60 protein-coding genes (2 of these 60 only partly in view) are annotated in these 56,116 nt (G+C 42.4%); 24 read left to right on the top strand and 36 right to left on the bottom strand.

Annotated features, from left to right (window positions below; translation table 11 throughout):
* The 3 genes in view from modB to JKJ11_RS18935 are tightly spaced (at most 2 nt apart) and all read right to left on the bottom strand, a layout consistent with a single transcriptional unit that may run on beyond the window.
* Positions 1 to 455, bottom strand: partial view of a molybdate ABC transporter permease subunit gene (gene modB, locus JKJ11_RS18945; RefSeq protein WP_252039769.1) — the 5' portion only. The gene continues 238 nt to the left of window position 1, outside the view; only the first 455 of its 693 coding nucleotides appear in the window; the start codon lies at positions 453 to 455; its stop codon lies off the left edge, out of view.
* 2 nt (positions 456 to 457) lie between these two features.
* Positions 458 to 1,216, bottom strand: coding sequence for a molybdate ABC transporter substrate-binding protein (gene modA, locus JKJ11_RS18940; RefSeq protein ID WP_252039768.1), 759 nt, complete (start codon positions 1,214 to 1,216; stop codon positions 458 to 460).
* Positions 1,216 to 2,685, bottom strand: coding sequence for a cobyric acid synthase (locus JKJ11_RS18935; RefSeq protein ID WP_124942074.1), 1,470 nt, complete (start codon positions 2,683 to 2,685; stop codon positions 1,216 to 1,218). Before JKJ11_RS18935 ends, modA begins: the two co-directional genes overlap by 1 nt.
* A 179-nt stretch (positions 2,686 to 2,864) precedes the next feature.
* Here JKJ11_RS18935 and JKJ11_RS18930 point away from each other — a divergent pair, with 179 nt between their 5' ends.
* Positions 2,865 to 3,242 (top strand): YgiW/YdeI family stress tolerance OB fold protein, encoded by a 378-nt coding sequence (locus tag JKJ11_RS18930; RefSeq protein WP_031496370.1) that lies wholly within the window; start codon positions 2,865 to 2,867, stop codon positions 3,240 to 3,242.
* Between the two features lie 112 nt (positions 3,243 to 3,354).
* A complete protein-coding gene (locus JKJ11_RS18925) occupies positions 3,355 to 3,891 on the top strand; it encodes a hypothetical protein (RefSeq protein ID WP_006072758.1) in 537 nt (178 codons plus the stop codon).
* 62 nt (positions 3,892 to 3,953) lie between these two features.
* On the opposite strand, the gene JKJ11_RS18920 is transcribed toward JKJ11_RS18925, so the two are convergent.
* The 4 genes from JKJ11_RS18920 to nrdD form a co-directional block, all read right to left on the bottom strand.
* Positions 3,954 to 4,670: an ATP-dependent zinc protease family protein gene (locus JKJ11_RS18920; RefSeq protein WP_252039767.1), complete on the bottom strand. Its 717-nt coding sequence runs from the start codon at positions 4,668 to 4,670 to the stop codon at positions 3,954 to 3,956.
* Positions 4,671 to 4,721: 51 nt separating this feature from the next.
* Complete coding sequence (locus JKJ11_RS18915) at positions 4,722 to 5,906, bottom strand: amino acid aminotransferase (RefSeq protein WP_252039766.1); 1,185 nt, start codon at positions 5,904 to 5,906, stop codon at positions 4,722 to 4,724.
* Positions 5,907 to 6,042: 136 nt separating this feature from the next.
* Positions 6,043 to 6,513 carry an anaerobic ribonucleoside-triphosphate reductase-activating protein gene (nrdG, locus tag JKJ11_RS18910; RefSeq protein ID WP_031494433.1) on the bottom strand — a complete coding sequence of 157 codons (471 nt, stop codon included), beginning with the start codon at positions 6,511 to 6,513 and terminating at the stop codon, positions 6,043 to 6,045.
* Positions 6,514 to 6,545: 32 nt separating this feature from the next.
* Positions 6,546 to 8,666: an anaerobic ribonucleoside-triphosphate reductase gene (nrdD, locus tag JKJ11_RS18905; protein ID WP_252039765.1), complete on the bottom strand. Its 2,121-nt coding sequence runs from the start codon at positions 8,664 to 8,666 to the stop codon at positions 6,546 to 6,548.
* A gap of 296 nt (positions 8,667 to 8,962) precedes the next feature.
* Between nrdD and JKJ11_RS18900 the strand changes: the two genes are divergently transcribed.
* Positions 8,963 to 9,856 (top strand): endonuclease/exonuclease/phosphatase family protein, encoded by an 894-nt coding sequence (locus JKJ11_RS18900; RefSeq protein ID WP_252039764.1) that lies wholly within the window; start codon positions 8,963 to 8,965, stop codon positions 9,854 to 9,856.
* Positions 9,857 to 9,996: 140 nt separating this feature from the next.
* Here JKJ11_RS18900 and JKJ11_RS18895 read toward each other — a convergent pair whose 3' ends face one another.
* The 3 genes from JKJ11_RS18895 to JKJ11_RS18885 form a co-directional block, all read right to left on the bottom strand.
* The gene (locus JKJ11_RS18895; protein ID WP_252039763.1) at positions 9,997 to 10,431 is read right to left on the bottom strand and encodes a YeeE/YedE family protein; all 435 of its coding nucleotides are present in this window, start codon (positions 10,429 to 10,431) and stop codon (positions 9,997 to 9,999) included.
* Positions 10,432 to 10,442: 11 nt separating this feature from the next.
* A complete protein-coding gene (locus tag JKJ11_RS18890; RefSeq protein WP_088878468.1) occupies positions 10,443 to 10,859 on the bottom strand; it encodes a YeeE/YedE family protein in 417 nt (138 codons plus the stop codon).
* A 91-nt stretch (positions 10,860 to 10,950) separates the two neighbouring features.
* On the bottom strand, positions 10,951 to 11,286 hold the full coding sequence (locus JKJ11_RS18885; protein WP_006072772.1) for an ArsR/SmtB family transcription factor: 336 nt from the start codon (positions 11,284 to 11,286) through the stop codon (positions 10,951 to 10,953).
* A 161-nt stretch (positions 11,287 to 11,447) separates the two neighbouring features.
* On the opposite strand from JKJ11_RS18885, the gene JKJ11_RS18880 reads away from it, so the two are divergent.
* Positions 11,448 to 13,151, top strand: coding sequence for an FAD-dependent oxidoreductase (locus JKJ11_RS18880; protein WP_252039762.1), 1,704 nt, complete (start codon positions 11,448 to 11,450; stop codon positions 13,149 to 13,151).
* A 73-nt stretch (positions 13,152 to 13,224) separates the two neighbouring features.
* Here JKJ11_RS18880 and JKJ11_RS18875 read toward each other — a convergent pair whose 3' ends face one another.
* From JKJ11_RS18875 to JKJ11_RS18850, 6 genes are all read right to left on the bottom strand, one after another.
* The gene (locus JKJ11_RS18875) at positions 13,225 to 13,620 is read right to left on the bottom strand and encodes a cytochrome b562 (RefSeq protein ID WP_006072776.1); all 396 of its coding nucleotides are present in this window, start codon (positions 13,618 to 13,620) and stop codon (positions 13,225 to 13,227) included.
* Positions 13,621 to 13,738: 118 nt separating this feature from the next.
* The gene (locus tag JKJ11_RS18870) at positions 13,739 to 14,482 is read right to left on the bottom strand and encodes a phosphatase (RefSeq protein ID WP_124942068.1); all 744 of its coding nucleotides are present in this window, start codon (positions 14,480 to 14,482) and stop codon (positions 13,739 to 13,741) included.
* Positions 14,483 to 14,579: 97 nt separating this feature from the next.
* Positions 14,580 to 15,056: an RNA-binding S4 domain-containing protein gene (locus tag JKJ11_RS18865; protein ID WP_252039761.1), complete on the bottom strand. Its 477-nt coding sequence runs from the start codon at positions 15,054 to 15,056 to the stop codon at positions 14,580 to 14,582.
* A 104-nt stretch (positions 15,057 to 15,160) separates the two neighbouring features.
* A complete protein-coding gene (locus JKJ11_RS18860) occupies positions 15,161 to 15,646 on the bottom strand; it encodes a hypothetical protein (RefSeq protein ID WP_006072781.1) in 486 nt (161 codons plus the stop codon).
* A gap of 9 nt (positions 15,647 to 15,655) precedes the next feature.
* Positions 15,656 to 17,806 carry an LruC domain-containing protein gene (locus tag JKJ11_RS18855; RefSeq protein WP_252039760.1) on the bottom strand — a complete coding sequence of 717 codons (2,151 nt, stop codon included), beginning with the start codon at positions 17,804 to 17,806 and terminating at the stop codon, positions 15,656 to 15,658.
* Positions 17,807 to 17,931: 125 nt separating this feature from the next.
* Positions 17,932 to 18,867, bottom strand: a complete 936-nt coding sequence (locus JKJ11_RS18850) for a DMT family transporter (RefSeq protein WP_252039759.1) — start codon at positions 18,865 to 18,867, stop codon at positions 17,932 to 17,934.
* A 112-nt stretch (positions 18,868 to 18,979) separates the two neighbouring features.
* Here JKJ11_RS18850 and JKJ11_RS18845 point away from each other — a divergent pair, with 112 nt between their 5' ends.
* The 5 genes from JKJ11_RS18845 (at position 18,980) to JKJ11_RS18825 (ending at position 25,037) form a co-directional block, all read left to right on the top strand.
* Entirely contained in the window at positions 18,980 to 19,879 is a 900-nt protein-coding gene (locus JKJ11_RS18845; protein ID WP_252039758.1) for a LysR substrate-binding domain-containing protein, read from the top strand.
* A gap of 136 nt (positions 19,880 to 20,015) precedes the next feature.
* A complete protein-coding gene (gene ylqF / locus JKJ11_RS18840; protein WP_252039757.1) occupies positions 20,016 to 20,954 on the top strand; it encodes a ribosome biogenesis GTPase YlqF in 939 nt (312 codons plus the stop codon).
* Between the two features lie 119 nt (positions 20,955 to 21,073).
* The gene (gene yccS, locus JKJ11_RS18835) at positions 21,074 to 23,245 is read left to right on the top strand and encodes a YccS family putative transporter (RefSeq protein ID WP_124942064.1); all 2,172 of its coding nucleotides are present in this window, start codon (positions 21,074 to 21,076) and stop codon (positions 23,243 to 23,245) included.
* 209 nt (positions 23,246 to 23,454) lie between these two features.
* Positions 23,455 to 23,616 (top strand): hypothetical protein, encoded by a 162-nt coding sequence (locus tag JKJ11_RS18830; protein ID WP_006072794.1) that lies wholly within the window; start codon positions 23,455 to 23,457, stop codon positions 23,614 to 23,616.
* Between the two features lie 161 nt (positions 23,617 to 23,777).
* Positions 23,778 to 25,037, top strand: coding sequence for a hydroxymethylglutaryl-CoA reductase (locus JKJ11_RS18825; protein WP_252039756.1), 1,260 nt, complete (start codon positions 23,778 to 23,780; stop codon positions 25,035 to 25,037).
* A 51-nt stretch (positions 25,038 to 25,088) separates the two neighbouring features.
* Here the strand turns inward: JKJ11_RS18825 and luxQ are convergent, their stop codons facing one another.
* The 5 genes from luxQ to JKJ11_RS18800 all read right to left on the bottom strand — a co-directional run bounded on the left by luxQ (position 25,089) and on the right by JKJ11_RS18800 (position 30,133).
* A complete protein-coding gene (gene luxQ, locus JKJ11_RS18820; RefSeq protein ID WP_124942062.1) occupies positions 25,089 to 27,683 on the bottom strand; it encodes a quorum-sensing autoinducer 2 sensor kinase/phosphatase LuxQ in 2,595 nt (864 codons plus the stop codon).
* Positions 27,683 to 28,786 carry an autoinducer 2-binding periplasmic protein LuxP gene (locus tag JKJ11_RS18815; protein WP_006072798.1) on the bottom strand — a complete coding sequence of 368 codons (1,104 nt, stop codon included), beginning with the start codon at positions 28,784 to 28,786 and terminating at the stop codon, positions 27,683 to 27,685. The genes luxQ and JKJ11_RS18815 overlap by 1 nt, the downstream gene beginning before the upstream one ends.
* Positions 28,787 to 28,861: 75 nt before the next feature.
* Positions 28,862 to 29,146 (bottom strand): GIY-YIG nuclease family protein, encoded by a 285-nt coding sequence (locus JKJ11_RS18810; RefSeq protein ID WP_240205345.1) that lies wholly within the window; start codon positions 29,144 to 29,146, stop codon positions 28,862 to 28,864.
* Between the two features lie 61 nt (positions 29,147 to 29,207).
* Complete coding sequence (locus tag JKJ11_RS18805; protein ID WP_198558902.1) at positions 29,208 to 29,867, bottom strand: YceH family protein; 660 nt, start codon at positions 29,865 to 29,867, stop codon at positions 29,208 to 29,210.
* Between the two features lie 50 nt (positions 29,868 to 29,917).
* Entirely contained in the window at positions 29,918 to 30,133 is a 216-nt protein-coding gene (locus JKJ11_RS18800; RefSeq protein ID WP_252040013.1) for a hypothetical protein, read from the bottom strand.
* A gap of 190 nt (positions 30,134 to 30,323) precedes the next feature.
* On the opposite strand from JKJ11_RS18800, the gene JKJ11_RS18795 reads away from it, so the two are divergent.
* Together JKJ11_RS18795 and JKJ11_RS18790 are read left to right on the top strand one after the other, a co-directional pair.
* Positions 30,324 to 30,641 (top strand): DUF496 family protein, encoded by a 318-nt coding sequence (locus JKJ11_RS18795; RefSeq protein ID WP_006072802.1) that lies wholly within the window; start codon positions 30,324 to 30,326, stop codon positions 30,639 to 30,641.
* 275 nt (positions 30,642 to 30,916) lie between these two features.
* Complete coding sequence (locus JKJ11_RS18790) at positions 30,917 to 31,162, top strand: YgjV family protein (RefSeq protein ID WP_006072803.1); 246 nt, start codon at positions 30,917 to 30,919, stop codon at positions 31,160 to 31,162.
* A gap of 270 nt (positions 31,163 to 31,432) precedes the next feature.
* Here JKJ11_RS18790 and JKJ11_RS18785 read toward each other — a convergent pair whose 3' ends face one another.
* Positions 31,433 to 32,011, bottom strand: a complete 579-nt coding sequence (locus tag JKJ11_RS18785; protein WP_252039755.1) for an SOS response-associated peptidase — start codon at positions 32,009 to 32,011, stop codon at positions 31,433 to 31,435.
* 408 nt (positions 32,012 to 32,419) lie between these two features.
* A complete protein-coding gene (locus JKJ11_RS18780; protein ID WP_252039754.1) occupies positions 32,420 to 34,129 on the bottom strand; it encodes a bifunctional metallophosphatase/5'-nucleotidase in 1,710 nt (569 codons plus the stop codon).
* 241 nt (positions 34,130 to 34,370) lie between these two features.
* On the opposite strand from JKJ11_RS18780, the gene JKJ11_RS18775 reads away from it, so the two are divergent.
* Positions 34,371 to 36,005 (top strand): ATP-dependent endonuclease, encoded by a 1,635-nt coding sequence (locus tag JKJ11_RS18775; protein ID WP_252039753.1) that lies wholly within the window; start codon positions 34,371 to 34,373, stop codon positions 36,003 to 36,005.
* 49 nt (positions 36,006 to 36,054) lie between these two features.
* Here JKJ11_RS18775 and JKJ11_RS18770 read toward each other — a convergent pair whose 3' ends face one another.
* Complete coding sequence (locus JKJ11_RS18770) at positions 36,055 to 36,534, bottom strand: DUF1097 domain-containing protein (RefSeq protein ID WP_006072808.1); 480 nt, start codon at positions 36,532 to 36,534, stop codon at positions 36,055 to 36,057.
* A gap of 126 nt (positions 36,535 to 36,660) precedes the next feature.
* Entirely contained in the window at positions 36,661 to 37,566 is a 906-nt protein-coding gene (locus JKJ11_RS18765; RefSeq protein ID WP_006072809.1) for a LysR substrate-binding domain-containing protein, read from the bottom strand.
* 374 nt (positions 37,567 to 37,940) lie between these two features.
* Between JKJ11_RS18765 and focA the strand changes: the two genes are divergently transcribed.
* Positions 37,941 to 39,389 carry a formate transporter FocA gene (gene focA / locus JKJ11_RS18760; RefSeq protein ID WP_252039752.1) on the top strand — a complete coding sequence of 483 codons (1,449 nt, stop codon included), beginning with the start codon at positions 37,941 to 37,943 and terminating at the stop codon, positions 39,387 to 39,389.
* A 99-nt stretch (positions 39,390 to 39,488) separates the two neighbouring features.
* Here focA and JKJ11_RS18755 read toward each other — a convergent pair whose 3' ends face one another.
* From JKJ11_RS18755 to JKJ11_RS18740, 4 genes are all read right to left on the bottom strand, one after another.
* Complete coding sequence (locus tag JKJ11_RS18755) at positions 39,489 to 40,316, bottom strand: YadA C-terminal domain-containing protein (protein ID WP_252039751.1); 828 nt, start codon at positions 40,314 to 40,316, stop codon at positions 39,489 to 39,491.
* Between the two features lie 367 nt (positions 40,317 to 40,683).
* Positions 40,684 to 41,253: a YceI family protein gene (locus JKJ11_RS18750; protein ID WP_252039750.1), complete on the bottom strand. Its 570-nt coding sequence runs from the start codon at positions 41,251 to 41,253 to the stop codon at positions 40,684 to 40,686.
* The gene (locus JKJ11_RS18745; RefSeq protein ID WP_198558898.1) at positions 41,250 to 41,792 is read right to left on the bottom strand and encodes a cytochrome b; all 543 of its coding nucleotides are present in this window, start codon (positions 41,790 to 41,792) and stop codon (positions 41,250 to 41,252) included. The genes JKJ11_RS18750 and JKJ11_RS18745 overlap by 4 nt, the downstream gene beginning before the upstream one ends.
* Positions 41,793 to 41,952: 160 nt before the next feature.
* Complete coding sequence (locus JKJ11_RS18740; RefSeq protein ID WP_006072814.1) at positions 41,953 to 42,189, bottom strand: DUF2164 domain-containing protein; 237 nt, start codon at positions 42,187 to 42,189, stop codon at positions 41,953 to 41,955.
* A gap of 193 nt (positions 42,190 to 42,382) precedes the next feature.
* On the opposite strand from JKJ11_RS18740, the gene JKJ11_RS18735 reads away from it, so the two are divergent.
* The 4 genes from JKJ11_RS18735 to JKJ11_RS18720 all read left to right on the top strand — a co-directional run bounded on the left by JKJ11_RS18735 (position 42,383) and on the right by JKJ11_RS18720 (position 45,674).
* On the top strand, positions 42,383 to 43,027 hold the full coding sequence (locus JKJ11_RS18735; RefSeq protein ID WP_252039749.1) for a helix-turn-helix domain-containing protein: 645 nt from the start codon (positions 42,383 to 42,385) through the stop codon (positions 43,025 to 43,027).
* A 34-nt stretch (positions 43,028 to 43,061) separates the two neighbouring features.
* Entirely contained in the window at positions 43,062 to 43,694 is a 633-nt protein-coding gene (locus tag JKJ11_RS18730; protein WP_252039748.1) for a hypothetical protein, read from the top strand.
* Between the two features lie 86 nt (positions 43,695 to 43,780).
* Positions 43,781 to 44,569: a lipase family protein gene (locus JKJ11_RS18725; RefSeq protein WP_236110376.1), complete on the top strand. Its 789-nt coding sequence runs from the start codon at positions 43,781 to 43,783 to the stop codon at positions 44,567 to 44,569.
* A 313-nt stretch (positions 44,570 to 44,882) separates the two neighbouring features.
* A complete protein-coding gene (locus JKJ11_RS18720) occupies positions 44,883 to 45,674 on the top strand; it encodes an EAL domain-containing protein (RefSeq protein ID WP_038222630.1) in 792 nt (263 codons plus the stop codon).
* Here the strand turns inward: JKJ11_RS18720 and JKJ11_RS18715 are convergent.
* Entirely contained in the window at positions 45,671 to 46,453 is a 783-nt protein-coding gene (locus JKJ11_RS18715; protein ID WP_006072819.1) for a hypothetical protein, read from the bottom strand. The two genes, JKJ11_RS18720 and JKJ11_RS18715, sit on opposite strands and share 4 nt — an antisense overlap.
* A gap of 182 nt (positions 46,454 to 46,635) precedes the next feature.
* On the opposite strand from JKJ11_RS18715, the gene JKJ11_RS18710 reads away from it, so the two are divergent.
* Genes JKJ11_RS18710 through JKJ11_RS18700 form a run of 3 tightly spaced genes read left to right on the top strand, consistent with a single transcriptional unit; the run spans position 46,636 to position 48,122 of the window.
* Complete coding sequence (locus tag JKJ11_RS18710) at positions 46,636 to 47,328, top strand: AzlC family ABC transporter permease (RefSeq protein ID WP_252039747.1); 693 nt, start codon at positions 46,636 to 46,638, stop codon at positions 47,326 to 47,328.
* Entirely contained in the window at positions 47,325 to 47,642 is a 318-nt protein-coding gene (locus JKJ11_RS18705) for an AzlD domain-containing protein (protein ID WP_006072821.1), read from the top strand. Before JKJ11_RS18710 ends, JKJ11_RS18705 begins: the two co-directional genes overlap by 4 nt.
* 15 nt (positions 47,643 to 47,657) lie before the next feature.
* Positions 47,658 to 48,122 carry a DUF3429 domain-containing protein gene (locus tag JKJ11_RS18700; protein WP_236110372.1) on the top strand — a complete coding sequence of 155 codons (465 nt, stop codon included), beginning with the start codon at positions 47,658 to 47,660 and terminating at the stop codon, positions 48,120 to 48,122.
* A 22-nt stretch (positions 48,123 to 48,144) separates the two neighbouring features.
* Here the strand turns inward: JKJ11_RS18700 and JKJ11_RS18695 are convergent, their stop codons facing one another.
* Together JKJ11_RS18695 and JKJ11_RS18690 are read right to left on the bottom strand one after the other, a co-directional pair.
* Positions 48,145 to 48,519, bottom strand: a complete 375-nt coding sequence (locus JKJ11_RS18695) for a nitrous oxide-stimulated promoter family protein (protein WP_252039746.1) — start codon at positions 48,517 to 48,519, stop codon at positions 48,145 to 48,147.
* Position 48,520: 1 nt separating this feature from the next.
* The gene (locus JKJ11_RS18690; protein ID WP_031496709.1) at positions 48,521 to 49,000 is read right to left on the bottom strand and encodes a LabA-like NYN domain-containing protein; all 480 of its coding nucleotides are present in this window, start codon (positions 48,998 to 49,000) and stop codon (positions 48,521 to 48,523) included.
* Positions 49,001 to 49,123: 123 nt separating this feature from the next.
* Here JKJ11_RS18690 and JKJ11_RS18685 point away from each other — a divergent pair, with 123 nt between their 5' ends.
* Positions 49,124 to 49,585: a DUF4174 domain-containing protein gene (locus JKJ11_RS18685; RefSeq protein ID WP_124942051.1), complete on the top strand. Its 462-nt coding sequence runs from the start codon at positions 49,124 to 49,126 to the stop codon at positions 49,583 to 49,585.
* 3 nt (positions 49,586 to 49,588) lie between these two features.
* On the opposite strand, the gene JKJ11_RS18680 is transcribed toward JKJ11_RS18685, so the two are convergent.
* On the bottom strand, positions 49,589 to 50,248 hold the full coding sequence (locus JKJ11_RS18680) for a potassium channel family protein (RefSeq protein WP_006072826.1): 660 nt from the start codon (positions 50,246 to 50,248) through the stop codon (positions 49,589 to 49,591).
* Between the two features lie 18 nt (positions 50,249 to 50,266).
* On the bottom strand, positions 50,267 to 50,785 hold the full coding sequence (locus JKJ11_RS18675; RefSeq protein WP_252039745.1) for an NUDIX hydrolase: 519 nt from the start codon (positions 50,783 to 50,785) through the stop codon (positions 50,267 to 50,269).
* 188 nt (positions 50,786 to 50,973) lie between these two features.
* Here JKJ11_RS18675 and JKJ11_RS18670 point away from each other — a divergent pair, with 188 nt between their 5' ends.
* Positions 50,974 to 52,458: a DUF3943 domain-containing protein gene (locus tag JKJ11_RS18670; protein ID WP_006072828.1), complete on the top strand. Its 1,485-nt coding sequence runs from the start codon at positions 50,974 to 50,976 to the stop codon at positions 52,456 to 52,458.
* A 209-nt stretch (positions 52,459 to 52,667) separates the two neighbouring features.
* A complete protein-coding gene (locus tag JKJ11_RS18665; RefSeq protein WP_006072829.1) occupies positions 52,668 to 52,925 on the top strand; it encodes a putative hemolysin in 258 nt (85 codons plus the stop codon).
* 69 nt (positions 52,926 to 52,994) lie between these two features.
* Here the strand turns inward: JKJ11_RS18665 and tdh are convergent, their stop codons facing one another.
* Positions 52,995 to 54,026 (bottom strand): L-threonine 3-dehydrogenase, encoded by a 1,032-nt coding sequence (gene tdh, locus JKJ11_RS18660; protein ID WP_006072830.1) that lies wholly within the window; start codon positions 54,024 to 54,026, stop codon positions 52,995 to 52,997.
* A 52-nt stretch (positions 54,027 to 54,078) separates the two neighbouring features.
* On the bottom strand, positions 54,079 to 55,272 hold the full coding sequence (locus tag JKJ11_RS18655) for a glycine C-acetyltransferase (RefSeq protein WP_252039744.1): 1,194 nt from the start codon (positions 55,270 to 55,272) through the stop codon (positions 54,079 to 54,081).
* Between the two features lie 165 nt (positions 55,273 to 55,437).
* On the opposite strand from JKJ11_RS18655, the gene JKJ11_RS18650 reads away from it, so the two are divergent.
* A protein-coding gene (locus JKJ11_RS18650; RefSeq protein WP_252039743.1) for a LysR family transcriptional regulator crosses the window boundary here: on the top strand, positions 55,438 to 56,116 show its 5' portion. Its footprint extends 245 nt past the window's final position; only the first 679 of its 924 coding nucleotides appear in the window; the start codon lies at positions 55,438 to 55,440; its stop codon lies beyond the right edge, outside the window.

Here is a 56,116-nt window from a genome sequence, read left to right as displayed (position 1 = left end):
GTTCCGCTAATCACTCCTGGAATAACGAGAGGCAAAGTGATGGTAAAGAAAACCTTTAATTGCGTAGCACCAAGCGTACGCGCAGCTTGCTCTAGTTTTTGATCGACGCTATCCATTGAGAGGCGAATAGAGCGAACCATTAGTGGGAGCGATACAATGATGCAAGCTACAACCGCTCCCCGCCAACTAAAGCTGAAACTAATGCCTGTAAGGTCATAAATGAAGTTTCCTATAACGCCCTGTCTGCCCATAGAAATCAGTAATAGATAGCCAATAACCACGGGAGGAAGTACGAGAGGAAGATGAATCAAACTATCGAGAATACTCTTGCCGTAAAACTCTTTCTTACTTAGGATCCACGCTAATAAAACACCTATCGGTATAAGCCAAACTATAGCTACACCAGCTACCTTCAGGCTTAACTGTAATGCTTGAATTTCGTAATCTGTTAACATGCTTATTGGTTACCATCCAATGGCGAAAATCCGTATTTGGCCAAGATTTGCTGGCCTGATTGAGACTGAATAAACTCTACAAACTCTTGGGTCTCGTGGCGAGAATTCAATTTAACTAGCGGGTAAATAATAGGATCATGGGTCGTTTCAGGAAAAGCGCCGATTACATCAACAGAATCGCTTGCCATCGCATCAGTTTTATAGACGATCCCCAATGGAGCCTCGTTTCTCTCAACCAAAGCTAATACTTGTCTAACATTATTAACTGGCGCTAAATGAGAACGTACAGACGCCCAAACATTTAAAGATTCGAGCGATTGTTTGGCATAGATACCAGCGGGTACAGAGGACACAGTCCCTATCGCCAAACGTTCACCATTTAACCATTGGTCCCAACTCTTCGTAGAATCGAACACAAACGCACTTTTATGTGATACGGCGTTATTTTTGATTAACACCAGCCGATTTTGTGCAATGTTGGATACATTTTCTGCTTCGACTGTCCCTTTCTTTATTAAATAGTCCACCCATTTAACGTTAGCAGAAATGAAAAGATCCGCTGGAGCGCCCTGATAAATCTGACGTGCTATAGAAGAAGAACCACCATAAACCTTTACTACATCAACATTTGATTGCTGATTAAACTCACTGGCTAATTCATCAACGGCATTCGTCATAGAAGACGCAGCGTATATATTAAGCGTTGCTGCCAATGTTACTGGTGACAGTGTAACTAAAAGTAAAATTAATAACTTTTTCATCAGTTTGTGAAACCCAAGTCTGGCCAGAGTTGTTGAAGGTCTAGGTGGTTTTCGAGAGCATCCGCTATCGTATCCAGCGCTTGTTCCTTTTCATCGTTAATCGAATAACTAGAAACAGACTCTCCGTTTACCCAGCGCACCAATAAAGATACAAATTCGGAAGAGTCCAGTATGCCATGAAGGTAGGTTCCAATTACTTGATTATCCTCACTAATCGCACCATCTTTCGTGCCAATACTGAGTTCAATAAGTGGCTGGCTTGAAACCTTGCTTTGTCCCGCATGTATTTCATAACCAGAAACGCTTACGCTTGTACCTTCAAGAGATAATACACCAGTGACGTTGGTCAGCTGTTTCTCTGGGAATAGTTCAGTGTCGACATCAAGTAAGGCTAAACCATCACTAGTTCCGATTTTTCCTTCGATACCGAGTGAATCGGTAATGTGCTTGCCTAATATTTGAAATCCACCACAGATTCCCATCACCTTTCCGCCAAATCGTAGATGTCGATAGATATCCTTATCCCATCCCTGCTCTCTCAGATAGCTAAGGTCATCTCTAACAGATTTCGTGCCCGGAAGAATAATCAAATCAGCATTTTCGATTCGCTCTCCCTTACCAACGTATCGAAAGTCTATTTCAGGATGTAATCGGAGAGCGTCAAAATCGGTGTGATTACTAATACGAGTAAGTATGGGAACCACGACCCTTAGTTTAGTTGTTTCGGCGGTCACGTACTCCGCAGTGATGGCGTCTTCTGCTTCGATATTAAGGCCGTGTATAAAAGGGATTACGCCAATTACTGGCTTCCCTGTTTTTTGTTCTAACCATTCAAGCCCTGGCTCTAGCAATGAAATGTCACCCCGAAAGCGATTAATAACAAAACCAACGACTCGATTCTGTTCACTCTCAGATAGCAATGCTAATGTACCGTATAAATGAGCGAATACTCCTCCACGGTCGATGTCTGCCACAATAATAACCGGAACATCGGCTTCTTCAGCAAAACCCATATTGGCAATATCGTTTTGTCTAAGATTAATCTCTGCTGGGCTTCCTGCACCTTCGATCATGATGGCGTCGAAGTGATTGGCTAGTTTAGAAAAAGAATCAAGAACATAAGGCATAGCCACTTTTTTGTAGTCGTGGAAGCCAACTGCATCCATATTAGCAAAAGCTTTGCCTTGAATAATGATTTGAGCACCAGTATCTGAATTGGGTTTAATCAGAACCGGATTCATGTCCACTGTCGCGTCAACACGAGCCGCTTGCGCTTGAACAGCTTGCGCACGGCCTATTTCGCCGCCATCTTTCGTGACGGCACTGTTCAATGCCATGTTTTGTGGCTTGAATGGGGCAACACTGATCCCTTTCCGCGCTAAAACCCGGCATAATCCTGCCACCAAGACGCTTTTACCTGCGTCTGAAGTTGTTCCTTGAACCATTAGAGCTTGTGAAGTGCGACGCATATATTCTCAAATTGCTATGAAGTCTTTGGTAAGTTTACCTTTTTTACTCCTCAGACCCAACCGACAGCCTAAAAAACTGCAGTGAATGGAAAATGAATGCCGCACTCAGCAATGGTTAAGCTTAACTACGTTTTAATAGTAATCGACAACTAAAGAGACACTCTAAAAGGAACCAAGTTATGAAAAAAACGGTATTGACTCTAGCAGCGGCACTAATTCTTACTCCAACTCTTGTGTTAGCAAAAGACGGTGGGCACCATGATTCTAAATCGCCTAGCGTCGTATATACAGGGCCGGTTGAAACGATTTCTGTAACCGAGCTATTAACTGATACCAGTATGTTTACTGAGAAAAACGTTATTGTTGATGGCTATTTAGTTCGTCAAGTTCGGGACGATAAGTTTATTTTCAGTGACGGTGATGCTGAAATTCAAGTAGATATGGACGATGCGCGATTAACTACACCTATTAATAATGAAACTAAAGTAAGAATTTTCGGAGAGTACGAAGGTGGAAATACACCAGAAATTGAGGTTGACCACATTCAAATAATGTAAAGAAAAGTTCGACTTAGTCAAAAATGGTCTGTATTTTGCAGACCATTTTTCTATATACTGGACAAACTCATTTTTAGAGACTATGTCGACATCAATTCATCACGGAGTTCTCATGCTAGGTAAAGCAAGCCGTACTGCCCTATTATCATTGGCAGTCGCCGCCCCTTCGTTGGTTTACGCTAACAACTTCAACTACAATGCTTTTCAAGTTCGCTTAGGCGCCGATCCTGGTACTGTTGGAGCTGAATTTACTACGTTTTTCACAGAAAACACCCACTTTATACTTCGTGGCGACAGTCGATTTGAAGGTGATTGGGACGTGGCTGGCGGTATTGGTTTTAACGGACCAGCTGGTCAATTCGCAGATGTGTATGGACAATTACTAGTTCATAACATAAAAACAAAGAGCCACGATAAGTGGAATACAGACTTCGCATCTGAGTTTAATATCGGCTCTCGTATTTGGTTCCTTCAAAATGTGGAAGGTGATGCTCGAATTGGTATGCTTAACGGGCATGATGACACCAAATTCATTTGGAAAGTGGGCGCACGTTTCCATTCAACAGACGTGCTTTCACTCGGTGCCGCCATATTTGACAACGGAACCTACGGAAACCAAGTCGAAATGTCTGTTGCATTTAACTTCTAGCTTCTTATATAGAAAAATGGCTTTCCGATTGGAAAGCCATTTTTTATTACCCGTTACTTGGATTATTTATTGCTTGGTTTAGGTTGGACGTATTTACGACTCACATCCACAAGAGCAATATCTCTAAAGAAACTACGACCTAATAACACTGGGTATTTGAGATGCGTACGGTCAGCCAAAGTAAACTCAGTCTTGCTAGTCATATCACCAATCTTAATGACGGATACAATAACTGGGCGTTTATCGCTTTCTTCGGAACTAGACTGTTTTACTTTCACCCAACGTTCAACTGGCATACTCATCTCTTTAGACTCTACACCACTATGCTTTACCTTGAACTTAACCCACTCTTTACCATCACGTTCAAATGGAACGATATCGACGGCACTCAGTGACGATGTGGTAGCCCCAGTGTCTATTCGAGCTTTAGTCGTAACTTTCATATCAACTAAACGAACATATTCTTGCTCACCTAGTATCAGTTTACCCTCTTCATTTTTCACTGGCGCAGGCTTAGCGACTGGCTTTTCTGGTTTAGCCTCAGGTTTCTCTGCGGGTTTTGTCTCTTTCTCTGGTTGTACTTTCTGAGTATCACTTTCTATTTTTGTGCTCTCAGTTTCAGTTGCACTTTTTTCGGTTTCTTTTTCTGATTTTGCAGCTTCAGTGTCTTGCTTAGGCTGTTCAACTTGTGGTGGAGTCACTGGCTCAGTTGGTGTAGTAGAACAAGCTACTAAGCCACCACTTAACATCAGTGGTAAAATCACTTTCCACGGTTTCATTCATTCACCTTTATTAATTCTATTTCTGTGACGTGCAAAAATGCTCATCGATTATTGACTGACAGCAATCAGCGCATTGGCTACATAGGGCAGTTGCGACTCAGATAAGCCAGCGACGTTAATTCGCCCATCGTCTACACCGTAAATAGCAAAGTCATTACGCAAACGCTGCATTTGCTCTGGTGTAAATCCTAGCACAGTAAACATGCCTTTGTGAGACATGATAAAGTCAAATTGATCAGATGAATGAGTATTTTTCAATTCTTTACAAAGGCCATCACGCAATGCAACCAATCGTTGTTGCATTTCAGTCAGTTCCGTTGACCACATGTTGGTTAAGTATTCATCGGCCAAGATGGTTTTGACCAATGCTGCACCATGGTCCGGTGGCATTGTGTACGTCGCTCGAGCTAGTGTAAGCAGTTTACCTTTCGCGTTCGCAGCCTCAGTCGCATTTTTACCAATGACGATCGCTGCTCCAGTGCGTTCACGATATAGCCCGAAGTTCTTAGAACATGAAGTAGTAAGGAGCATTTCTTCAACATTTTCAGCCATATATCGAAGACCATATGCATCTTGCTCTAAACCGTCACCGAAGCCTTGATAAGCGACATCAACAAATGGTACAAAACCATTTTTCACGCTTAGCTCTGTGATGGTTTTCCAATCTTCTAACGATATATCAGCGCCAGTTGGATTGTGACAACATCCATGAAGCAATACGACGTCGCCTTGTCCTGCTTGAGCAATATCAGATAGCATTAAATCACGGTCAACCTGTTTAGTTGTTGGGTCAAAGTAGCGATAATACTTAACCTGTAGACCCGCTGCTTCCATTACTGGTTTATGGTTGACATAGCTTGGGTTCGAAAGCCAAACCGTTGTCCCTGGCTGAGCAACATTTAGTAAATCTCCCAACATACGCAAACCACCACTCGCGCCCGGAGTTTGAATGACGGACATACGGTCATAAATAGGTGTTTCACCAAACACGACTTTAGCAATACTTTGGTTAAACTCTTCACACCCAGCAAGACCAACATAAGCTTTAGTCTGTTGTTCCGTAGTGACAATGCGCTGAGCTTCAGCAATGGCTTTCATTATTGGAGTTTGCCCGTCACTGTTACGATAAACGCCAATGCCTAAATCAACTTTGTCGGCACGTTCATCATTTCTAAAAGCAACGGATAAGGAAAGAATAGGATCGAGCACAGGCTCGGGTAATTGAGAGAACATGAAAGTCACAACCCTTTGAAATTCAAGTAGTGGCATCACGTTAGCATTAGATTAAAAATATTGAAATAGTTTTGTTATAAACAGGATTAATTCGGAGTGTACATAGTAAAGGGAGCATTGCGCTCCCTCTTTTATATTAAAACTGTTTGAATCGATGAATCACTTGATTCGAACTGCCCCGCCATTCTAACTCTGGGTCAGCCAACTCTTTTTCGAATTTGCCATCGACAAGCACGTCAACTAGGTCAATCACTTGTTGTTGCTCAGGTGACAGCTCCTGTAACAAATAACCGCTCCAAAGCCAGATATCTTTATCGGGACATTCACGCCTTACTCGTTCCACCAGCTGTAGTATGCGGCTTACATTAGAGGGGTGTAACGGGTCTCCTCCAGATAACGATAAACCTCTCTTCTTAATACGAGTATCGTTTAGATCCGCAATGATCCGATCTTCCATCTCATCGGTAAAGCTATGTCCTGAATGCAAAGACCATGTCGCTTGGTTATAGCAGCCTCGACATTGGTGAACACAACCCGAAACAAAGAGAGTACAACGCGTACCAGGTCCATTGACTACGTCGATAGGATGATACTGATGATAATTCATATATTGACTCTCTTGATTCTTAGTAATTGATATTAAAGGTGTTTAACGCGACGTTTAACTTCTTCTTGTTTACCAAAGTTAAATGGGCGCGCATCTGGACTACCTAAATAACCGCATACACGACGCGTTACAGATACTCGAGTAGAGTCGTGGTTACCACATTTAGGGCAAGTGAAGCCTTTGCTAGTGCAGTCAAACTCTCCCATGTAGCCACATTCATAACACTCGTCAATCGGTGTGTTCGTACCATAGTAAGGAACGCGCGTGTAACTGTAGTCCCATACATTCTCTAATGCTTCAATGTTACGCTGCATATTTGGGAATTCGCCGTAACAAATGAAACCACCAGAGGAGATTTCTGGGTAAGGCATTTCAAAGTCAATCTTGTCGTATGGATTAACTTTCTTTTGCACGTCCAAGTGGAAGCTATTGGTGTAGTAGCCTTTGTCTGTCACCCCTTCGATGATCCCAAACTCTTTAGTATCAATTTGGCAGAAACGACTACATAGGTTTTCACTTGGCGTACCGTACAAGCTAAATGCGTAGCCGGTTTCTTCAGCCCATTGGTTTACCACTTGCTTCATGTGCTTAATAACATCAAGCGCCATGTCGCGCATAGTATTGTCATCGTACATATGAACGTCATTACCAAAGAGAGCCGTAACCATCTCATGAATACCAATGTAACCAAGAGAAATTGAAGCACGACCATTCTTAAAAATTGGTGCGATAGAGTCGTCTGCTTTTAGACGTACACCACATGCGCCTTCCATATAAAGGATTGGGGCAACACGAGCCTTAACTTTCTCTAGACGACTAATACGTGTTTCAAGAGCTTTACGCGCCAGCACTAAACGGTCGTTTAATAACTCATAAAACTTCTCAACACTACCATTGGCTTTGATAGCAATGCGAGGAAGGTTCAAGCTCACAACACCAAGGTTATTGCGCCCTTCATGTTGAAGTTCACCGTTTTCTTCGTATGTACCAAGGAAACTACGACAACCCATTGGCGTTTTAAATGACCCCGTTACTTCAACCACTTTATCGTAGTTTAAAATATCTGGGTACATACGCTTAGACGCACACTCTAACGCTAGCTGTTTAACATCGTAGTTTGGATCTTCAGACTTATGATTTAAGCCATCTTTGACTGCAAACACCAATTTAGGGAATACTGCTGTTTTGCTGTTTTTGCCAAGACCAGCGATTCGATTCTTCAGAATCGACTGTTGGATAAGTTTTGACTCCCAACTCGTACCAAGTCCAAAGCCGAAAGTAACAAATGGTGTTTGACCATTGGCAGTGTGCAAGGTATTGACTTCGTACTCTAATGATTGGAATGCGTCATAACATTCTTTCTCCGTACGAGCTTGAGCAAATGCTTCTGGCTGGTGAATGTCCCACTCTTGAGCAATTTGAAGATGTTTGTCATAGCTTGCTTTTACGTAAGGCGCTAAGACTTCATCAATACGGTTAATCGTTGTGCCACCATAAATATGACTTGCCACTTGAGCAATAATCTGTGCGGTTACAGCTGTAGCAGTTGAAATTGATTTAGGAGTATCAATCTCAGCATTACCCATTTTAAAGCCATGCGTTAACATGCCTTTTAAATCAATGAGCATACAGTTAAACATCGGGAAGAAAGGCGCGTAATCAAGATCGTGATAATGGATGTCGCCTTCGTCGTGTGCTTGCACAACGTCCCTAGGAAGAATTCGAGTCTTCGCATAGTGTTTAGCGACGATACCCGCCAACAAATCACGCTGCGTCGGGATAACCTTGCCATCTTTATTAGCGTTCTCATTAAGAAGATCGGCGTTGCTTTCTTCAATCAGACCTTCGATCTCTTTAGTCAGAGCGCTTTTCTTTTCACGAGCAATATCACGGTCATGACGATATTCAATGTACGAACGAGCAAGTCCTTTATATGGACCTTGCATTAGTTCATTCTCTACCGCTGTTTGAATTTCTTGAATGTCTACATGTTCGCAATCCTGCAGTTTGAGCTCTACCGCTAAAGCCACATTTTTAGCGTAGATTTCGAGCTCTTTATCTGCATGTTCCGCCGCACTTACCACAGCAGCTTCAATACGATCCTTTGTAAACGGAGCACGAGAGCCGTCTCTCTTGATTACGATTGTTTTCACCCTTTCTCCTTACCCAAAGTATACTCACAGAGTTATCCACAAATACACTATATAGGGTTGTTACTTTTTATTCTGACACAATATATTGTGGTGTATTTAACGAAAAGCACCAAACCAAAGTATTGATTCAGATCAATAAAAATTGGCTACTGAGCAAGAAGAATTCGATCTAGATGAAGTAGATCTCATATGAAGGAAAAACAAAATTTTTCACGAAATTTAACGCATTTTTGGTTGCAATTTTAGTAACGCTTGCGGCACATTGGCTGTGAGGGAATTTTAAAATGGCAAGTGCGATGAAAAGAACATTAAGTTATTACAAGTGGTTATTTTCTTTAGTAATTGGAATATCACTTTTTCCTACATTGGTGTCAGCAACAACGTTTACTACATGGAATATTGAATGGTTAACGCTTAATCCATCATCAAAGTTCGAAGCAAGTCAAAGGGGCAAGGACGACTTTCTCGCTTTAGCACGTCAATTTGAAGTCCTCTCGCCCTCCGTGTTAGCGTTTCAAGAAGTAGATAGTCAGGAAGCCATCCGTAAAATAGTTGGCAACGATTACGACATTTATTTGTCGGATCGTGCACTACCATCTAATAAACAACATCAATTCTCCGCGATTAACCAATACACTGGCTTCGCTGTGAAAAAGGGTTTGTCCATCAAAGACGCAGCGGACTTCCCTCTTAGTACAGGTAGTAAACTAAGATTTGCTTCTACAATCAAACTTAACGTGGACAACAAAACAATAAACCTGTTGTCAGTGCACTTAAAAGCCGGTTGCTCGGGAAAATTCGTCAATCAAAACTCATGTCATACTTTAAAAAAACAAGGAAAAGTCATAAATAGTTGGCTAAAGCAGGTCGAACAACAAAACGAGTTATACATTTTGTTGGGTGATTTCAATCACAACCTAGCGTATAACGGCGATTGGTTATGGAAGACAATCACCAATGGTCTAGATACTGCGCCGCGTTTAACCTCTCAGCAAACTAAAGCCACGTGTAAAGTAAAATCTCGCAAGAATAACGACAAAATACACCAATTTCGCTCTCTCATCGATCACATCATCGTCAGTCCAGAGTTAAGAACAAGTCCTGCTGTTCAAAGTCTCATGCCAGTCGAGGACGTGCTAAAGCACCAAATGAGTGATCACTGCCCTTTATCGATAGAGTTGTATGATTAACTAGAGATGACATTTCCAATTTTGATGTTTACAGTATTTTGGTTATTACTTAACCCAACCTTCAAGAGTGATCTTCTTGGTGGGCATAACGCTGTAATGTCACTTTAGTTGAGGAGTAATCCAATAAATACGGTAAGCCACTACGCTGCTTGTTTTCCGTTTTCTTTCCTTGAGATATTATCGCCAATGAACATACCAACCAACATAGTGACAACAAAACCCAATACGCTATAACTACCGTTTGCCATCGATGCAATTGCGGGTCCTGGGCAGATACCTGCAATCCCCCAACCTAACCCAAACAGAGCGGCACCGCTTAGTAGCTGACTATCAATTTTCTTGTTGTCGGACAAGCAGAATGAATCTGCACATACTGGCTCCTTTCTCTTGCGGATGATTAGCCAATAGCTTGGTGCAAATACCAATAATGCTCCACCCATTACAAACGCCAAATCAGGTGACCAATGGCCAGTAATGTCGAGAAAAGCAATGACATTCTTCGGGTCACTCATGCCTGAGATGATCATACCTGCGCCAAATAGCAAACCTGCAACGATAGATATCAACCTTTGCATATTCAAAACTCCTAAAGCACGTGTGTCATAACAAATGTGGTCAACATGGCCACCACCATAAAGGTTACAGTCGCCATTACTGATCGAACAGATAGTCGACCCATTCCGCAAATACCATGACCACTTGTACAGCCATTGCCTAATTTAGTACCCATACCCACGAGTAAACCTGAGATAAGAACTAATGGTGTTGACACGACCATAGCAACAGGGGCTAATCCAAACCATTTTGCGGTTGCTACTCCACCGACAACCATTCCCAATACGAACAATACACGCCAGCTTGTATCGCCGGCTCTTCCTTTATAGATTTTGCTCACTATGCCGCTAATACCAGCTACTTTGCCGTTGAACAATAGTAAAATAGTCGCGGAAAGCCCTAGCATCATGCCGCCTAATAACGATGCCCACGGAATTGAAAACTCCATTGTTACCTCACTAAGAGTTAAATCTAAAAATAATGTTAGTGGCGAAACTTAACGAAAATTTCGCAAATTGAACCCACTACAGAAAGCCCTATCAATGGCAATATAAACTATGTAATTGGCTTATAAGCCCTGCAACTCTCTGATCTTTTAAAGAGTAATAGACATGTTGAGCTTCTTTTCTTATCCCTACTAGCCCTGCTTTCTTCAATACTGACAGATGTTGGGAGAAAGCAGACTGGCTTAGGTTTGAGTTGGACTGAAGCTGGCCTGCACCTTGTTCGCCATCTACAAGTTGGCATAAAACAAATAGCCTATCAGGGTGTGATAATGTTTTGAGTACATCCGCTACATCGATGACTCGGCTTTTCATTTCCATTAAGTCCACAACGGCAGTCTCCACGATTTGATCATTTTGCATAGCGCGCATTATCTATCCAATTCATTACTTTAGTCAATACTTAATTAGCTTTTTAATATTTAGATGATTTTACATTAGACATTTCTAATTTTATTGATATAGTAACGACAAATGAACATTGAATGCACGTTTAGAACATCGCACCTAAACGACACTGACAGAGGTAAAGTATGACTAAGATTTTAATCGTAGGCGGAGTTGCAGGTGGCGCATCTGCAGCAGCAAGAGCTCGACGTTTGAGTGAAGAAGCCGAAATTATTATGTTTGAGCGCGGACCTTTCGTTTCATTTGCAAATTGTGGTCTTCCCTATCACATAGGTGGAGATATTACCGACCGTTCAAAGTTATTACTTCAAACTCCAGAGAGTTTCCTCGCTCGTTTTAATGTTGACGTTCGTGTTATGAACGAAGTCATTTCCATCGATAAACAGAACAAATTTGTTACTGTTCGCAACCTCGTTGATGGTAGTGAATATTCTGAAAGTTATGACTTTCTATTACTAAGTCCTGGCGCGGCTCCATTTGTACCGACCATACCAGGCATTGATAACCCATTGACTCATACCCTTCGCAATATCCCCGATATGGATCGAATCATAAAGACGATTCAAATGAATAAGCCTGAGCATGCAACAGTCGTTGGCGGTGGCTTTATCGGATTAGAAATGATGGAAGCTTTCCACCAGCTAGGAATCAGTACCACCTTAATAGAAATGGCCGATCAGGTGATGACGCCCGTTGATAAAGAAATGGCAGGTTTTGCACATGCAGAGATTAAACAAAGAGGCATTGATCTCAGATTGAGTGCAGCACTTGAATCTGTTGAGTATATTCCGAATGAACATATTGCCGATCAAAATGCTGGAGAGACAAACGAACATCAACATTTACAAGGCAAGTTACGTTTAACATTAAACAATGGCGATGCGTTAAATACTGATATGCTTATCTTGTCTATTGGTGTCAGACCGGAAAATACCCTAGCCCAAAACGCAGACCTCGAACTTGGTGCGTTTGGTGGTATCTCGGTCAACGAACACCTACAAACCAGCGACCCGTATATTTATGCAGTAGGCGATGCTGTTGAAGATCCTGATTTCATCACAGGAAAACCTAGCTTCGTTCCGTTAGCTGGGCCTGCTAATCGTCAAGGTCGGATGGCTGCTGACAACATGTTAGGCCGTAAAGAGAGTTATCAAGGCACACAAGGTACTGCGATTGTTAAGATCTTCGATCTTGCTGTAGCGTCCGTGGGTAAAAACGAAAAGTTGCTTAAACGTGATAATATCGCGTACGAGAAAGTATACGTACATACCGCTAGTCATGCCGGTTATTACCCTGGTTCGGAAATAGTCTCGTTAAAGCTATTGTTTAGCCCCGAAACTGGCAAAATTCTTGGTGCGCAAGCAGCAGGAAAAGACGGCATTGATAAACGTATCGATGTTTTAGCTGTGGCTCAACGTGCAGGAATGACCGTAGAGCAGCTACAACATCTTGAACTAACTTACGCTCCCCCTTATGGCAGCGCCAAAGATGTCATCAACCAAGCAGCCTTCGTTGCCAATAATATTTTAAAAGGTGATGCAACACCGATACATTTCGATGAAATAGATAATTTGAGCGCCAACCAGTTGTTGCTGGATGTACGTAATCCAGGTGAGTTAGAAAACGTTGGTTTCATTGACGGCGCAATTAATATACCCGTAGATCAGCTGCGCCAACGTATGGATGAGCTTCCTAAAGATAAAGAGATCATTATTTACTGCCAAGTGGGGTTACGCGGTAACGTTGCATATCGTCAATTAGTGAATAATGGCTATAAAGCCAAGAACTTAATTGGGGGCTACCGAACCTTTAAGTTTGCACAGGCATAGCGCTACCTATTTAATCTAAATCAAAAGGAACACTCAAAGAGTGCTCCTTTTTAATGTCCGAATTCGATATCAGTTAACCAAACAGACGCTTCCAAATACTTGGATTACGCTTGTCATGGTACTCCAATCTCAAGCTGTCCACTTCACGTAATGATTGCTTGGCCGCTTCAAGGTCACCCTGATCCAGTTCCGCATTGACTTCACTTACCGCGCCTGACAGCTTTTTGAAACCTTCCAAATACAATTCTGTTTTTTCTGGTGGATAATCACCTTGCTTTGAGTCGGCAATTAGATTTTCCAAATCAAGTACTGGTTTGCGCATTTCGTCAATGGACTGAGCTTCTGCTGCTTGTTTAAATGCTAACTTCATGGCTTGCATGTTCTTCTTGAGGTCCACCTCCTCTGCTAGAGCACTAGTAGAAAATAAAAGAACTGATGTAAGCAGGCTAGCCGTAGTTATTTTTATCATTATTATTCCTTTTGAAGATCAATTAGACCCCAGTTTCCTGAGGTCTGAATACCGAGTTTACTAAATCTCGTTACTACAACGTTAATGAAATTGTTTCTAAACGTTATTTACGCAAATCTTAGAATTCGGCAAACTCTTCTATCGGTGCGCGTCCTCTCAGCTCTAGGAAATCCAAGAATTGACGAGCGTTGTAAGTAATAATCTTATCCGTCGGCATTTCAACCGTAGTCAGCAATTCACTGGTCAGTTCGAATAAACCAATGGTATCGCAAAAATGTGAGTCACTGCCTGTAGTGATGTACCCACCCGCGCGCTTTACTGCTCGAGCGATGTCATAGCAGCGGTCCACACTTCCGACTCGGCTGTGCCCTCTCAGCGTTGAGTTATTGATCTCTATTGCGACATGATTGGCTGCCGCACAGTCCGCTACGCTTTGAAAATCAAAGTCAAAGTTCGGATTTCCCAAATGTCCAAGCGCATCCACATTGCCACTTTCAATTGTATTGATGAGCGCTCGAGTGTGGTCCTCCTTAGTAGAAGGTCTAAACACAGGTTCATGAAAGCTGCCAATAATCCAATCAAGTGCTTTGTATGACGTAGGATGTACATCAATGTCCCCATTCACATTAAGAATATTTGCCTCTACACCGCGAATAATAGCAACGTCAGATAGAAACCTTGGGATAACACGTTGGTTGGAGAAAAACCAAAAGTGAGGGGCACCTGGCATTGAATCAGCATGATCTGTAGTACACAGGACTTTTAATCCATGTTCTTTTGCCGCTTTAGCATTTTCAATAATGGTGCTGTAGGCATGCCCACTTGCATAAGTATGAGTATGCGTATCTACCTCAAATTTCATTGTTATCTCCTCTATTGCTATTAAGCCTCTATTATCAGCGGAAACTGTGGCACTTTAACGACAGCGAATATCGATTGCTCGCATAACGTAAATCGTCTTAGAAAAAATCGATACCGCCACGTCCGCTATTAGGGTCTTTTGATTTAGAGCGCGCTTTATTCGGCTCAGTAGATTTCTTTTTCTGTTTAGCCGATTGCTCTTTCGTCTTTTTTTGTTGCTTGTTCTGCTTATTTTGTTTTGACGAAGGCGCTGCTACCTCTGGCTGTTTAGGTTGCAGTTGTTTTCTTTCCTCAGGTTCAACAGGCGGTTTGTCACATACAACGACATAATATTCTTGGTTAAACTCAAAGAAGTCACCATCATACATTTTGCGTCGTTTTCGCGTTTCTAGCTCGCCATTCACCGCTACATAGCCTTCCGCTATAAAGTGCTTAGCTTCACCGCCGCCTCCAACAAGGTTTGCTACCTTAAATAGTTTGTATAGCTCGATTGGATGGCTTGAAACTTCGATACCAATAGCTTCAATCTCAATGGCATCGTCGTCATAGTGTTCGTCGTTGTATTCTTGGCTCATAATGTGATTTGAATCGAATATTTCCCCGCATTGTACTGTGTTGTTGACTAGCAAGCCATTAAAAAGCCCCGTAAAACGGGGCAATTCGTATTTTCCTCTTTTTCTCACCAAGCGAGGTTGTTACTACTCGCTGACACGAGTTTCTGAGCCGGTGGGTTACCATCATACGTCCAGATTTCAACTAAGAACGCATCAACGTGTTCTGCAGCTGAGAAATCGATTTGAGCACTCCCATTGTTCAGTGATGTAGAGGCGATTTTACTGTCGTACACTGGAGTGAGTACACCAGAGCCGTCGTCCTCATATTCTGTATAAACCGAGGCAAACGCTCTACCAGTTACGTCGTTACTTGCGTCAATGTCCAATGAGTAGTCTTCGATTGGCTTATAATCCAACGTATCCGGTATAGACAGATCACCCATTGTTCTTGATACTGACACTGTAACCGGAGCTGGAACCGGCTCAGGAGCGGCCTCGGTGGTATTCCCCGTAGAGCCCCCACCTGAAGAGTCGCCGCCACCACCGCCACCGCCTCCACAAGCAGTGAGTGTTCCGAAGGCAATTAGTAAGGTTATATATTTGGTATTCATAATCATCTCCTAAGGAACGTAACATTTGCCGGGCGTAGCATATTGCGATTCAAACCAGTTTTGAGCATTCTCTCCAGATGACTCTGCGTAAGTAGCAAATTGAGGATACGCAACCACCAAATCGATATACTCTAGTGGCCACTCCCACTCGTCATTTATTAATAGCGCCCAAGGCAGATTCTCTGCTGTCTTAAAGTACACGCCAGTATTTGAGTTGCTTACATCGACGCCTAAGCCAGCGAACATATCTGCATCAAATTGCTCAGTTGGTTCGTAGTTAGGTAGGTGCACTTCCCATTTACGCCCTGGTTCAGTAAACCCATCTCCATGATACGTATTGTCTGTAGCGAAAATGAAAGGGTCGTACGGCATAGCCATTAACCCAGTAGTAGTGCCGCTATTGTAGTTAACGTGAACCGTAAAGTTGAGTTGTACATCCTCTTGCTCAGCACATGAAGACAAAGTCCTATGGAAATCGCAACCGTCTACTTTAAATGTCGACGTATCGTTAGTGATGATAATAATCGCTTCATTAGAAATCAGTTCTAATCCACTTGAAGCCAATGTCTCGCCGTTTTGGATTTGACGAGTGGTAGCGCTATCAATATCGTCACGATTGACACCTTTGAGTCGGATAGCAAAGCCATTATGGTAAGATGCACCCACTGCCCCTAAGTAACCATCAATCTTAGATTTAACTACTTGGTCGTTTTTGAGAATTTCCGTGACGCGGTAACGCACAACAACATCGTTCATGTCATAGTCGGCGGTATAAGGCCAGTTATCCTCAAACGCAACAGTGGCGTAACCGGTGGCATTGGGATAATAGCGAACGGTGATGCCATCTCCAGTAACCGTAAGAGCATGATCCTCAACTTCACCACTCGTTGAACCACCAAAATAATTTAACCCTGTTTGTTGACTAAAGCGGAAACGACTCCAAGTTGTACCCACTGTTGCATCAATATCAGCTGTAAAAACTAGATCGTTGTTTCCCGCAGATAGCGATTCGTCGGTAAAAATCTGCTCCCCCGCATCCGCAAAGTCACCATCTTGGTTCCAATCTATCCATGCAGACAGATACCCAGAGGTGGAAGCATTAACCCTAACAATACTATCGAGCCCTGGTTCGACCGCAGTGACAAATCCCACACCGTTTTCATCATCAGTGCCTACTTCATCATCCGCTAAATTGTTATAACGTCCATCTTGTTCACCATCTGGTTCCCCACTTCCCAACCATGTACTACCGTCGAGCTCATGTCGTGGGCCATTGTCAGCAAGTTTTGTTGAGTAACTTTCCGGAGCATCTCCAAAATCAATGTTAGAGTCCTCATCTATCACTGGTGCATTCGCACATCGAGCGCCATCGTTTTGGTTCGAATTTGGACCATCGGCAAATTTGACAGCCGGAACTATGCCCGCAGCAATGTTTGCGGCATTACCCGGTGAAAGGTCAATGCGATAGATCTGACCATCTTGATTTCTCGACACATAATAGTAGCCATCTACATCGAAGTACCCTGCACCAAACGTACCCGTTTCGCCAGTATCACCAATATAAGTTTCATGACCTGTGCTAGCGTTAAACGAATATAAAGCACCCGAGCCGTTATCTACGCCATAGAGCTTGCCGTCGCTTGGATGGAAAGCGAAGTCAGTGAGACTTACTACCGCACGCGTCGTCACTCGATTAACCGGTAAAACCGCACTACTATCACTCGCGAGCGGTGAAAGATCGATAGTAAAAAGTCCTTTTCCTGTTCTATAAAGGTAATAAACACTTTCGTAGACATCACCGACATAAAAAGTGTGGTCAGTTGGTAAACCGGATGTATTCACGACTTCCGCTTGGAAGTCGCTCCCTAAGCGAACGATTCGCTTATTGCTAGTGTCATACCCATAGATATAACGGTTGTCAAAGTCGAAACCGACACCGTTAATGTTCACATTCATACCAGTATCACTTTGCAATAGACTAGTCGAGCCCGTAACAAGGTTGACACCATAAACTTGAACTGGATTAGATTGGAAGAGATAGGCTTTGCTTGGGCACGTATCAAACGGCGCGGCGTTGCTAGACGTACTAAACAATAGTCCGCTCAGGGCTAAGGAAGCCACCAGTCGTTTTGTGCCTTGTGGTAACATCTGTTTTTTCATCTGCTGTTCCCTGCTTATGAATGATCAATCAGATGTCTACAAAACTCATGCCATATATTTATTTACAATATTTCAAATAGTTATACTTTCCATTAAATCTATTTTCAATCTGCAATTCAATTTAGCTAACCTGCGACGGAAGACTTTTCTTTATGAGAAATAATGACCTTTTGAGGAGGAAATACCGTTGTTAGAACACTGGTAATTACAATGAGCATTAAACCAAGTAACTGTGTGTGACTGAAATCAACATCAAACACAAGGAATTGCCATAACGCTGTGAAAGCTAGATTGCTATAGATTAAAGGTGCTAATTGGGAATTGCTATCAGCAGTTGAATAGGCTTTGTGTCGCGAAACCTGCGTATTGATAATCAATAGTGCCATAATCGCTAAAGCCAAAAGAACCCCAGTATTTACAGCATTGTCGCTGAAAATACTCACATGAGAAGTCCAGTGAGAAAACGTCACAATCGGTAGTAGAATTAAACTCGCAATACCAAATGTCCAAGCATTAGTTTCTAAACCTGACATTTCCGTTTTTGACGCTTTATATAGGCTTAGTTGAGAGCCAGCATTAAAGAAACCCGCCAATAAACCGACCAAGAGTTCAGGCTTGATAACAAACCCACTACCATTATTGGCCAACATTATCACTCCAATAAATGTCATCAACAGCGCCACGATTGTTGAACGATGAAGTTTAATATTGAAGATTACCTTTTCCAAAACTGCGATAAAAATAGGCCCAGTTCCAAATAGAACTACACTTTCTACCAAAGAGAGCTTATTCAATGCATAGATAAAGCACAATTGGCACGCCCCAATACACAGTGCTCTTACAACGAGTAATTTGGCCATGGCAACATTAGGCCTTCTTATCTTAGTGAAAAGCAGTATCAAAAATATGAGCAAAGCAGGAAGCGCAAATCGTAAGAACGCCAATGTGGTCACATCAAGGCTTTCAGACAAGAATTTAGTTAATAACCCAGTGACAGATAAGCTAAGTGTCGACGATAACATATAGAAAACAGGAGTATGGGTTAGTGAAATTTTAATCATGTATCGTGCTCGCGAAATGTGTCTTTTGGGCTAAATTATAGTGATCGCGATCACTGAAAAATACTGAGTAATTATTAATGATTATGTAAGTTTTACTTACATAGAGTGATAAATGAAAAAATACCTTGCACTCAAATCCATCTATACATTCGTAGCCGTAGCCGAAACAGGAAGCATGTCCGAAGCGGCACAAAAGCTATTTGTAAGTCACTCAGCTGTAAGTCAGTCAATTAAATCATTAGAAGAACAACTCGATACTAAGCTGTTTCTTCGAATTGGACGGCGCATAGAGTTAAATCAACAAGGCCGCCTTTACTATAAAAAAGTTGCGCCTGCTCTAGAGAAAATTGTTGAAGCTAATGAAGCATTGCTTAACAAAACCGTGACAAATAGGCTTACTGTAAACATGGTTAACTCATTGGCTCTTCACTGGTGGATCCCGAGAGTAACCAATCTCCAACATTTTGCTCCAAATCTGGATATCCGTATTTCAAACTTAATTGGCAGTTTTAACCTTGAGAGAGAAGGCGTCGATATCGCCTTGATTCACGGTAAAACAGACGAATGGCAAGATTATTATTGTGAAAAACTGGGTGACGATGAATTGGTGTTAGTGTGTAGCCCTAACCTACTCGATAAACACGCAGTTATATCACTCGACGCTGTGCTAGGGGATTATCCTAGCATTTTGGTTACTAACGATAGACGGAAATATGATTGGGATACATGGTGTAATGCCAACGCTTTAACACTCCCTAGATACCATAATCACCTGATTTTTAATGCTTCTGTACAAGCTATACATGCCACCATCAGAGGCTTAGGCATACTTGTCACTCACCGTTTGTTTATCAAAGATGAAGTGGAACAAGGACTGCTGGTTGAACTTGGTTCCCCCATCCCAAATCCTTATCAAGCGTTCTACTTTGCGTGTTCTCCAAAGAGTTTGAAATACGAAAGTGTTATTACGCTAAGACAATGGCTGCGTACCGAGTTCGGCCAAAAAGAGTAGTCGATATAAGCGCTTGCTCCACCTATTATTCAAGAATTTTGCGACAAAAACTTCGCTCGCCACTTGAATGCAGGGCTTTACTATCTCGTTGAACCTCCTACAATGTGCACAAATTTCAAAATATAGGTTTTCACTCATGTCTATCCAATGGTTTCCAGGCCACATGCACAAGGCTCGCAAAGAAATCGAAGAAGTCATCCCACAAATAGATGTCATTATTGAAGTGCTTGACGCACGTATTCCATTTAGTAGTGAAAACCCTATGATTTCTCAACTCCGTGGCGACAAACCTGTCGTCAAGGTGTTGAACAAACGTGATTTGGCGGATCCAGAAAAGACGGAACTTTGGATCGAGCACCTAGAGAAAGAGCAAGGTGTTAAGGCAATGGCCATCACCACATCTAATTCTCAAGAAGTGCATAAAATTCTTGAACTTTGTCGAAAACTCGCGCCGCACCGTGAAGAGATTGGTAAAAACATTCGCACGATGATCATGGGAATCCCAAATGTTGGTAAGTCTACTATCATCAACACCCTTGCCGGCAGAACCATCGCAGTGACAGGCAACCAACCTGCCGTTACTCGTCGTCAACAACGAATTAACTTGCAAAACGGTATCGTGCTTTCTGATACTCCGGGGATTTTATGGCCAAAAGTCGAAAACCCCCATAGTGGTTTTAGATTGGCGGCTACTGGCGCAGTAAAAGATACCGCTATTGAATACGATGAAGTGGCGTTCTACACCGTGGAATATATGGCGGCTCAGTATCCAGAACGTCTGAAAGAACGTTATCAGATCGACGAAGAACTTCCTGAATCTGATTTGGAACTTATGGAGCTAATTGGTCGTAAACGCGGTGCTTTACAATCTGGTGGTCGTGTTAACCTTCACAAAGCTTCCGAGATTCTACTTCACGAATTGCGAAACGGTACTTTAGGTCAAGTCACTCTTGAATTACCTGAAATGATTACTGAAGAGCTCGTTCAAGTGGAAATCGAAGCTGCACGTAAAGCGGAAGAGAAAGCTAAACGCAAAGAAGAACGCCGTAAACGTTACCTAAAGAACAAGCGTTAATTCCTCACCTTTTGCTATTAGGAAGAACGAATGTTACTCGTTCTTCCTAGAAAACAGTCATTTATAAGCCACAGTAGTTTCTGCTAGAATAACGGTTTTATCAGATACAGCATTCTATTGTGAGCATTCTTGGTCAACTTCGCCTTCAATGGGCCAATAAAACGTTTAACTACAGTGTGTTAATGCTCATAGCGCTATTAGGCGTTGTGATTCCAGCTTGGTACTTCGAGCAACACACATGGGTTACACCATTAATTCTCGGCGTCATCGCCGCTGCGCTAGCCGAAACTGACGACAATTTCTTCGGGCGCATTAAAGCCATCACCCTTACCCTCATTTGCTTTGCCATTGCCGCATTTTCTATAGAGATTCTATTTAACATACCTTGGTTGTTCGCGATTGGGCTTTTTTGTTCAACGTTCCTGTTTATTATTCTCGGAGCCATCGGCCCTCGTTACTCTAGTATCGCATTCGGCTCATTGTTACTCGCCATCTATACTATGCTCGGAGCGCATGAAAGCACGAACATTTGGTTCCAGCCTTTGTTACTACTAGGTGGTGCGAGTTGGTATTACTTAGTTTCTATTATTTGGAATAGTTTCTGGCCAATGCAACCTGTTCAGCAAAGTCTCTCTAATGTGTTTAATGAATTGAGTTTGTATCTAGATGCTAAAAGAAACTTATTCCACCCTACGTTAAACCTGATTCCACAACCGCATCGCTTAAAAGAAGCTAGCCTTAATGCATGTACCGTCTTCGCGCTCAATGCTTGCAAATCGACGTTATTGAACCGCTCTCGACGTGGTCACGTCGATGGACCAAGTGATCGCTTTTTACAGGTTTACTTTATCGCGCAAGACATTCATGAGCGCGTAAGCTCAAGTCACTATCGCTATCAAGAGTTGGCGACCCAATTTTCGCATTCTGATGTCCTGTTTCGTTTCAAGCATGTATTGGAAATGCAGGCTAAAGCCTGTAAAGAGATCGCCTTTGCACTTAAGTTGGGGAAAAAATACTCTCACAGCAACGACTCGATTAAAGCGTTAGTCGAATTACAAGATTCAATTGAGTATCTGGAGCAACAAAATAATCCTGAATGGTCGCCTTTATTAGTTCAGCTAAATTATCTGTTTAATAACTTGGCTACTGTAGAAAAGCTACTTAGTAACGTCAGTAATCCGGATAGTAACGTTTTAGAAGACGGGATACTGGACGACACCAACCCACATACGTTCACAGCGATGTGGAATCGAATCAAAGCAAGTATGTCGAAAGAGTCGATACTGTTTCGACATGCCGTTCGCCTATCAATAGCGCTGACTATTGGCTATGGCATTATTCAAGGCTTCAATCTCGATCGAGGCTATTGGATCTTGCTGACGACACTCTTTGTGTGCCAGCCAAACTACAGCGCAACACGTCAAAAGCTCTCAGCGCGAATTGCAGGTACACTTGTTGGGTTATTTGTCGGCGTCCCTTTACTTACTCTGTTCCCTTCTCCTGAGAGCCAACTGTTCCTGATTGTCCTGTCTGGCGTGATGTTCTTTGCATTTAGAATCAACAATTACGGATACGCTACCGGCTTTATCACAGTTCTTGTGCTGCTTTGTTTTCATCAGCTTGGTGAAGGTTACGCCGTGGTATTGCCACGTCTGATGGATACACTTATTGGCTGTGCTCTAGCAGTAAGTGCCGTCTACTTTATTCTCCCGGATTGGGAGTCGAAACGTATGCACAAGATTATGGCGAATTCGCTGAGGACAAATCGAAGATATCTAATGCAGATTATCGGTCAATATCGTCTGGGTAAAAAAGATGACCTGAATTATCGTATCGCCAGACGCGATGCTCATAATGCCGATGCTAATCTTTCGACTGCGATTTCAAATATGTTGGCGGAACCAGGACGTTATCAAGTGGACACCGATAAGAGCTTTCGCTTCTTAACGCTAAGTCATGCGCTTCTCAGTTATGTATCGGCTTTGGGCGCGCATAGGCAACGACTCGAAGACGAGTCAATCCACCTTCTCGTCTTGGAGGCACATAGGACCATAAACCATCATATCGAATTACTAGAAAATCAACTTGAAGGTATGGGGAATGAAAATAACGTAACTACCGTTGATCAGTTTGATATACACCGACGATTAATAGAATGGCGTGATGAAGATGATCGTTCGGCTCGTATGGTCCTGCAACAATTACACTTAATTTATCGAATGTTGCCCGAATTCCACGCGCTAACTGACGCCCTGACACAACCACATAATGAGGGCACCAAACAGGTTTAGGTCTCGCTGGGCCCCGCCATTCAGGTTGCTTCTATTTATTGTAAGTGAAAGCAACCTGACTATTCTTACAGTTCAATTAACTGTTCCTTACAATACTCGGACAAATTCTCATCAGTTCAACGATAGATTAAGCATCAGCACCATATTACGATGTGAAGATGAACGGAACTCAGACTGCTTTACTCAACAATTTAAATAAAGGTCATAGAATGTCGACGCAACAGTTTGAACAGTTAAGAGAACAACTCAAATTGCTATCTCCTCAGCAATTAAAAGCGTTACAAGGTGAAATTTCCAACCAACTTTCCCCAAGTGCTGCGAGTCTACTTAGTGACGAAGAAGTCAGCGCTCTGACACAACTATTCCAGTAAATACCAACCGTTGTATTGTTTCAAAGTATTGCATTTTCTCTCAGTAACCCATTGGATTCACGTGTCAAAGTAATAAGATGTCACATAACCGCACTGGAACTCCTTGTATCTGAGTGTTAGGTGGGTAGAATCCCCTTCCAAACTGTTTTACTAAGATCCGCATGCCAAAAGTTAACCTTCATAAACGTGATTACCTCACTAGTATTGATAAAGATCTCACTTTGACTGAGTTCGATGCTAAGTTATCACCTAAGCAACATACACCTTCTCGAAAAGTGAATCGCAGCCCTTATCTAACTGCTCGTAATGTTGACTACCGCTGGGGAATTCTTGATAACTCGGAAGCCAAGTCACAATTACTCGATGCTCATACCGAATCCCAAATGGATAGCTATGCCAAAAATATCGAGTTTTTCATAGGCACTCTAAAAGTGCCTGTTGGTACAGCAGGTCCTCTACGGGTGAATGGGTTATTTGCACAGGGCGACTATCAAGTCCCGTTGGCAACAACAGAAGCCGCTCTTGTCGCTTCTTACAACCGAGGTGCTAACCTTATTACTGCTTGCGGCGGTGCTAGCGCTATGTTGCTTAATGAGGGCGTAACGCGCACCCCTGGTTTCGCCTTCAAGTCGTTAATTGAAGCCGGAAAGTTTGTGGCTTGGTTAGTAACACAGTTTGACCACTTTAAACAATTAGCTGAATCTACAACATCACACGGAAAGTTAAGCGATATCAACGTCAATATTGAAGGTAATCATGTTTATCTGGTATTCGAGTATTTGACAGGAGACGCTTCAGGTCAAAACATGGTGACCATAGCAACCAACGTTGTATTTGATTACATCATGATGCATACCCCTATCGAGCCTGATTATGCGTTTCTCGACGGTAACTTATCCGGTGATAAAAAAGCCAACTCTCAAACCCTACGTAGCGTTAGAGGCAAGAAAGTCACCGCTGAAGTTCTTATTCCAGCAAGCTTAGTCGAAAAATACCTTCACACTACCCCAAAAAAAATGGCGCAGTTTGGTCAGATGACCACGGTTGGCGGAGCGCTCAGTGGTACTATCGGTATCAACGCACATTACGCCAATGCGTTAGCAGCACTCTATATCGCTTGTGGGCAAGATGCCGCATGCGTTGCAGAGTCTGCTATTGGCATGACGCGTATGGAAGTGACTGATGCGGGCGAGTTGTATGCTAGCGTAACCTTACCAAACCTAATGGTTGGTACGGTTGGGGGCGGCACAGGCTTACCAAGTCAAAAAGCCTGCTTAGATTTACTAGGTTTGCATGGAACCGGTAACTCCCAAGCCTTGGCGGAAGTTGCAGCAAGCCTTTGTTTGGCTGGTGAGCTGTCGATTGTTGGTGCATTTTGTGCTGGCCATTTCTCCAATGCCCATCACAAGCTCGCTCGTTAGTCCATACCGACGACTAAAAACAGGGAAGCGAATTGCGCTTCCCTGCCTTAATTACTTCTCTACCGCCTGGTTTGCTCCTAGGTGATAATGATATTGTTTGAAGTGTCGTAATGCTTCGTACAGAGATTTCTCTTTAATCGGTTTCACAATGACAAAATCTGCGCCAGCAGCAAAGAAGGCTTGTCGGGTTGAATCTAAATTGTCTGCGGTACAAGCGTAGATAGGAACTTTTTGATTAATCGTATTCCGAATTCGTTTAGTCACTTCAATACCTGATACGGAAGGTAATTGGTTGTCCATTAAGATCAACTCAAACGACATCGTACTCAGAATCTCTAGCGCTTCCTGCCCGTCTTTAGCCCAAATCACATTCATACCGTACTTTTCACAGAAGGCTTTGGCAATAAAGGCGTTGGTATGGTTGTCTTCTACCAGCAGCACATTTACTACTTCAGAAAACAAATTGAAATCGATAACCGTTTCTTCAACACTTTGTTCAGCTTGCCCGATTGCTGTTTCTACGGGTAACCTAACTTCGAATCGAGTCCCGCGACCTACCTCACTACTTACATTGATTTGACCATCAAAAATAGTCACTAAGTTTTTAACAATCGCTAACCCAAGACCACTACCACCATACTCACGTGTCAACGTTGCTTCCGACTGAACAAATGGGTCAAAAACCTGTTGAATTTGATTACTAAGGATACCAATACCGGTGTCTTCGACATGAATAGTTAACCAATTGGTTTTACTCGAATCTGTGGTTTTAAGCGCAAAACTTACCTTAACGTGCCCTTTGTGGGTGAACTTTATCGCGTTACTAACTAGATTGAACAAAATCTGATTGAGGCGAACCTGATCTGTATTTAAGGCTGTATTTTCATTTAAACCATTTTGGATAACGAGCTCAATATTCTTATGATCGCAAAGAGGCTTATATATACCCTCAATCGCAGTAATCACTTCTTTGAACTTGAAGTTATGTTTTTCAAGCTTAAAGCTACCATTCTCAATTTTGGAGAAATCTAAAATATCGTTCAACACTGCCAGTAGGTGTTCACCACTGTTACAAAGCACTTCAATTTGTTCTTGATATTTACCATCATCACCTCCTTGCTTAAGGAGCTGTGAAATACCTAAGATTCCATTTAATGGTGTACGAATTTCATGACTCATTTTCGCTAAAAAGTCAGTTCTAGCTTTAGCTGACCATTCGGCTTCTTTACGAGCTTTAATACTTTGCTTTTCTGCCTCGACCAATTTAGTAATGTCTTGGCCCTGTGATAGCACCAACGTACTGTCATCCCTAGTCTGAATCGCGGATAAACTCCACCTAAAAACTTTTTCTCCGATAGGAACATCAATACCTGTTAATGTCGCCCCCATACTCGCCTTCATAACAAGTGGCGTCATCTCGTTCACAAATAGAACAAAGCTCTCGCTGTTTGACTGATTTAATTCTTCAAACAGCTCTAATGATTTTTTCGCTGCCGGGTTAATTTGGAGAATAGTGGCTTTCTCAGTCCAGACAATGATTGGGGAAAGAGAAAAATTGAATAGATCTTGGAACAGTTTTTCTTGCTCTGACAAGCGTTCAAAAGTATTGCTTAACGTGTTACCAATATGATTGAACTCATGGATACTTGAACCAGCAAACCTCTGAACCCGCTCTTTATTTACAGCGACTTTGGTGTAAACCATCAGCTCAGACAACTCTTGAGTTACTTTTCTATTTAGCCAGCGCCTAGTTAAAAAAGATATGGTGGTTATGACGACAAGCGAAAGAAAAATCCAAAATAAATAGCTATTACGTAGTGCAAGAACACTAGGGTTTCGCTGTACTGAAAAGATAGTCAAGACATCTTGTTTCGTCCCGACAGTTAAGTTTGTTTCAGTGATCAATAAACGATTTAAATCTGTTTCTCCGCTATAAATCAAATCAGAAATTGATTTAAGCGTATAGTTGTCATCAGGTGAAATGGTCGACGCAATAAATTTATTACCAAAACGCAGAATAACATCATCACTATTGCTGCCACGCAACAAGCTAGCTAACAAACCTGCATTGTCATCTAGAACAACGCCAACAAATAGGAACCCAAGGACTTCCCCCGACTCGCTTTGGATAATTGGCGTACGTCGAATCAAAGTGTGCTTAAGTCCTAACTGAGAGTCAGTAACCAGTGCATTCCAATTACTGTGGATGTCTACTTTGTGAAAAAGCTCATTTAAACTAGAAGACTCCAAACCATAGAAAAGAGCATTGCCGTCATCCCAAATCACATCACTTAAATGACTGATAAATCGAAAGTCTGGAGAATGGATTGGCTCAAGGTTGTCTTCTCGGAGAAAAAAATAGTCTAACGAGCGAGAATCATGATTGTTGAAAAAACTCTCAACCGTATCACTTTTGGCATTACTGTCTTGCAAAATTTGTAACGAAGCGAGGCGATATTCGAAGAAGTTATGTATTAAACTACTCGTTTGGCGCGAGGTTCGTTGCACTTCTTCTTGCACGATATCTCGGCTTAAATGCCAACTTTGAATCAACACCCCTACAGTAAAGATCGTCACTACCCATACAACCGTACGGGTAATAAGCGTCGCGAGTGTTTTATGTTTATTGAAGTTCGTTAGTGGCATCAGCTTTTATCAGAATATCTAAATGCTTTCTTTTTCAATTCATCGATCCTTGATTGAGAATCTTTACTGGTAACTAGTTCAAAATCACCGGAATAAACCGTTGGTACGGGCTTTCCTTCAAGGTCCCACTTAATAGCTTCCGCCATTGCAACACCAGTGTCGTCATTCATTCTCATAACGGTTACATCAAGCTTATTATTAGCGATTGCATCAAGTTCAGCAGACCCTCCTCCCCAACCATTAATAACGATATCATTGCGTTTAAGCTGCTCTAGAGCATCAACTGCGCCTAGAGCTACATCCGTTGAGCAAGCATAAATAAAGCTAATGTCTGGGTTCTGTTGCAAGCTACTCAATGCCGCCTTGTAGCCACTCTCTTTGTTCGCTTTTGTGTAATAGGATGAAGCGAGTTGATAGTTACCCGAGTCTTCCATGTCTTGGATAAATGTACCGCCACGTGCATCGCTAACGTAACCTTCTGAAAAATACAAGACAGAATAGGAATGGTTATTTTCAAAGCGCTGTTTAAAGTAATCTGAGAGTAGATGACTGCCAATCACGTGGTCAAAACCAACATAAAGAAACGGAGGGTTTTCATCCCATGCCCTCACTGGAGTCGTGATATTCTGCAAGATGAGCTTGGTGTCAGTTGAATGAATTACGTGCTCAATGAACTTACGATGACGTGTCGTATCTAGTGTAAAAATCAAATAACCGGACTTGTTTTTTACCGCTTCCATCAGCGAAACACTTTGCTGTCGCAAATCAATATTAGGTCGAGTAAAAACTTGGTTAAGCTCGTAGTTAATACCAAGTTCTTCCATACGTGTCTCGAAGGCTTTGATGTTCCTAACCCAATAATCAGACACCTGTTGACCGGGGTAAACCACAGATATTGTCACTGGTTTATTTTGCTCGACAGAGAGTGGTGTTGGCTGTCGCCTAACAACCTCGGAAAGTTCATTGGTAAGCTGTTCTTGAACAGGATGGGCACGGAGATATTCTTGGTAATCCCAATAGCCCGGCAATATTTCACTCGCTGCCGACTGAGTGGCGAATGGAATGATTATGGAAGCTAGCAAAGTTGAATAGATTCTGTTCATGTGTTGCTTATCATTATTCTGTTATAGAACAAGTGTATACAACATCTATGTGTTCAGCCAGTCATCTTGCTACAGTTATTTTCGCTCGAAACGGACAGCCTGCTTTACTAGATGTTCTTTCTGCGCTTTCCTGAGCTTCTTGATAGCTATTTCTGTTTTCAGAGCTTCACTTTTGTTTTTTTCGGATTGACTCCACACAAGCTGTAAAGGCCCTTTACCACGCAGCGCTTTGGCTCCTTTACCTTCTTGGTGTTGTTTAAAGCGCCGCTGTAAATCATTAGTAATACCGCAATACAACGCCGAATGAGACGTTCTAACAAGGTAAACAAACCAAGATGGCTCTTCGTTTTCAACTTCCATGACTTAATTTCAAAATACGCCAAAAAAACAAGGGTAGCGATGATTGCTACCCTTTCTCGCATTACATAAGTGAATTGACCAGCGCTTTGAGCTCACTAAGCTCAGACTTTAAAGATTCAACTTCTTGCTCTAGAGCTTCAATACGCTCGGTCGTCGGAGTGGAGACGGAAATAGGACCAGCAGATTGCTGTGCAAACTCCTCAATGTCGATTTCGCCACTAAATAGGTGCATGTATCGAGACTCGCGTTTACCCGCCTCTCTTGGGAGTTTAACGACAAGAGCGCCGCCTTCACGACTGCTCATCGCATCTAAAACAGCTTCTACCTCTTTAACATCCGTGAACTCACATAGACGGTTAGTTCTGGTACGTAATTCGCCTGGAGTTTGAGCGCCTCTCAACAGCAAGCAACATACAATACCTTTTTCCTGAGCGCTCAGTTTTAAGTCACCAAATTCCGTGTTGCAGAACCTATGTTGAAATTTCGATACACGGCTATTAAAGCCACTTTCATCGCTCACTAAACGGCGAGAAATCAATGCTTGAGCTGCATCTTGAACTTCGGCTTCTGACAAAGATAACACTGGGTCACGATTGCTTTTTTGATTACATGCTGTTGTTAGACTATTCAACGTAAGGGGATAGTGATCGGGCGTTGTCACTTCTTTTTCGATAAGGCATCCGATAACACGAGCCTCGACCAAGGAAAGTTCTATATTCATTGTTATATCCTTTTATTCGCTTTAAACCTTACAGAAGTAAGCATACGTACCTAGTGTTCAGAAAGAAACGGAACCCTAATCAAATTGCCATCTTGGTCGACCATCACAACCTTACTACGGTTGAGCTCAACTTCCGTCACTTCCAGTCGAGAGCGCTCGTTGATATAAGCCCCCTTCAGTTTCTTTGACGGCGAAACTTGAGGTTCCTCTTGATTGATCACTATGTCACTTTTGAATTGAGGAAGTGTTTTAGAGTGAGGTAACATGGTTTTCTTTAAATTGACAAACATTGGGTTCGGAAATCATAGCGCTAAGTGAGCTATTAACTCAATTGTTTCTTTCTTGAGTGATGACATTATGAGCAATAGACCGTCAGTATTGATCTAAGGGCTGTTATAACGAGTTTTGTTATGCTTTAATCAAGCTAGATTTTGACAATAATTTAGGAAAGGACTTATGAGTAGCGTATTCGAGATCGTTGCACAAGCACGTCGTAAGAACAAACTAAAACGCGAGCTTCTAGATAACGAGAAAAAAGTTCGTGATAACCGTAAACGTGTAGACTTGCTAGAAAACTTGATGGACTACATCAAGCCTGAAATGACTCACGATGAAATCGTCACCATCATCAAAAACATGAAAGCAGACTACGAAGACCGTGTTGATGATCACATTATCAAGAGCGCTGAGATTTCAAAAGCTCGTCGTGATATCAGCCGTCGCATTCGTGAACTGACTGAAGAAGACAAGCAAATGGTTCAAGGTAAGAAGTAATCGCCTAACCCGATTTATAAGCCCGCTTTTAAAGCGGGCTTTTTTTTAACATCTTACTCAACAAAAACCGTTCTTCGTAACTAAGGTCAGGAGAAAAAACGTTTGCGTAATCGCTAACCCTCTCCGAACACAAAAGTGAGGCTTCCATCACAGAACTCTGGCTGATATAGTGCACCCGAATTAGCAACACCGTTCGAGGCAAGGAGCTTCCTCGTAAATCTCATGATGAGAAGAATAGGTACCAGACTCACTGGCAAGATTTAGAGGAGCACATTATGGACATTAATATGGTTGAGTTATTGGGTTATGCAGCATCAATTATGGTGGCTATCTCATTAACGATGAAGGATATCGTAAAGCTACGAGTGTTGAACTTTATCGGCTGTGCATTATTTACAGCTTATGGACTGGCTATTGATTCTATGCCAGTTGTTATCACCAACGGCTTTATAGCTTGCGTCAACGTTTACTTCCTAATCAAGATGCAACAAGAAAAGCGTGTTGTAAGCTCTAACGCTTAGTACAAACAGAATTCGAAAAAAGCCTCACTAGATGAGGCTTTTTTATACGTAATGGTTTCTTGCTTAAAGTCCAAACCAACGGCTGAACCACGTTATTTCACCGTAAGCGACCAGATCAAAAATTGTCAAAAACACAGCAGTAATAATCGCTAATTTCACCAGTTTATAAGCGATGAGCATCATACCAAGTTTACCCTTTGTATTTGAAAGTCTGAAAGATTTTACTTCCTTCTCGATGAATCACAAGTGATGTTGTTTTCACTTAGCTTTTTATACGGGCCGGCAAGTCCAAGCATTACGTATTAATCCACTTTTCAACAAAGCCTCCGCTTCGAGAGCATTGCAATTAAGCCAATCTGAAACCGATTCAGCCGCAAGCAGAGCTGGCATACGGTGATGATAGCGTAGATACTCCTGTGTCGGTGCAGTTGTGAGTGTGATAACCCGCGTCGACTCCGGATAACCAATAGCTGCCATATACAAAGGCGACTTATCTGCTGCATAAAATAAATACTTGGTTTTGTTTTCAGTGGACGAGGTTCCTTGACTCCATTCATACCAACCAAAGCATGGTACAACGACCCTATGTAAAGCAAAAGCTTGTTGAAAAGTCGGTTTAATAGATACCGTTTCAGCTTGAGCATTAATAATCAACTTACTACTCCAGCTTGTTCGGAGCCCCCAACCAAGTGGAAACTGAAATAATTCTTGTTCGGGAGACGCAACAATGCATTGAAGCCGTTCGCTCGGCCGAATGTCTAGATTGGGCGCAGCATAAAAAGCAATGCCAAGTTGACGTGATACAAATTGGCTAAATGGATCATCGATAATGTTATGTCGACCGCACATAGTAAAACTAAACCAGTTTTTTTTAATAATTATAGAGGATCACGTGCGATTTCTCTTGACGACGCAAGCCTTGGCTCTTAGTTTTGTTTACGGAACGCCTTTGCTTGCGCGTCTGGAACGGCCGAGATTAAGTAGTTCTCGGCCAACCCCTTTCTTATCATCATCTAAGAAAAAAAAATATCAAAAAAAAGAAACCAGCTCATTTGAGCTGGCTAAAGTGCAGTGTGGGCTAAATTGCCCCTCCTGGTATAAAGTAGACTAGTAGCGACCATGCGCCTATCCAACTCAGTACCACAAGCGTATCAATCCAATCTCTGTTCCACATGGTTCCTCCAGTGAATGTGGCGCAATCTGTTTCGATAGACTGCAACCGTCAAGATCAGTTCAATAAAAGCAATTTACGTTCCATTATTTTGGAACCGAGTCTTTGTTTTCTCGGTTTATTCTATTCACTACATACGGTCTATCCGATAAAAGCTTTATAAAACAATCAGCCATAGACCAATTTGTAACGGTACCTGTCCCTTCCATATTTAATATAGCGTCGTAGCCCTCTTTTCCTTTCATGGTGTAAGCGCTTGAACTACCAGTATATATTTTGTTCAACTCGATTGGCTGGTTAGCAATCTTAATATCTGTAACTCGAGCCCCTTTAGGTTTGTCTTTGTCATAATGAAACTCAAGTTGCGACGTATATGGATAACTGCCTGAACCCGTTCCTATAACACCATTACCTATTGCGTTGTCGATTGCGCCTTCGATGATACGTGGAATGTACTTCCCTTTTATCTTATAGATGCCTATCGGCACGGCAAAAGGCAATAATTTTCCGGCAATGTCCGCCACCGAAATAGCGCCACGATTAAGAGAATTGCGTACGCCACCCGCATTGTGAATAGCAAAGTCAACCTGATGACCAAGCGCTTTCATGGTGTGCAAAAATGACGCAGCAACGAGAGGAGCAATCTCACTACCGCCCTGTTCATCTGGGAGCCTAATATGTCGAAGAGTATAATTCAGAGTCGTCACTTTTTGCTCTTGTAATGCCTTTACTCTAGGACGGTACTTATCATTCATTATCTGTTTGATTGACGGATGTTTGCGACAAACCTGGACGTTCGGATGCGATTGAACTCTATCTAGAATCGCTTCATAAGGAATGGATGATACCTCACCGTCTACATCCATAAACACTCGGCGTCCGACTAACAGTTCGTTTTTGCCGTAAAAGCTCACCACTGAACCATCACTATCAAACTCAATTTCACAATGGCCCATCATCATCGCATGGTAGCCCGCTTGAACCACATATGTGCCATTCACATTAACGCCATAGTGATCTTTGGAAGCCAATCCTAGTTGAGAAAAGTCACCCTGTAACACATGGCTATGTCCGCCGATAATAAGCCCAACACCTTCCAATTGGCCCGCTATTTCAAGGTCGGTCTCATAGCCCATATGGCTTAAGATAATGATTTTATTGATACCACTTTGTTTAATGGCGGCGATAGTCGCTCGCGCAACCTCTAGCGAAGACTCAAAGCTTGTATCACAGTCCGGGTTCGCGATGTCAGCCATTTTGTCGATAGACAAACCAAAGATGGCCACTTGTTCGTTCCCAACACTCTTCACTATCCATTGTGCAGTTTTTTGCTCCACATCATATTGGTATAGATTCGGATGCCCATTTAGCGGAAACTCTTTGTCCCCCTCTCTAGAGAGGTTCCAGTTACCCGCCAATAACGGAAACTCTATTTCTCTAATGAACTTCCCAACAGGTTCATTACCCATATCAAGTTCATGATTACCCAGTGCCATCGCATCTGGTCTAAGTTCATTGAGTAATTCAGCGTTTGCTTCGCCCTTAAATAAAGAGAAGTACAGCGTCCCTTGAAAACAATCACCTGCATGTAACAGCAAGAATGCCTCATCATCCGCCTGTGCTCTCAGCTGTTCAACTCGAGTTGCAATGCGTGCAAAGCCGCCAGCGCTAACAAATGGTTGATATACAGTTTCGTTATGGACGATGGTTAATGGAAGAGACGTTGGTTCAAAGTATGAGTGAGTATCATTGATATGAGCAATCGTTAGTTTGAGAGGTTTATTGTTTTTCTTCATAGCGTTTCTCTGTTATCTCCCCTCTGATGTTAGACCGCTTTATGTGACATTCCAATGAAGTTCTTGAAATGCAGAGCACATTATACAGGTCTGTGTTTGATATACATCACATAAATTCTCTATGGATATTTGAAATTAATATGAGCTTGATTACAGCTCAATCTCGAAAACCCTCTTATAATTGATTGAGATAGTTAGTATTTTCGATTCTACGTACTAACTACAACTTAAGGAGAATTGGATGAAGTTAGAACGCATTGATATATCCGGTTTTCGCGGCATTAAGCGCCTCTCTCTCGCGCTCAATGACCTAACCACGTTGATTGGTGAAAATACTTGGGGTAAGTCTTCTTTACTTGATGCCTTGTGTGTTGTGCTTCCTGCTGACGGGGAACTGTATCAGTTCGAAATGAAAGATTTCCACGTAGATTACGCCGCTTCACATCCCCAAACGAGGCACCTACAGATTATTCTCTCCTTTGTAGCCACTGAAAGAAACGAAACTCACTCAGGCCGCTATCGCAAGCTCAAACCTATTTGGCAGCAAGACAGTAATGGAGTAGAACGTTTCTATTATCGAATCAGTGCTACATTAGAAGGCTATGATGTCACTCAGCATTATGCCTTTCTCGATGTAAATGGTTCTCCTCTACGGTTACACCATTCAGAGAAATTAGCGCAAGAGTTGATGACACTTCACCCTGTTATACGACTTAGAGACTCGCGTAGATTCTACCACCATGAGATGGCTACTAATGGTCATAACTCACGCTCTGAAAAGCGAATTAATAACACAGTGCGTCGATTAATGGCGATACCTGGCCATGTGAATAAAGGAGAAATGAAAAGTAGCCTCAACTCGATGAAGGTGTTGGTAGAGCACTATTTTTCATTTAAAAGCCACTCACGAGGACTTTCCAAAAATGGCAATCGCGATGGGGTATTCTTCTCGCGGCCTTCAAATGAGCAAAATCTCTCCCAAGTGATCGATGAAACGAAGAACCATCAAACGCGGTTGCTGCTATTGGGGTTGCTCAATGCTTATCTACAGGCAAAAGGTCCAACTGAACTCAGACGTTGCGCACGTCCAATACTCATCATTGAAGATCCTGAAGGTCGTTTACACCCAACTCACCTCTCCCGCGCGTGGAGCTTATTGCAAATGCTTCCTATGCAAAAGATCCTCACAACGAACAGTAGTGACTTACTCGGCGCAGTCCCACTGGAATCAATCCGCCGACTCGTCAGACAGTCTGATAAAACTGTTACGACAAGTATTTCTCCTAACAACCTAACTAAAGATGACTTGCGACGGGTTGGTTTTCATATCCGATTTCATCGTTCCCGCGCACTTTTTGCCCGTTGTTGGTTATTGGTTGAGGGCGAGACTGAGGTATGGCTGTTCAATGAGCTCGCTAATCTTTCGGGCTATAACCTATCCGCTGAAGGCGTTCAAATCATTGAATTTGCACAATCAGGTCTTAAGTCTTTGATCAAAGTCGCTCAAGCATTTGGTATTGACTGGCATGTTGTTACGGACGGTGATGCTGCGGGGAAGAAATACGCAACTACTGTTATCCATCAATTACATGGCGACCATCCGCGCCATCATTTGACCGAATTACCCGATAGAGATATTGAGCACTATCTGTATACACATGGTTTTGAAGATTTCTTTAGGGATCTCATCAAAATTCCTCATGACCACCCAATACCACCAAAAAAGGTGGTCACCCGTGTACTCAAAAAGTTTGCAAAACCCGACCTCGCACTGGCGATTGTGGCAGAATGTGAAGAAAGAGGACCAGACAGCATCCCTCTATTGATAAGGTGGATCTTGAAGCGCGTTGTGACTATGGCGAACGGTAATACTTAATGAAAAGCCTGATATCAATTGTTTTGATACCAGGCTTTAACTTTGAAATTCAGTCTTTTACTAACTCTTGAGTCGTTTTGACGGAAAGCTGTTGATGTAACCAAAGTCCACTGGCTTTCATTGAATAGCCAAACAGTCCACCAAGCACTAAAGACGGTACAACGATTTGCCAGTCACCATTGGCTGCAAAAGTTGCACAAGCACCAATAAACGTACCTGGAATGTAACCTAACCAATCACGTTTTGCTTGAAAACACATAAAGAATGAAACTAAAGCTGTCATTAAATAGCCAACGATCTCTAGGTTGACCAGTGAAGAGCCATGAATGATCACTAAAGCCCAAACGACACCAGACATATTGGTTAGTAAGCTTTGTGCTAAACCTTTTACACCATCTTTCGGTGATGCAAAGTAACTTGTACACCCTAGGAACCCGGCCCACGATAACAAACCTAACGACATCGCTGTCCATCCCCAGATGCCAGAGAGAATACCTGTGGTAATTGAAATAGCGATTAGTGGACTCATAAAGGGTTAACCTAGCAAAATGATTGATTATGCTAGGTTAACAAATACACTGAACATTGACGTGATTACGATCACGTTAAGATTATTTACATTACATTGCGTACATTAGTTATGTGATACACATCACTATAAAACTGAAGGGCGACCTTTCATCATTCGTAGCCCTTCTCTCTTTGCACATTCAGCTAAAGGGTTCTCGGCCATATCAGCACGCCAGATGAATGACAGTGTGCGTTCCATTTCTAGTTCGGGAACGTTCAACGCAACCAACTGACCAGCTTCAATAAAGCGCTCTACATCAAGATATGGTAAGCAAGTTAGGTATTGGCTATTTGCGACCATGCTACGAAGCACGGGTACGTGCTCGTATTCGCGCCAGACATCTAAGTCTGCAATGAGATGGTGGATGGAGCTATCAAAGATTTTACGGGTACCGGAACCATGTTCGCGCAATACCCAGCGCGCTTGCTCCAGTTGAGCGAGACTCACTCTATCTCTTTTTGCAAAAGGGTGATGGGCAGATGCCACCACTGTCAAGTGGTCTCGACACCAAACTTCTTGGTGAACTCGATTATCGTCGCAACGACCTTCAATAATGCCAAGGTCGTATTTGTAATCCAAAACACCTTCGATAACTGAGTCTGTACTCTGCACTCCCAACGTAATTCTCATTTCTGGGAAGTCGTTGTCGATTGCACTAATAAGATCAGGGACTAAGTGTTCTGCTGGTGTTTGACTCGCACCAAGCTTTAATTCGCCACTCAATAGATGCTGTTCGTAAAACCCCATCTCAATTTGCTGGGCGTCTTGTAACAAGCGTTTCGCTTTTGGACGCAGCCAGACTCCCCAATGGGACAACGCCATCTGCTTCCCCTGACGTTCAAATAAAGGGCGGCCAAGCATTTTCTCTAATTGCGCTAACGACATGCTAGTGGCTGATTGGGTTAAAGACAGCTTTTCAGCAGCTTGACTGACACTTCCTGTATCGGCTACTGCATCAAATACTGCTAACTGCTTTAATGAATATCGCATCTGCTTTCCTTCCACTACTAAATCCAAATTGAATGCCGCAATCAATTCTCAGGCGTCGACCGGACATCATCAGTTTCCCTTATGCTGCCCGTCAGGTGGATTTTTTGTGATTATTATTTCACCACCAAGAATCTCATTAACCTGTCAATCTCTCACTTAAAAACAGTACGTTATGGACAACAGCCCTTATTCTACCTTGTGCAGATTAGTTATCAATATTTCTGATTTAGATTTTAAAAATTATCAATTTTACCACTAGGTACTCTACCCCTTAATCTAGATTCGAACACGGCAAGGGGCCTTGTTCTCGCACTTTGATTAAGGAGTTATGAAATGCGCGAAACATCCAATACGACAAGAGTAAGGAGTCATTAATGGCATCAGCTAGCTCCGACAATCATCTGCTCTTTTCGCCACTTGAAATGATGGCAGAAGCTGAAAAGTTTGCCTTAAGTAAAGCGAAGAAAACCAGTGGGATGACGATGAGTCTGGCCATCATGGCCGGGACCTTCATTGGGCTTGCATTCCTTTTCTACATCACAGTTACGACTGGAAGTGCAGATGCAGGATGGGGACTAAGCCGATTAGCGGGTGGACTCGCATTCAGTATGGGTCTGATTTTAATTGTTATTTGCGGCGGTGAGTTATTCACCAGCTCTGTTCTCTCGAGCATCTCGTGGGCAAATAAGCAAATCAGTTTCAGAAAAATGCTGTCAATTTGGGGGAAGGTCTATGTCGGCAACTTTATCGGCGCAATGTTCTTGCTGTTGATTGTGTCAGCAGCCGGGCTTTACCAAATGGACAACGGTCAGTGGGGCCTTAACGCACTGAATATCGCTCAACATAAGCTTCATCATACGTGGGTACAAGCTTTTGCATTAGGTGTGCTTTGTAACCTACTTGTTTGCTTAGCGATATGGCTAACCTTTAGTTCAGCGAACGCTATGACGAAAGCTGCAATGACCGTCTTACCTGTAGCTATGTTCGTTAGCAGCGGTTTTGAACACTGCGTAGCAAACATGTTTATGGTGCCACTTGGAATCGTTATTCAGAACTTTGCGGGCAGCGAGTTTTGGGCGGCAACGGGTACAACCGCTGCACAGTTTAGCGACCTAACCCCAATGCACTTTCTCACTAATAACCTAATACCAGTCACGCTAGGTAACATCATCGGTGGCGCGGTTTTGGTAGGACTTGCCAATTGGAGCATCTACCGAAGACCACAACTAAAAGCAGCAAATGTCACTGCAATCACAACAACTACTGCGCTAACGTCAGTAAAGGAGACGCAAATGAACAACAACATCATCGTAAAAGACATCATGAACACTCAACCGGTAACGCTTAGTGTTGAAATGCCTACTGCTGTTGCACTTGATACGCTTTTAGACCACAACTTAACAAGTGCACCAGTCACCGATATTGAAGGACGTTTGGTTGGTTTCTTCTCTGTCCACGACGTAATGGTCGACCTTTGGTGCCAAGACTACATTCCGGAGCAAGGTCAGAAAGTGGTGGACTTAATGAGCCGTGATGTCGTCGCCATCAATGCTACCGAAAAGTTGGTTGATGTGGCTGAGTTTCTTTGTATCGACAAAGAGCAGCTATATCCGGTGAGCTCTATGGGCATCGCTACGAGTTTCTCTACTCTATCACTAGAAGAACGTGCTAAAGCGATGAAGGTCAGTAAGCCACATGTGTTACCGGTTCTTGAAAATGGCGTCTTAGTAGGTGTGCTGTCTAGAGCAGAAGTTATGAAAGCAGTTCGCCCAATCTATGGTGAGCGCCTGAATATTGTTGAACGTGAGCTTGAAACTGCATAGTTCGACACAAAAGTTTTTGGCTAGGAAATAAGTCGTTTGGCCGAAAAAAGCCCCGGTGTAAAAACCGGGGCAATCTTATTCGTAAAGACTTAGTTATTATTATTTAAAACGGTACTGAACACCTGCGCCAGCAGATACTTGAGAATTAGAACGCTTACCTGCTGTTTCGTAGTTCACAGTCATTGATGACGACCAGTTTGCGTTAAATTGATATGCACCACCAAGAGCAAGAGCTTGTTTAGAACCCGCTGCACCAATACCTACACCCATTGCAAACTCACCAGCATCTTGAACCATTGGGCGTGCGTTAGTCACAGCGTGAGATGTTGCGACAACACCATCCATGCGGTCTTCTAGGTCGAGCATTTTGTTGCCCATTGCTTTCATATCTTGTTCTAGGTTGTCGATGCGAGCTGAGTTGTTAGCAATACTTGCTTGGTTTCTTGCTATATCAGTTTGGTTATTGACAGTTGCATTGCGGTTTGCATCTCGTTCCGCTTTCTCGACATCAGGCATTGGAATGATATCATTCTCTGGTTGCGGCGGTAACGGTGTAGGCTTCATATCATTGTCGACCACTTTAGCTGATGTATGGTGACCATTTCCATCGGTATAAACTATCTCATCAATGCGACGGTTAATATTGTCACCTTCTCCACCATTTACGATAGTGATCTCCTCGCCTGTGGTTTCGTTGTGAAATACGATGTTGCCATCTACTTCAGACACACTACCGATTTTCTCGATTCTTCCAGTCGCTGTGGAAACATTACCCTTGTCATCGATAGTATAGTTGTCACTAAAATACTTTGCAGCATGTTCTACATCACTCTTACTAACGCTAACTTGGTCAAAGTTTGGTTCTGCAGCAAATGAACCTGCAGAAAATAAAGTAACTAGCGTAAGTGCAATTCTTGTTTTTTTCATTTTTAACTCTTCGTATCAATAAGGAAAATAGGATTTATTATTTGGCGACTATCCCTTCGCCCTATCGAAACATCAGCCACTCACCGTAGACCAATCATTTCGCCAATTACCGAGCCGTTCCGTTGGTAACTGGTGTGCTCATTGCTGAGAACGAGGCGAATGTTAGATACAAAGATTTTTCTAATGTAGTTGAAGAAAATTAGTTATTTATAGAAAGCAGTTAACGAAATATTAGTAAATGATTCGCAACTTAAGAGAAAAGGAAATCTGACGATAGTTATCAGTATTTTTGATTTAGTTTGGTTCACTAAAAAGCCCCTTTAAAAAGGGGCTTGAAAAATCAAATTAGTATGCTGATAAGAAATGGTTATTTCTTCACGCCTTCTACGTGAAGTTCCATGTCAACATAGCTTGAATCGCCCATGACTGGAATCTTGAAGTCAGCCAATTCTAAACGGGTAGTACCATTAAAGCCTGCACGCTCGCCACCCCAAGGGTCTTGTCCTGCTCCGATAAACTCTGCTTCAATCGTGATTGGTTGTGTTACACCGTGAAGTGTTAGGTCGCCCACCACGTCAAGTTTGCCGTCACCCTTGTCTTTTACACCAGTACTTTTGAACGTTGCTTCAGAGAACTTGCTTGCATCGATGAAGTCTGAACTACGGATGTGTTTGTCACGCTCAGCATGGTTTGAATCTAAGCTTGTAGTATCAACAACGACTTCTACCGCTGATGCGTCAATGTTTGCTGGATCATAGCTGAACTCGCCTGAAAAGTTGTTGAATCGACCTTTAATAAAACTATAACCAAGGTGACTCACTTTAAAGTTAATAGAGGCGTGTGCACCCTTCGTATCAATTACATAGTCTGCAGCATTTGCACCTAGCGGCAACATCATTGCCACTGCCATTCCTGTAGCGATTAGTGTCTTTTTCATTTCGAAACTCCTAACATTTTTCGAAGAGTATTATCTTTGTTAATAAAGTGATGTTTTAACGCGGCTAGTGCATGTCCAGCGGCGGCAATAATAACGAACCAAGCAGCATAAAAGTGAACTTCGCCCGCTATGTCAGATTGGTTAGCAAACAACTCACCTGCACCAGGTACAGTGAACCAATCAAATACTTCTATGCCCCTACCATCTGAGGTAGAGATTAAATAGCCACTGACGAATATAACGACCAGAGCTAGATACATCAGTAAGTGGCCAACTTTTGCACCTAATTGTTCAATAGCGTGGCCTTCAATTTTTGGCGTGGCAGTGACACTTTTCCAAAGAAGACGAAAAACCGTCAAACCAGCTAAGAGAATACCTATCGACTTATGCCAATGAGGAGCTGTTTTGTACCACTCGCTGTAGTAGGTTAAGTCAACCATCCATAACCCAACGGCAAACATTCCTATAATCACAATCGCAGAAAGCCAATGCAGTGCTCTCGCCATAGGGTTATAGTTTTTTACTTCGTTTCCAGTCATTACCAATTCCGTTATTTGATATTGCATCTCATTTAGTATCTTAACAACCATACAACCTTTGAGATACAGTATTTACCTAAATTGACACTTTAACGATAATCACTCTTTGATAATGTTCTTCAGTTTTTTCGAACAAGATATTTATTTATCAATTAGTCACTTAGCTATCTTCTGGCATTTCTATCTCATATAACTCATCACTAATGTCCATAATTTTCCGTTCAAGTACTTGTTTGGCATCATCTAACCCCTTGTTATAGAAGGCAGGACCTAGTTTTTTGATTAGGAAATCTAGTAAAAACTCACCATCGAACTGCCCTAAGTCATAGTCAAGTTCATCACTAAAATAGGTTTGTAAATCACTAATGAGCTCTGCTCTTTTTTTGCTATCGAACATGTTATTCCTAATTATTTGTTACAATTAAAGGGTTAACTATAACACTGCTTAAGTTAAGGCAAGTATTCCGCAGTGGATCCCAATCCCGCTTTCACAATTTTCCACGCAAGTCTCATAATCTTTGATTATTTTCCTTATAAGTTTCATTTTTGAAACCCATAAACTATCATAAAGACAATTTTATGGAGGAAGCATGACCGACGGATATCAAGAACGCATTTCTACACTGCTAAAAGAGAAAAATATTACCAATAACGAGTTGGCCGAAGCGATCGGAAAAGGTAAAGCCACAATAGGACGTTACCTCACGAAAGGCCCAACACGTACTTATCCGTCTATTGAAGATCTTTCATTAATCGCTGATTATTTTAAAGTGCAAGCGCATTGGCTTTGCTTTGGTGTAGGCGACAAACATACAGACGCTGAAGATATTACCCATGCAGCAAACCAAAGTGCGATCACTGTAGCTGTTTATAATCGTACAGAGGTCAATGCACTGTTAAGCGGCGACATGCCACTTTCAGTCGGATCTATACCTGTTCCTCCTGAATACAAAGAATGTTTTGGCGTAATGTACCCAGTTACTGGGTCCGTCTCCTATAAATGGGATTGTATCGCGCTCGTTAATCCAAATAAGCCTTGGGTTAACGATGACATCGTACTAGCAAGACTTCCGGGTAACCCCTATCCGGATTTTTTTACTCTTGTTAAAGTTGGTACCATCATCCACGTCTGGTATGGCGACGACACAACCAAGAATGCGATCCATCAAGTCAGTGATAATGATATTGATGTGTTGGGTGTCGTGCGTTGGGGCACTTGGGAAAAACGAATCTAATAAAGATTCCGTTTCAAGGAAGAGGGATTTTTCATTGTTGCAAGATATCGTAGTTCATAGTATTCGCAACTTTCAAGCAGACTGCCAAAAACTCTGCCACCAGCACTACCCTGCCGTCCATAATGGTGGAATGACCGAACATCACCTCGGACTCGCATTTGCAAGACGAGTTTCCGCAAGCTTTATAAGCTTGGGCCATAAGGCAAAACTTGCACCTTTAGATTCGAAAGGCGATTCGGCAAGCTCATGTAATTATCGGGTCAGTTCTTCTTTGGGGACTATTTGGATAATCACTCATCATTTCATTAATGCTAACTCTGCAAGTAAAGAGCGCCTATTTACTCACCTTCAACAATGGCAAGCAGAGAATCATTACGCCATTCAATCTAAGGATATTTTGGTGATTGTCGCCGATCACTGGATCAATCGGTGTGCTCAGAGCAGAGGAATTATCCATTGGTGGCAAAATACACTGCCACCCGATATCGACAGTTATGCCCGCCAAGGAGTTAAATTGCTTGAGGCCGATAGTTCACTTAGCGGCTCACTTCGAAATCGACTTGCGATGACACCTAGCTTCATTAATTTCACTCATCCGTTAAAACGAACGGCTAATCAAGACCCAGTGTTAAAGTACGTTCAGCTTTTCGCCATTATTTATCCATAACCCCCTTTGTTTTTCATGGTAGTTGTCATCAAACTTTAACTACAATTTCTCATAGTGGTTCCGTTACTAACCAAACCAGAGTTGAAGTGAAAAGTCTCAAACGATACCAATATGAAAAATACGCTGTGTTGTGTAACTTGGCATACCCTCGAGTATTCAAACAGACACGCTACGGTTTCGATCCTAACGGACAACGAATTGTCGCCAATAGATCTGGAAAAACCGTCGTTCGTATTCTGTGGAGCCAAAACAAAGAAGAAGCGGTCATCGTAATTAAAGGCTCTCACAGTCCTACTGATTGGTTATTAAACTTCGCTATGTGGCAAAGAAGCTGTCGACACTTTGGGCTCAACTACTCCATCCACGCAGGCTTTCACTTTATTCTTAACCAAGAAAGCCAACCCACACATAAAAAAGACCAATTAGGTCTTTCTGTATTCGAACGCACGATGAGCATCGCTTCTGAGTTGATTGAGAATGGTAAACGTATCGCGATTACAGGTCATTCCTCCGGTGGCGCGATCGGATGTATTATTGCTGATGCACTTGAACAAAAATACCCTAAGTCGATAAAACGCATTGTTACGTTTGGCCAACCTGCTATTGGGGGTTATGGATTTAAAAAGCGTTTTAAATTAGCCCATAAAACTTACAGAATATGTTGTGACCTCGACGTCGTCACGTTTTTACCGCCCATTCCATTCGCGTACTGGCACGTGGGAAAAATGTTATGGCTCTACAACGGGCGCATTTATGAAAACACACCTTCATTAGTGAGGTTTGGGCGTTCATTAGTATCCTGGTTAGCTCGGCCTTTTTCCTATCATTTAATGAGCAAATACATAAGGAACAAGGATTTCTTTGATGAACGTTAAAATGAGATGTGTTTCAAAAAAAACATACAAATCTATAAAAAGTTAATCGATTACATTAATCAATACTATTGCTATCGCAAATATGAGACAGATCAACGTAGTTAAGATTTTCGGCCGAGTTTTGTCTGCTTTTTATACAAGATTTCATCAAATTATAAACACTGAGACAAATTCACTTTCAAAAAACGTTAATGGTTCACCTTAGCTCAGCCAATAATAGTGATATTTATCACAGATATCATTCAGTTACTGAATTTGACATCCGCGATCAGCGTGCCATGATAGTTTGAATTTCATTTATAAAACGCTGTAAATGCTACTAACCGATAAACATCAATTTTCCCAACGAATAAGACTCGATCGTTCAGGGTGCTGTATTGCAACCTATAAACACTTGACCTTAAAAAGTGTGTTCCAGCCTATATTCAATATAAGAAATGAAATAATCGGTATGGAAGCATTGGTTCGCTTATTTGACCAAAATGACGAGCCAATTCCACCCAATCTATTTTTCCAGAATGACGAAATTTCATTAGCCGATCAACTCAATGTGGACAGATTAAGCCGCGCCATTCATCTGCGTAATTTCAGTATGTCCTTGTACAACAATCGACTTATATTTCTCAATTTCCTTCCGATCTCTAGTGAAAGGCTGGCGGCAGAAGGATTGAAATCATCACTGTTAATGTCTCGACTTAAAGCTTTGCAAATCGATAATAAAAGAGTCGTTGTTGAGCTTGTGGAGTTAACGGCCTTTAGTGCGAGAACATTGGCTTCAGCTGCACGCCAGCTAAGTAACGAAGATTTTCTAATTGCTATCGACGATTTTGGATGTAAAGAATCAAGTCCAGAAAGGGTTAAGCAAGTTAGACCTAATATACTAAAGTTGGACCGTCAGTTGCTTACTGAGTATATGAGTGGAAATCAACGACCGTTACTAACGGGTTTAAAACTTGCTAAACAATCGGGTGCGAAGACCGTAATAGAAGGTGTAGAGACAGAAGAACAACATGTTGCGATGAAAGCGCTGAAGATCGACTTCTATCAAGGATATCACTTGGCTATGCCAACTGCTTTGCTTCCTAGATTGCAACAAGTGGTTTAAAATCGTTTACCTAACATAAACGTCACGCCTTCCCTCGTCTTACCGCTCTGCGCCATTAACGAGGCTTCCCAGTTATCACTGAACTCTTTTTGCATTCCAACCATTGTCGACCATCTACTTGAAGTTTGTTTGGCACTAAACCGGATGTCTGCAAACTGTCCTTTAAGTTGCCTTTGATAATCTTGGTACTGTCCACCCACTACAACTTTCCAGCCGCTGTCCCCGATATTAAACCCTACTAGCGGAGTCACCACCAAAGCGTCCAAATCAACACCTACACCGGAGACAGCTGTAGAGACATATTGTGCATCTATGGTCGTAAAAAACTGTTTATGCCCATACGCTAAGGTTGTGCCTATCGATGTAATGGTCGACGTCGTTGCCATTCCATTAAGTTCTAGCTTTGCAATGTTGTCGTTAATTAAATCATTAACACCAATTGATATGTCCGATGTAGTGATCGCTTTGCCTATCATGGCGTTAAAACCCCAAAAAGGCAGCAACCAAACATCACCTCTCACCGCAATAATACTCGTTGTATTTACCGTTTGACTTGCTCCGTCCGGCAATAAGTCCCCTACCGCCTCACCGTCAACTTTAAAGTCGCTCAAGTTCATTAAGTCTTCTTGCTGATGAGTAAACAAAGATATCCCGATAGGTTTGGGCAGCCTAATTCCAACGCTACGTACTCGATCTCCAAAGAAAGGCAGAGTACGACCAAAATCTTCGTCCTTTACTTTTAAATGAGACGAAACGGCTGATTCATTGGCTAATGCCATGGTGCTTATCAATGTCAAACAGAAAACAACGTTACGCATGAAACTAGATAGAGCTCTAATAATATTAAGGGGAGCAAGATATTATCAGGTCGTCAAATACAAAAATAATTTTGATTTCATATATCTACACACTTGAAAATTGACATTACAAATACAATCTCTTGCTTACAAAGGAGTGTTATATGGAAAGTTCTAAAACCAAATTCAAGAGGCTCACCCGAGGAACTATAGCGATGATGCCGCTTAGTCTAGCGGTAGTACCATGGGGTTTTCTAGCCGGTTCATTTGCGATCGATTCTGGTTTATCACCACTAGAAGGACAAGCGATGAGCGCAATTCTTTTTGCAGGAGCGGCTCAACTTGTTGCTATGGGTATGATTAAGTCCGGCGCGACCTTGTTGGCTATGGTCATCACCATTTTCTTTATTACCTCTCGACATTTTTTATATGGCCTCTCAATGAGAAACCATATTTCTGTCTTACCGTTACGTTGGCGAGTCGTGCTCGGTTTCTTGCTCACTGATGAGCTTTTCGCTCTTTGCGGCCACCACGATCCTAAAAAGTTTGATCGTTGGTACGCACTCGGAGCGGGACTATCATTTTATTTGATATGGAATATCGCTACCTTCGTCGGTATCGTCATAGGATCCCAAATACCAGATTTACAGCAATACGGTTTAGAGTTCGCGGTAGCGGCAACGTTCATCGCTATTGTAGTGCCAAACATAAAAACGACGCCAATTTTCCTAGCAGCATTGTCAGCTCTTTTGGCATCTGTCGCGTTTGCCGCGCTTGATATTGGTATGGGTTTAGTATTGGCAAGCCTAATTGGAATGACAGTGGGTTATGTGAGTGAAGAGAGACTCAAACGATGACGTATTTAGTTATTTTAGTGTTGACCGCCGTAGTATTTATAAGTCGTTATTTGTTCTTAGAACCTAAAGTACCGTTGCGGTTGAGTAGTTCTGCTCAGCGATTTTTAAGTTACGCGAGTCCTGCTGTTCTAACCGCTATTTGGGGGCCTATAGTATTTCTACCTCATGGAGAGTTGTCACTTGCAGATAACTTACCTTATATGCTCGCCGCAACGTTTGCTGTTGCTATGGCATGGGTAACCAAAAATGTTTTATTAACGACAATAGTTAGCATCTTAGTGTTTCTCGTCTTAAACTTGTTGATATTCAAGTAATAATAGGAAGCTACTATGATTGCTAAGGAGCGACTCCAACTTGTAAAGATGATGAACTGGTTGGGTTATCTCGGATTAATCCCCTTTGCGCTTTGTATCGCTAGTTTTAATGCCAATGCAGAACTTTTCGGCATAAATACCAGAATAGTCTTCATCGCGTACAGTGGGATTATATTGAGCTTTTTGTGTGGCATTCTGTGGTCACATGCCTTGTCTGGCGAAAACCAACCATTGTCGCTGCCTATGCTTTTACTCAGCAATCTGATTTGTTTGATGGCTTGGCTGGTTATTTTGATTGCTCCACAACAGTTTCAGCTAGCATTAGTAGTATCAATGGTGGGGTATATCTGTGTTTGGGCCGTAGAAAAAGTCAAGTTATCTACGGCAAGTTCATCCTTCCCTTCAACCTACTCGACTCTGCGCAATCATTTAACATTGGGTGTCCTTGTTTCACACGTTATTGCGCTCGCAGGCTCATAATTCCATTAGCTATCCAACGCGCTTACTTAACTTTACGCTTCGCTCGATTAGACTGCCCCGCCTCGGGCTTCTTAGGAACCTCTCTTCTCTCGTGTAAAAGGTGTCGAATTGATAAGATCGGGTGTGGCAGTAACATTCTTGGTCCAGAATAAACCATGACTTCTTTCATCTGAGCTTTAGGTTCTGGTTTATAACAGTGTATCGGACACTTGTTACACGTAGGCTTGGACTCACCATATGGGCAACGATCCAGTTTCGTCTCAGCGTAGACCAGCAATGATTTGCAATCTTCACACAACTCATCGCTTCCATGATGCTTTTTGCAATAAATGCGCATCATCGCAGAAACTGTCTTGAATTCTGTGGCTAGTGCGCCATTGAGAAGGTTGCTTTTCATTCTATTGACCTATCAACAAATCAGAATCAATTTCAATATAGTCGTCAGCTGCTTGGATTAGGTTATTGGCCGTCAACGATCTCACACCTGCTACCGTAACTTTGGTGTTAAACCTCTGCTGAATACGTTCCACCAAAACTTGAAAATCACCATCTCCAGATATCAAGACGATTCTATCTACGCTATTTGCGGTTTCGTACACATCCAAAGCCAACCCTACATCCCAATCTCCTTTTGCGCTGCCATCTAAACGCTGAATAAAGGGCTTTAGCTGAACATTAAAACCAATACCTCTTAGAATGTGATGAAATTGCCTCTGCTTAGGGTCAGTTGACGAAATAGCGTAGGCTCTTGCAATGTCAATTCGATAACTTTGGCTCAGCTTAGCCCAAAGCGCATTGTAGTCAAATCGGCGACCGAACGCCTGACGGGTGGTGTAGTAGACATTTTGTACATCTACAAATATCGCTATTGATTCCATAATAAACATCTTTATCAATTTGCCGTCCATGATACCAGAATTCATGTTTGATTGTTTTAGCAATAGAAAACTCAATTGCTAAACTTAACGTATAACCGTTTGAGATAGCTCTAGGAGGTAACGATGAAAAATGTTGGACTAATCGCTCTGTTGACATTGTTGAGCGGCACCGCCTGTGGTTATCCAGAATATGGGTCTAGACACTCTGAAGAGGTTCATTACGATATGTCGCATCGAAGCGTGATGTACTTTGCACCTAGCAACGACGACAAAGTGAAAGAGTTTTTGTTGGGTACACTTACTAATGAATGCTCGTTAGATGAAAGAGATGTTGTCACTCTGGTTATTACCGAGGACGGGTTCTCCTCCCCTGCGTGGGTAAAAGAGACTTTTGATTACGCAACACTTATCAAAATGTATGGAATTAATAAGGGTGAGCATGCAGCTGTTCTAATTGGTAAAGATGGCTCGGAAAAACTGCGCTGGGGAGCAAAAACAGATTGGGCCCTAGTAAAGGAAACTATTGATGCAATGCCAATGAGACAGGCTGAAATGAAAAGAGCAGCCAGTCGCTGCTCTATCTAAGTACTAGTGGATTTCTTTTTGGGAAAGATGGCTACTCACTAAACTGGCGACCATTATCGCTAAATAGAAGCTGCCTGTAATCGATTCTAGAAAAACGAAAAACTTGGGAATAGCAAGTGCCGGTGAGATGTCACCGTAGCCAACAGTCGTTAGTGTGATAAAACTAAAATAGATGACTTCGAAAAGGTTATCCAGCCATGGTTTTGCTTCCAAGCCGTTAAAGGGTTCAACAAACAGTTCAAGCTGTATCAGGTATATAAACGCAAACGATAAGCCAAAGAGCAAGTAAACGCATATAGAGCCCACAATCTGATTCAGTGTGACTTTTTTAGGTGTCATCACCTGCTTCAAAGCGGAAAAGGTTTGCGCTAAAACGAAGAACAACATCGCAAACATAGTGACTAATGAAAGGTCATAGTCTTCAAAAATAGAGATACTACCTGAAATCACGACCACGGTTATCATTACAGCGTACCAAGATCGATAAAAGGTCTGTTTTCTATGTACGCCGACAATCGACGTACTCATACAAAGAATGAGTAGTGCGAGAACATAGTCTTGCGCATCATCTTTGAACTGATGAACGACAGCACTTAAGAAAAACAATACCAGTAGAGAACCAAGCAAGAAAAAGAAATTGTCGTCTTTAGTCATCAATTTCATTGTGTAATCCCTTAAACTCTATAGCATTTCTTTTGCGATCAAGTGTAGCAAGTAGGTTTCCCTTTCGATGCTCATCCCTTTTCTATCGCTTTCTGCCATGGTCTTTTCATTAAAGGCGATTGCCTCGTGGATGTTTATCCAAACCGCTTTCATACCATTCTTTACTTCATAATCTTCGTAAGCAGTCGCGCCAAGCTCTCGGTCGACTTTGCATGAATAACAGTAAGAAATCATATGCATTACATCTGCATCATCTTTATACCATGGACGAAATTCTTCATATATTCCAAACGGCTTAATTGAATGGATATTTTGAGCACCCGTTTCTTCTTCTAGCTCTCTCAGCATACCTGCGATAACGTCCTCACCTTCATCTAATCCACCTCCTGGAAGAGAATAGTCATGATAACGCTCCGTAAACAGCAGCAAAATGTTTTCACCGTCAATCGCAATTGCGCGAGTTGCATTACGTTTGATGATTTTTTTATCATCGAGATGTTCTATATCAGGATGAATAGCCGTGGTAATTTGTCTCACTTGTAACCTGCTAACCTATGAAATATTGCGAGAAGTCTATCACAAAAACATTCTTTTACACTTAGACACAGTTTTGCCCTGACTAAATAAGCGACTAACATAAATGAACGCTGTATTATTGCTCCCTCGCTTAAAGGGACCTTAAGCAACTAATATTATAAATTCGTTTGCCAAGTTCCTCTTACAATATGAAACTTCAAAAATCGCTAATCGCATTATCTATCTTAGTCGGCGTTCCAACGACTTTCGCTCAAGATGACACATTGTCCTCTGATAATCATAGTCCTGCTATTTCTCAGCAAGATTTTGTTCAACAAGCCATCGCTGAAGATCAGAAATTATCTGACTCAGAGTTTAACTCAACTCAGTCTTCACAACTGAATAGCCTTGGATACCGTTCCATATCTACTAACAGCAGTTTTGAAGAATTACGTATAGCAAATGAGTCAGACAACCCAACAAACTTTTATGATTCTCCATATCGTGTGTCTCTCTTTAACCCTCAGAATGGCGAAGACAGTGAAAGACTTTGGTCTCAAACTAAGTCTATTTTTGCGTATGGCGTTGGTGTGGCTGGTGTTTTAGCACTGATGCCCGAATCTATTACTAACTGGGAAAAAGATGATGTCCAGTTAATGAATAAGTGGTGGGATAACGTGCGATCGGGTCCTGTCTGGGATCGCGATGACCACATTATCAACTACATCGGACACCCTTATTTTGGTGGTGTTTATTACCAAGCTGCTCGGAAATCTGGTTATAGACAATGGGATGCGTTTATGTATTCCACACTTATGTCCACCTTTTATTGGGAATATGGTATCGAAGCCTTTGCAGAGATCCCATCAATTCAAGATTTGGTTGTTACCCCTACCCTTGGCTGGGTATATGGTGAATGGGCATTCAACAAAGAAAAAGAAATTCGCTTACGAGGAGGAACTGTTTGGGGTTCTGATGCCCTAGGTTCAACAGCTTTGTTCTTCCTAGACCCTGTCGATAGTCTGGGGCGAGGCGTAAACAACATTGCAGGGCGCGAAGTAATTAAAGCTGGTACTGGTTTCGTCGGCGTTCATTCCAATGTCATGCGCAATGGTGAAGTAGAGACTAAGTACCAAATGCAAGTTAACTATGCCTTTGGTGCAGGTGAAACGGATGACAGCCTTAAACGTAGACAGAAAAAGAACTACCACCAGTACACAGACGACCCCGTTACCTACGGTATCGTTGGTGTGAGTGCCGGCTTTGCGTATCCGCAATTGGATAACGAACGTAACCTGAAAAACGACTTTGCTCCTGCCTTTACATTGGGCTTGTACTTCACAGAGCAGTTTTCTACTCGCTTAGGCTATATGCAAGGAAATTATGACTCGACGGTAAGCAACGAAAAGCACATCTATGAGAACTATAGCTTAGATGTTCAGTACTACTTTATGCCCGGCAGCGCATTTAAACCTTATTTAAATGCTGGCGTAGGTGAAGCCATGTTGGATAAAGACCGCGATACTAAAAAGCTACAATGGAACATTGGCACTGGTGTTCACTATTCCCTCAATGCCAATTGGTCTCTGCAGGCTGACTGGAAATACGCTTACCATCGTAATTCTGGTGCTCGAGACCAACTATGGGGAACTCGACTTATCTACCGTTTTGGTGAAGGTAACAAGTATATTTAGCGCTTCGAAGCGACTAAACGGTGAGTTTCATACTCACCGTTTTTGTTCTTATTTAATCAATGAAGCACCGTTTGTAGGAATTTTGGGAACGAAACGACAATTGACCGGTCATTCTCATAAAATATTGAATAATTTGACTCAATCAAAACACTTTTCCTTTGAAATCTCCTACACTTAACTCAAAGCGTGAATTCCAACTAGGAGAAAGAATGAAAAAGTTACAATGGGTGATTGGCGCATTAGCGGTGGGAGTTATGGCTGGTTGTGCGAGCGAGCCAGATAAATATGATGTAGACGAAATAACGGTTGAAAGTGACCCTGCTTATGTTTACTGCGTTGAGCAAGGACATAAATTAGAAAGATTCTCAGAAGAAGGTAAACGTGTACCTTATTGCGTTATCTCTGACGACGAACGTTACACCGTTTGGGACTACTACGAAAATAGAGATAAAGAGCAAAACAATTAGTCGCTATTTATTAAATAAAAGAGCCAGAGAATTATCTCTGGCTCTTTTATTTCACAATATGCCTTAAAGTTATTCCCAATCGAGAATAACTTTTCCAGACTGCCCGCTGCGCATGACGTCGAAGCCTTCTTGGAAATCATCAATCTTATAATGGTGAGTGATAATTGGCGTCAGATCTAAGCCAGATTGAATCAAGCTTGCCATCTTATACCATGTTTCGAACATTTCACGGCCGTAGATACCTTTGATCACCAGACCTTTGAAGATCACTTGGTTCCAATCGATACCCATGTCTGATGGTGGAATACCTAGTAGTGCGATACGACCACCGTGGTTCATGGTTTCAAGCATTGAACTAAATGCCGCTTGAACACCAGACATTTCAAGACCTACATCGAAGCCTTCAGTCATGCCTAGTTCTGCCATCACATCTTTTAGGTTTTCTTTCGCAACGTTTACGGCACGTGTTACACCCATCTGTCTTGCAAGATCTAAACGGTATTCGTTAACGTCAGTAATAACTACGTGGCGCGCACCTACATGCTTGGCAACCGCAGCAGCCATAATACCGATAGGGCCAGCGCCTGTAATCAGTACATCTTCACCAACTAGGTCAAAAGACAGCGCAGTGTGAACTGCGTTTCCGAACGGGTCAAAAATAGATGCTAGATCGTCAGAGATACCTTCAGGGATCTTAAACGCATTGAACGCTGGAATAACCAAGTATTCAGAGAACGCACCAGTGCGGTTTACACCAACACCAACTGTGTTGCGGCATAGGTGAGTACGACCGCCACGGCAGTTACGGCAGTGTCCGCAAGTAATGTGGCCCTCGCCAGATACGCGGTCGCCAATTTCGAAACCACGAACTTCTTGGCCAATACCAACTACTTCACCTACATATTCGTGACCGACAACCATAGGAACCGGAATCGTGTTTTGTGACCACTCATCCCAGTTATAGATGTGTACATCAGTACCACAAATTGCCGTTTTCTTAATACGAATTAGAATGTCGTTGTGACCAAGTTCAGGCTTGTCCACTTCGGTCATCCAAATGCCTTGCTCAGGCTTTAGCTTAGATAGCGCTTTAATTTTCATAATGTAACCTTAAAGACAGGTTTCAGGTTCTTAACCTGAAACCCTAAAAACCTTAGATAAGACCCATATCCTTGCCAACTTCGATGAATGCATCGATAGCGCGGTCAAGTTGCTCACGAGAATGAGCCGCAGACATTTGAGTACGAATACGAGCTTGGCCCTTAGGTACTACTGGGAAAGAGAAACCAATAACGTAGATACCTTTCGCTAACGCACGCTCAGCAAACTCTGCAGCCACTTTTGCGTCGCCTAGCATGATTGGAATGATTGCATGATCGGCACCACCCATAGTGAAACCAGCACCTTCCATACGAGTACGGAAATGAGAGGCGTTCTCCCATAGGCGTTCACGTAGGTCACCACTCTCTTGTAGCAAATCTAGAACACGGATAGAGGCATTTACGATAGCTGGTGCTACAGAGTTAGAGAACAGGTATGGACGTGAACGCTGACGTAACCAGTCAATCACTTCTTTCTTACCAGAAGTATAGCCGCCTGACGCACCACCCATCGCTTTACCTAGCGTACCAGTGATAATGTCGATACGGTCTACAACGTCGTGGAACTCATGTGTACCCGCGCCGTTCTTACCCATAAAGCCAACTGCGTGAGAGTCATCAACCATCACTAGTGCATCGTACTTATCTGCCAAATCGCAGATTGCAGGAAGGTTTGCAACCACACCGTCCATCGAGAATACACCGTCAGTTACGATTAGCTTATGGCGAGCACCTGCTTCGTTAGCAGCGATCAGTTGCTGCTCAAGCTCTTCCATATTGTTATTAGAGTAACGGTAACGCATTGCTTTACACAAACGGACACCATCAATGATAGAAGCGTGGTTTAGCGCATCAGAAATGATGGCATCTTCTTTACCCAAGATAGTTTCGAACAAACCTGTGTTTGCATCGAAGCATGATGTGTAAAGGATAGTGTCTTCTTTACCTAGGAATGTAGACAGTTTCTGCTCAAGTTCTTTGTGAATGTCTTGAGTACCACAGATAAAACGAACTGAAGCCATACCAAAGCCGTTTTTATCCATGCCCGCTTTACCAGCGTCGATAAGTGCAGGATGGTTTGCAAGGCCAAGATAGTTGTTCGCGCAGAAGTTTAGTACTTCTTCACCTGTTGAGATTTCAACAGCCGCTTGTTGTTGAGAAGTGATAATGCGCTCAGACTTGTAAAGTCCTTCAGCTTTTACTTCTTCAATTTGCTCTTGGATTTGCTTATAAAACGCAGAAGACATAGTGGATTCCTTTTTCTATCCTATTTATCAATAGGTTATGTAGGGAGGTGATATTTACAGCGTATTGATTCGCCTTATATCTAGATTGGAATCATTTTAGTTCATTGTGGTGCAAACGATTATCCCTTAAGATGGAAAACCATTAGTGAATCTGAGGCAACAATAATGTTCAGCCATAAGTTATTGAGTTTACTACCTGACCTCGCGTCTTTTATTTTGGTGGTAAACGAAGGCAGCTTTACCGCTGCGGCAAAAAAGCTGGGGGTCACGCCATCCGCGCTATCTAAAACCATTACTCGTCTCGAAAGTGCACTATCGGCAAAGTTGTTTGAGCGCACCACGCGAAAGTTGGTTATCACTCAGGCTGGGCAAAAGGTTTACGACCAAAGTGTGTTAATGGTGAACGCGGCACAACAGGCCATTGACGTCTCTCAATCCGACCATACTGAGCCAAGCGGATCTATTACTGTCGCCGCACCGGAAGCGTTTCTTAACTCAGTATTACAACCTTTTATTACTCCCTTTCTAGTGCGATATCCGGAGATTCAATTGAAAGTTCGCGCCGTTGATGGCGAAATCGACCTGTTGCGCATGGGCATCGACGTTGCATTCAAGCTTACTGACAAACCAGACGAAAACCTCGTTATGAAAGAGTTAGGACCAACCAACCTCGTACTGTGTGCCAGTCCCGATTACATTGCTAAGCGTGGACTGCCCTATACACCAAGTGATCTTGAGAAACATGACTGCCTCTATCTTGCTGAAACGGAACGCGACAACACTTGGGATTTTCTCAAAGACGATGAGTTTCATACTGTGAAAGTAGCAGGACGCTATGCCATCA

Source organism: Vibrio sp. SCSIO 43133, from assembly GCF_023716845.1.
In the GTDB taxonomy this organism is placed as follows: Bacteria; Pseudomonadota; Gammaproteobacteria; order Enterobacterales; family Vibrionaceae; genus Vibrio; species Vibrio mediterranei.
Note: the sequence above shows the minus strand (reverse complement) of the source record. Positions and strands in the feature narration are given on the sequence as shown.

What these genes read in the sequence shown, in the direction of transcription:
- JKJ11_RS18750 (WP_252039750.1), bottom strand. Translation starts at nt 41,253, where the DNA reads ATGAAAAAGACACTAATCGCTACAGGAATGGCAGTGGCAATGATGTTG.
- JKJ11_RS18900 (WP_252039764.1), top strand. Translation starts at nt 8,963, where the DNA reads ATGAAAAGAACATTAAGTTATTACAAGTGGTTATTTTCTTTAGTAATT.
- JKJ11_RS18935 (WP_124942074.1), bottom strand. Translation starts at nt 2,685, where the DNA reads ATGCGTCGCACTTCACAAGCTCTAATGGTTCAAGGAACAACTTCAGAC.
- JKJ11_RS18655 (WP_252039744.1), bottom strand. Translation starts at nt 55,272, where the DNA reads ATGTCTTCTGCGTTTTATAAGCAAATCCAAGAGCAAATTGAAGAAGTA.
- JKJ11_RS18895 (WP_252039763.1), bottom strand. Translation starts at nt 10,431, where the DNA reads ATGCAAAGGTTGATATCTATCGTTGCAGGTTTGCTATTTGGCGCAGGT.
- JKJ11_RS18875 (WP_006072776.1), bottom strand. Translation starts at nt 13,620, where the DNA reads ATGATAAAAATAACTACGGCTAGCCTGCTTACATCAGTTCTTTTATTT.
- focA (WP_252039752.1), top strand. Translation starts at nt 37,941, where the DNA reads ATGGCATCAGCTAGCTCCGACAATCATCTGCTCTTTTCGCCACTTGAA.
- JKJ11_RS18930 (WP_031496370.1), top strand. Translation starts at nt 2,865, where the DNA reads ATGAAAAAAACGGTATTGACTCTAGCAGCGGCACTAATTCTTACTCCA.
- luxQ (WP_124942062.1), bottom strand. Translation starts at nt 27,683, where the DNA reads ATGCCACTAACGAACTTCAATAAACATAAAACACTCGCGACGCTTATT.
- JKJ11_RS18870 (WP_124942068.1), bottom strand. Translation starts at nt 14,482, where the DNA reads ATGAAATTTGAGGTAGATACGCATACTCATACTTATGCAAGTGGGCAT.
- JKJ11_RS18880 (WP_252039762.1), top strand. Translation starts at nt 11,448, where the DNA reads ATGACTAAGATTTTAATCGTAGGCGGAGTTGCAGGTGGCGCATCTGCA.
- JKJ11_RS18790 (WP_006072803.1), top strand. Translation starts at nt 30,917, where the DNA reads ATGGACATTAATATGGTTGAGTTATTGGGTTATGCAGCATCAATTATG.
- JKJ11_RS18810 (WP_240205345.1), bottom strand. Translation starts at nt 29,146, where the DNA reads ATGGAAGTTGAAAACGAAGAGCCATCTTGGTTTGTTTACCTTGTTAGA.
- tdh (WP_006072830.1), bottom strand. Translation starts at nt 54,026, where the DNA reads ATGAAAATTAAAGCGCTATCTAAGCTAAAGCCTGAGCAAGGCATTTGG.
- JKJ11_RS18785 (WP_252039755.1), bottom strand. Translation starts at nt 32,011, where the DNA reads ATGTGCGGTCGACATAACATTATCGATGATCCATTTAGCCAATTTGTA.
- JKJ11_RS18825 (WP_252039756.1), top strand. Translation starts at nt 23,778, where the DNA reads ATGCCAAAAGTTAACCTTCATAAACGTGATTACCTCACTAGTATTGAT.
- JKJ11_RS18740 (WP_006072814.1), bottom strand. Translation starts at nt 42,189, where the DNA reads ATGTTCGATAGCAAAAAAAGAGCAGAGCTCATTAGTGATTTACAAACC.
- JKJ11_RS18845 (WP_252039758.1), top strand. Translation starts at nt 18,980, where the DNA reads ATGAAAAAATACCTTGCACTCAAATCCATCTATACATTCGTAGCCGTA.
- JKJ11_RS18850 (WP_252039759.1), bottom strand. Translation starts at nt 18,867, where the DNA reads ATGATTAAAATTTCACTAACCCATACTCCTGTTTTCTATATGTTATCG.
- JKJ11_RS18680 (WP_006072826.1), bottom strand. Translation starts at nt 50,248, where the DNA reads ATGAAATTGATGACTAAAGACGACAATTTCTTTTTCTTGCTTGGTTCT.
- JKJ11_RS18710 (WP_252039747.1), top strand. Translation starts at nt 46,636, where the DNA reads ATGGAAAGTTCTAAAACCAAATTCAAGAGGCTCACCCGAGGAACTATA.
- JKJ11_RS18765 (WP_006072809.1), bottom strand. Translation starts at nt 37,566, where the DNA reads ATGCGATATTCATTAAAGCAGTTAGCAGTATTTGATGCAGTAGCCGAT.
- JKJ11_RS18755 (WP_252039751.1), bottom strand. Translation starts at nt 40,316, where the DNA reads ATGAAAAAAACAAGAATTGCACTTACGCTAGTTACTTTATTTTCTGCA.
- JKJ11_RS18770 (WP_006072808.1), bottom strand. Translation starts at nt 36,534, where the DNA reads ATGAGTCCACTAATCGCTATTTCAATTACCACAGGTATTCTCTCTGGC.
- JKJ11_RS18780 (WP_252039754.1), bottom strand. Translation starts at nt 34,129, where the DNA reads ATGAAGAAAAACAATAAACCTCTCAAACTAACGATTGCTCATATCAAT.
- JKJ11_RS18735 (WP_252039749.1), top strand. Translation starts at nt 42,383, where the DNA reads ATGACCGACGGATATCAAGAACGCATTTCTACACTGCTAAAAGAGAAA.
- JKJ11_RS18855 (WP_252039760.1), bottom strand. Translation starts at nt 17,806, where the DNA reads ATGAAAAAACAGATGTTACCACAAGGCACAAAACGACTGGTGGCTTCC.
- JKJ11_RS18915 (WP_252039766.1), bottom strand. Translation starts at nt 5,906, where the DNA reads ATGTTCTCTCAATTACCCGAGCCTGTGCTCGATCCTATTCTTTCCTTA.
- JKJ11_RS18665 (WP_006072829.1), top strand. Translation starts at nt 52,668, where the DNA reads ATGAAAAAGTTACAATGGGTGATTGGCGCATTAGCGGTGGGAGTTATG.
- JKJ11_RS18885 (WP_006072772.1), bottom strand. Translation starts at nt 11,286, where the DNA reads ATGCGCGCTATGCAAAATGATCAAATCGTGGAGACTGCCGTTGTGGAC.
- JKJ11_RS18775 (WP_252039753.1), top strand. Translation starts at nt 34,371, where the DNA reads ATGAAGTTAGAACGCATTGATATATCCGGTTTTCGCGGCATTAAGCGC.
- JKJ11_RS18815 (WP_006072798.1), bottom strand. Translation starts at nt 28,786, where the DNA reads ATGAACAGAATCTATTCAACTTTGCTAGCTTCCATAATCATTCCATTC.
- JKJ11_RS18865 (WP_252039761.1), bottom strand. Translation starts at nt 15,056, where the DNA reads ATGAGCCAAGAATACAACGACGAACACTATGACGACGATGCCATTGAG.
- JKJ11_RS18830 (WP_006072794.1), top strand. Translation starts at nt 23,455, where the DNA reads ATGTCGACGCAACAGTTTGAACAGTTAAGAGAACAACTCAAATTGCTA.
- JKJ11_RS18670 (WP_006072828.1), top strand. Translation starts at nt 50,974, where the DNA reads ATGAAACTTCAAAAATCGCTAATCGCATTATCTATCTTAGTCGGCGTT.
- JKJ11_RS18890 (WP_088878468.1), bottom strand. Translation starts at nt 10,859, where the DNA reads ATGGAGTTTTCAATTCCGTGGGCATCGTTATTAGGCGGCATGATGCTA.
- JKJ11_RS18920 (WP_252039767.1), bottom strand. Translation starts at nt 4,670, where the DNA reads ATGAAACCGTGGAAAGTGATTTTACCACTGATGTTAAGTGGTGGCTTA.
- JKJ11_RS18860 (WP_006072781.1), bottom strand. Translation starts at nt 15,646, where the DNA reads ATGAATACCAAATATATAACCTTACTAATTGCCTTCGGAACACTCACT.
- JKJ11_RS18720 (WP_038222630.1), top strand. Translation starts at nt 44,883, where the DNA reads ATGCTACTAACCGATAAACATCAATTTTCCCAACGAATAAGACTCGAT.
- nrdG (WP_031494433.1), bottom strand. Translation starts at nt 6,513, where the DNA reads ATGAATTATCATCAGTATCATCCTATCGACGTAGTCAATGGACCTGGT.
- JKJ11_RS18685 (WP_124942051.1), top strand. Translation starts at nt 49,124, where the DNA reads ATGAAAAATGTTGGACTAATCGCTCTGTTGACATTGTTGAGCGGCACC.
- JKJ11_RS18745 (WP_198558898.1), bottom strand. Translation starts at nt 41,792, where the DNA reads ATGACTGGAAACGAAGTAAAAAACTATAACCCTATGGCGAGAGCACTG.
- JKJ11_RS18690 (WP_031496709.1), bottom strand. Translation starts at nt 49,000, where the DNA reads ATGGAATCAATAGCGATATTTGTAGATGTACAAAATGTCTACTACACC.
- JKJ11_RS18705 (WP_006072821.1), top strand. Translation starts at nt 47,325, where the DNA reads ATGACGTATTTAGTTATTTTAGTGTTGACCGCCGTAGTATTTATAAGT.
- JKJ11_RS18925 (WP_006072758.1), top strand. Translation starts at nt 3,355, where the DNA reads ATGCTAGGTAAAGCAAGCCGTACTGCCCTATTATCATTGGCAGTCGCC.
- ylqF (WP_252039757.1), top strand. Translation starts at nt 20,016, where the DNA reads ATGTCTATCCAATGGTTTCCAGGCCACATGCACAAGGCTCGCAAAGAA.
- JKJ11_RS18800 (WP_252040013.1), bottom strand. Translation starts at nt 30,133, where the DNA reads ATGTTACCTCACTCTAAAACACTTCCTCAATTCAAAAGTGACATAGTG.
- JKJ11_RS18715 (WP_006072819.1), bottom strand. Translation starts at nt 46,453, where the DNA reads ATGGCATTAGCCAATGAATCAGCCGTTTCGTCTCATTTAAAAGTAAAG.
- JKJ11_RS18700 (WP_236110372.1), top strand. Translation starts at nt 47,658, where the DNA reads ATGATTGCTAAGGAGCGACTCCAACTTGTAAAGATGATGAACTGGTTG.
- JKJ11_RS18805 (WP_198558902.1), bottom strand. Translation starts at nt 29,867, where the DNA reads ATGAATATAGAACTTTCCTTGGTCGAGGCTCGTGTTATCGGATGCCTT.
- modA (WP_252039768.1), bottom strand. Translation starts at nt 1,216, where the DNA reads ATGAAAAAGTTATTAATTTTACTTTTAGTTACACTGTCACCAGTAACA.
- JKJ11_RS18795 (WP_006072802.1), top strand. Translation starts at nt 30,324, where the DNA reads ATGAGTAGCGTATTCGAGATCGTTGCACAAGCACGTCGTAAGAACAAA.
- JKJ11_RS18695 (WP_252039746.1), bottom strand. Translation starts at nt 48,519, where the DNA reads ATGAAAAGCAACCTTCTCAATGGCGCACTAGCCACAGAATTCAAGACA.